Here is a 49228-nt window from a genome sequence, read left to right on the forward strand (position 1 = left end):
TCTACAATCCGGTGTATATTCTCTTTTTCTACAATTTCCATAACAAGGATATCGCCATTATGAAAATTAAAACCTTCGGGCATACTTTCCTGGTTTTCTACTTCCAAAGCTAACAATTTAAGCTTCGAACTACTGGGTACAACTATATAAGGCAGTTGTGAAAAAAAACTGTCATCCTTGTAGTGTTCCACATAATCGTTAATATATAATGCAGGAATATATGGTATCTTTTGTAGCTGTTGTGCTATTTTTAGCTTCTCTGTTTCCAACACCAGTTCGGCATTGTAGTGCAGAAGTTCGTTTACCGAAAGGTCTTTTTCGATGAAGTCGGCAAGTGGTATGCCAAAATATTTAGCAATCCTGACGATAACCTCTATTTTCGGTTCGGCCCTAAATTCCTCATACGAAGATATATTGCCCCGTGTAAGCTCGAATAGATCGGCAAAAGCCTGTTGGCTCAAGCTTCTCACATTTCGTATCTTTTTTATATTTTTTCCTACTTGTGTCATTTTTTTTTTTTTGCTAAAAATATTTGCAAATTAAAATTTCTTTAGTATCTTAGCTAAAAATATTTGCAAATATAATGGTTTAAATGAAAAGCAAAAAGTTAAAAATGAAAAACAGGTAATTGTTTTATTTTTATAACCAAAAATATTTTTCACTTTTAGAATCTTAATTCTTTATTTTTCACTCTTAATTTAAATATTATGTATTTCAAAAAAATAGAGTCTTATATATCAAAGCTAGGTTATTCCGTTTCATATCAGAACGAAAAACAAGGAATTTTCCTTATCGAGAGCGAAGCTGACGGAATAAAAAACCTGATAATCGGGGTTGCGCCTCCTGTTCTGATTGTGGAGCAATTTATCTTCGAACTCAAAAGCGATGATAAAGAAATCTATAAAGCATTGCTGAAAAAGAACCGCGATATAATACATGGAGCATTTGTGCTCGACGAAGAGGGGAAAAGGGTTATTTTCAGATACACAATGCAGATAGAAAACCTGGATATGAACGAATTTGAAGGGGCATTAAACTCCCTGGGATTATTGTTAAGCGAATATTACGAACAGATTATAGAATTTTCAAAAAAATAGTATTATGAACATTTTTAAGAGACTATTCAGAATTGGGCAGGCTGAGATGCACGCTGCCGTAGATAAGATGGAAGACCCTATCCGTATGACTGAACAAGGAATACGCGAAATGAGAGAGGACTTGAATAAAGCTGTAGAATCGCTGGCGCAAATAAAAGCGATGGCTATCCGCGCCAAAAATGATAAAACAAAGAAAGAGACTGCTGCTCAGGATTATGAAACTAAAGCTATACTGTTGCTCACAAAAGCTCAGAAAGGCGAATTGGATATGGAGCAGGCCGAAAAGCTTGCAAAAGAGGCTCTTGCTTTGAAAGAAAACCTATTGAGCGAAGCAGAAGCATTAGCAGGGCAGCAAAATACACACGAAAATGCCGCAGCCGAAATACAGAAGAATATCGAAGTGCTCAAGTTTAACATTACCAAGTGGGAAAACGAGCTGAAGACCCTCAAGTCGAGGATAAAAGTCAGCCGTGCTACCAAAGAGGTAAACAAGCAGATGGCGCAGATAGATAGCAACAGCACCGTGAGTATGCTCGAACGGATGAAAGAGAAGGTGGAAGAGGAAGAAGCTCTCGCGCAGGCATACGGCGACCTAGTTGACAAAACGGCATCTATCGACGAAGAAATAGATAAAGCCATCGGCGGCGATTCGGGTAAGGTAAACCAGGATCTCGACGAGCTGAAGAGAAAGCTGGGAATACTGTAAACTAATTGGCAAATTTGAAAATTCGTGAATTTTACAATTAATTTGCTAATCTGTTAATTTTCAAATTTGCTAATTGCTAATTAATATTTACTTTTGAACCTTTATACACTATGACCGAACTCTTACATAGCCTGACTCACCCTGTATCAAATGCTGTGATGACAGCTGTAATGGGGGTAATTACAATCTATTGGTTGATTGCAATGATAGGCGGACTTGGATTTGACGCGCTCGATTTCGATGTCGAAGCCGATGTAGACGTTGATGCCGATATGGATATCGACGGGGATGTGGCATCGGGAGGAGCCGGACCCTTCTTCGAATTGCTTAGTTTCGTAAATGTCGGCAAAGTACCTTTCATGTTCGTTGTCACCATGTTGATATTCTTCATGTGGATAGGTTCGCTAATCACCACATCGCTTTTCAATATGGCATCGTGGGGGGCATGGTCGTTGCTTATTTTGATACCCATAGCCATCATAAGCATATTTATTACCAAGGTGGCTACACAACCATTTGTCAAAATATTTAAAGCAATGGGATATAAAGGAGAAGAAGAAATAGACTTCTTAGGGCGTTCGGGCAGGATGCTGTCAACTATCAGGGACAAGAAAGTCGGTGTAGCCGAAGTGCTTGTAGATGCCAACCCAATGAAAATAAATGTGGTGAGTATCGACGGGCAGGAGATAAAATACGGCGACAGCGTGATAATTGCAGACGAATCGGACGATAAGAGGATATACTATGTGAGCAAAGAACTCAGCATAGATAATTTTTGAACACACACAAAGATGATATGTATAATAATGGCATGCATTGTAGCGTTTGTTATATCCCTATATGAGGCTGCCTAAAAACAAAAGAAATTAATTATTGAATAACACTTATATAAAATTAGATTTATGGAAAACTATGTTCTGTTAATTGTAGGCGGAGTAGTCGGATTATTCTTAATCTTCCTGTTCATTGTAGCCTCTTTTTACAAAAAGATTCCTCAAGGTAAGTCCATTGTCCGCACCGGATTCGGAGGTACAAAGGTTGCATTCAACAAAGGTATGTATGTAGTACCAGTAATACACAAAATGGAGATTATGGATATCTCCCTCAAAAAAGTGCAGATAGAACGGATGGAAAACGACGGGCTGATTTGTAAAGACAATATCCGCGCCGACATCAAGGTTGCCTTCTTTGTGCGTGTAAACAAATCGGTAAACGATGTTATCAACGTAGCCCAGTCTATCGGGACATCGCGTGCCAGCGATATATCTACACTCAAAGATATTTTCGAAGCCAAATTTTCGGAAGCATTGAAGACGGTAGGTAAGAAATTCGACTTCATCGAACTCTACGAAGCCCGCCGCGAATTCCGCGACGAAATCATAGACGTTATTGGCACCGACCTCAACGGGTATGTACTCGACGACTGCGCCATCGACTACCTGGAACAGACAGAACTAAAATTCCTCAGTTCCGAAAATATCCTCGACTCCGAAGGTATCAAGAAAATTACCGACCTTACCGCTGCCCAAAACATCAAGGCCAACCTTATCCGCAGGGAAGAAGAAAAGGTGATCAGGAAACAAAACGTAGAAGCTCGCGAAGCCATCCTCGAACTCGACAGGCAACTAGCCGAAAAAGAAGAAAAACAAAGACGCGAAATAGACAATGTGAAAGCTAGAGAAGAGGCCGAAATACAAAAAGTGCGCGAAGAAGAACGCCTCAAATCCGAAACTGTGCGTATCAGCACCGAAGAGAGCCTTGCCGTTCAGGAAGAAAACAAGCTTCGCCAGATTATTATTGCAGAGAAAAACAAGCAACGCACCGAAGCTGTAGAAGCAGAACGTGTAGAAAAAGACCGAGCCTTGGAGCAAACAGAACGCGAAAGGATTGTTACCCTTGCGCAAATAGAAAAGACACGCGTAGTAGAAATAGAGAACAAAAACATTCAGGATGTAATCCGCGAACGCGTACAACTTGAAAAAGGCGTGGTAGAAGAAAAGCAAAACATGCAAGACATCGAAGCTTTCCGCACCATCGACCGCCAGAAACAAGTCGGTATCACCGAAGCGAGCCAATTGGCAGAAGAGCGACTTATACAGACTGTAAAAGAGGCTGAAGCCAGAAAGCTGGCAGCAGAAGAAAAGGCAAAAGAATTGCTTATCGATGCCGAAGCACAGAAAGAAGCATCAGCCAAACAAGCTGAAGCCCGCAAGATTCTTGCCGATGCCAAAGCTCGCGAAGATGCAACTTACGGACTGGCAGAGGCCGAAGTAATCAAAGCAAAAGCCGAAGCCCTTGAGCAACAAGGAATAGCCGAAGCTATTGTGATAGAGAAGAAAGCAGACGCTAAGAAAAAAGAAGGATTGGCTGAAGCTGAAGTTTCTCGAGAAAAAGCATTAGCTACAGCAGAAGGAGAATCAACTATAATAGAAAAGACCTCGAAAGCTGAAGCTATAGGTATAGAAGCTAAAGCTGAAGCTAAACGTAAAGAGGGGCTGGTAGAAGCGGAAATTACCAAAGAAAAAGCATTGGCAACAGCAGAAGGAGAATCCAGTATAATAGAAAAAACCTCAAAAGCTGAAGCTGTCGGCATTGAGGTCAGAGCTGAAGCTAAACGCAAAGAAGGTTTTGTAGAAGCCGAAGTCGCTAAAGAAAAAGCATTAGCCGAAGCGGCAGGTATAGAAGAAAAAGCCGAAGCAATGAAGAAACTCGATGGCGTAGGACGCGAGCACGAAGAATTCAAGCTGGCCTTACAGAAAGAAAAAGACATCGAATTGGCTCAGATTGATGTACAGAAAAATATTGCCGAAGCACAGGCTCATGTATTGGCCGAAGCACTTAAGAGTGCCGATATCGACATCGTGGGTGGCGAAACTATGTTCTTCGAAAACATCGTTAAGCAAATATCCAACGCCAAAGGCTTCGATCGCTTGGTTAACGAAAGCACAAACGCTACGCAGATCAAAAAAGCATTGCTGGGCGATGGCGAAAATGAAGGTGACCTGCTTGACCGCATCCGCTACTTTGCCGAAAAGTCGGGTATTTCTACCGATGACATCAAGAACTTGAGCATTGCAGGGCTTATCCTCAAAATGCAAAGTCAGACCTCCGACAAGGAAGATAAAAGCTTCCTGAGCAACCTCATGGGCATGGCTAAGGCTATGGGTATATCGAATAAGAAGTTGAACTAATAAATAAAGCCCCCAATCCCCCAAGGGGGCTTTCAATACTAGTTTTTGAAAAATAGAGCTATAAGAAAATTATAACTCTCTCTTGCAAATTCCTCCCCTTTGGGGAGGGCAGGAGGGGTTACTTGTAACAACTAGAATATGGAACAAAATAAAACTGTTGAAACACTTGAGGCTGGTACTTACGAAATAATAAGAAAACGCCTTCAGACACAGAAAGACATACTTTCGGCTCGCCTAAATACGTTGAACGAGGCGCGTAAAGATGTGTTTTCGTCAACAGACTTTTCGCTGATAGCCAACCAGCGTATCAATACCGAAAACAATTGTGTGTCGCGCGGCATCATGGCGCTTGGCAACCTTTGCATTTTCGGCTACAATGTACATTTCGGGTTACGCTCCGACATACAGTTGAGCGATGTGTTCAGTATCTATTCGTTCGAAAACAACCAGTTTGTTCCGCAATCTTTAGACCTGATTAGCGACCCGGCTTTTATAACTGACTACAAAAACCTGTACAAATACTACAGGGACTCCATATTTTCCCGTTTCCGCCGTACAGAGAATTATCTGTACATGATTTTCCAGACCAGTAAAAACGAAGACGACCTCAAGGCTTTCAAGTGGCTGATAAAAGGCAACAAGCTCATCTATCAGGACGACCGCAGCATACATGAAGTGAAGAAAGCCCCGCAGCACGAATTCCAATGGATAAAAACCACATTGGAAGACCGCCGTCTGGGTGTGCATCCGCATATCTCTATTCTCGACAAGGTATTTATCGAAGCCATTGGAGGCGATATCACATTCAAGATAGAAGACAATACCGATACTGGTAAAGGTATCTATTCCGAAAAAGTAGAAAACAAAGACCAACAGCTCGACGATGCAGAATACTACTATGCCGATCTGGGCAACCTCATTCTGGTAAGGATAAAACCCTATCAGGAAGATTTCCGCGCATTCGTTTTCAATACCCGTACCAAAGAGGTACATAATATAAAGATGCTCAACGATGCCGGCATACTTCTGCCCGACAATCACGGCATCATTTTCCCCAACGGCTACTACCTGCAAAACGGGGAATATAAGATTTTCGAAAACAATCTTGAGAATCTGGAGTTTTTCCGAAAAGTGGCATCTCCAAACGGAGAAGACTTCTTTTATATATTTTATAACAACCATCGCAATACCTACGTGATGATGTCGTACAATATCATCAAGCAACAGGTAGAGACTCCTATTATCTGCAATGGGCATACATTGTTTTACGATGGTACATTGATCTTCTTCCGCAGCGAGCAGGAAGCTACCCGCCACCATCAGGTGCAGATATGGCAGACGCCTTATGCCGTGCAGCTAAAGGAAAACTATGAGAAAAGAGAGAATATCCTTTACAAAATAGGCAATAAAGACATTGTAAAGGCGATGGCCGAAAGCCAGGAAGTTATTCAACTTATTAACAAGGAGGATACTTACGAAGGGTTATATGAAGATATTGTAAAGAAATCGAACGATGTTGTCGATGCCTATTTCTGGATTGCCGACGAGGCTACCCATAACCTGGCAGAGCCTCTCAACCAGATAAAAGATATAGCCAATACGGCAATCGACGAGTTTGAGAAAGTAAAAGCGCAGAAAAAGCATGCTGCCGATGTGCTCGAAGCTACAGTAAACAAGGTAGATGCATTGCTTTTCTCCATCAAGAATGCCAAGTTCGATACCCTCGATAAGCTGGTGAAGCTTCTTGCCGAAACCCGCCAGATGCAAGGAGAGGTTATCGAGCTGAACAACCTGAAATATATTGATACAGACAAGATAGAGGAACTTAAGGCAACTTTATTATCTACCAATACGAAGCTGTCGGACAAGACCGTAGAATTTCTGTTGCGCGACGAGGCGCTTATGCCTTACGAGCAAAAAGTGGTGGAGCAGAAAAATGCAGTAGAAGGTGTAACCAAGGTTATAGACGCCAATAAGATAGAAGAAAACTGCAAGCTGATTTCTTCCGAACTCGAATTGCTTATCGACATACTCAATAGCCTGAAAATAGATGATACTACCCAGACTACCAGGATAATAGAAAAAATATCGCTCATATTTGCCTCACTGAATGAAGTGAGGGCGTATCTGAAAAAGAAAATAGACTCGCTGAAAAGCAAGGAGGCTTCTGCCGAATTTAGGGCGCAGCTCACATTGCTCGAACAGAGTATTGTCAACTTCCTCGAACTGGCCACCTCTCCCGAAAAGTGTGATGAATATTTCACAAAGGTAAGTGTGCAGATAGAGGAATTGGAAAGTAAGTTTGCCGATTTCGACGATTTTATCCTCGTCATAGCCGATAAGCGAAACGAAGTAGTCAAAGTATTCGATAGCCGCAAGGCTCAGCTTATAGAGCAAATCAACAGGCGCACTTCTTCGCTTGAGCAGATAGGCTTGCGGGTGCTCAAGAATGTAGAGAACAAGGCCCAGTCGTTTAAGTCGAAGGAAGAAATACAGGCATTTTATTCCACCGACCTCATGGTAGACAAAGTGCGAAAACTGGCTGACGACCTGCGCAATCTGGGAGATGTATCCAAAGCCGAAAATCTGGAAAACAGCCTCAAAACTTCTCTCGAAGACGCACTACGCATCTTGAAAGATAAGACAGAACTGTTTGCCGATGGTGAGAATATTATCTCGTTGGGCAATTATAAATTTGCGGTCAACAAACAGGCTCTCGACCTTACGGTGGTAAGGCGCGACGACAGGCTGTTGTACCACCTCACCGGTACGAATTTCTACCACGACCTCAGGAACGATGAGATAAACAACTATCGCGATATCTGGGAGCAGGAGGTGGTTTCCGAGAATAAGGATGTTTACCGTGCCGAATATCTGGCATACATGGCATTCGAAGAAAGCAAAAAACAAGACAACTTCGATGCAAAGGAATATATAACCAAAAGGGTAGAGCAAAATTACTCCGAATCGTATATGAAAGGGGTGCACGATTTCGATGCCCTTACCATATACAATCATCTGACTGCCATGTACGAGCAGTTGGGAGTACTGTCGTTTCGTCCGCAAATACGTGTAGCTTCGCAACTGTTCTGGTATAGCCTCGATGCAGACGAGAAAAAGCTATTGAGAGGACTGATAATATCGGCCAACAATGTATTGAAAGCATTCCCGGCCTCCAACAACTACCACTATGTAATCAAGCATATCGAAGATCTGTTTGTGAAATGGAACAATGTCTTCAATTTCTCGAAGATGAAGGCGCGCCGAATAGCCATGTATCTCTTTAGTGAGTTTGCCAATTCGCCGGCATTTACGGTCAGCGAGCAATCGCAGGAGTTGCAGAAGGATTTCTATGCTTACCTGAAAAAGCAGAAGCTTACCGAAAGCTTCAACAGCGACCTTGCCGAAGAATCGTTCAGTGTTGTAGAGCGTTTTTACTTAACCCGAAACTGGCTGACTTCGTTTATCGACCTTGATGGCAAATATGCTAAATATAAGAAATATGTAGGCGAAACTTCGTGTCAACTACTATTGAACGAACACCAGTTCGAAGTGCGCCATAGTTCGGATATTATCGAAATCACCGACCTGAGGGGTAGCCACCCTGTTATAGTAAATAACGTATATTCGGTAGACTATCACGAGTTTATACTCAAGATGGTAGACTTTTCGGAGATGGCTGTCCCTACCTTCAACGAGTTTACCCGCTTGAAAGAAATGCAAATACAAGGGTTCAAGAAGTCACTCAAGATAAATGAATTGAAGCCGAGGGTATTGACTTCGTTTGTGCGCAATAAGCTTATCAACAATGTTTACCTGCCACTTATCGGAGCCAACCTCGCCAAACAGTTGGGGGTGGCAGGCGACAACAAACGCACGGCGCGTATGGGTATGCTGTTGCTATTGTCGCCTCCGGGATACGGAAAAACTACGTTGATGGAGTATCTGGCGAATGTGATGGGACTGAACTTTGTGAAGGTAAACGGGCCTACTATCGGGCATTCTATTACCTCTATCGACCCTGCCGAAGCCAAAACGTCGGGTGCGAGGGAAGAACTGAAAAAGATAAACCTTGCATTCGAAATGGCAGACAACGTAATGCTTTATCTGGATGATATACAGCACTGTAGTTCCGAGTTTCTGCAAAAGTTCATCTCTCTTGCCGATGGGCAACGCAAGATGGACGGTATATTCGAAGGAGAGAGCAAGACATACGATTTGCGCGGCAAGCGTTTCTGCGTTATCATGGCAGGAAACCCATATACCGAGAGCGGCGAGAAATTCCAGATACCCGATATGCTTGCCAACCGTGCCGATGTGTACAACCTGGGCGATGTGATAGGTGGTTCCGATAGCTTGTTTAAACTGAGCCTGATAGAGAATGCGATAGTGGAAAACCCTTATTTGCAGAAAATATCGAGCAAGAGTTTTGCCGATTTCTACAACCTGATGGAATATGTAGAAAACAAAAGCGAGCTGATGCCCGATCTCGAAGGTAACCATACACAACAGGATATTGACGACTTTGTGGCTGTGGTAAAGAATGGTTTAGCCGTGCGCGATGTGGTGCTTAAGGTGAACCAGACTTATATAGCCAGTGCAGCTATGCAGGATGCTTACCGTACCGAGCCGGTGTTTAAACTACAGGGGTCGTACAGGGATATGAATAAGTTGGTTAGCCAGATCGTTCCGTTGATGAACCATAAGGAAATTGACGAGTTGATCCTTACCCACTACGAAAATGAAGCACAAACCCTGACCTCCGACAGCGAAGCCAATATCTTGAAACTGAAAGAGCTTGCCGGATTGTTGTCTGCAGAAGAAAAGGAAAGATGGATACAGATTAAAGATATCTTTAACAAGAATAATAAGTTTGCAGGCATCGACCAGAACAATCAAGCGGGGCAGGTTTTGGCTCAACTGGTTGAGTTTAACGATAATTTGCAAGGTATAAAGAACGCTTTGAAGAAGTAAAAAATATTTCCGCCCTGTCATGTTGAACGGAGTGAAATATGACAGGGTAGAGCGACTATTAATTTTTACATTTTTTACTGTTATCCCTTTTTTTATATAAACAGTACCTTATCTCGGTGAAATAAAAAAACTACCTTTGTCTCAATTTTTACGCGTGAATAATAAATCAATGGGAAATACATCGAATAGGGATACTGTTTTACAAGAATTGAAGGCCGGAAAGCCTGGCGAATTGCTCGAATTTCTGATAGAGCAGCAGGTGAGAAAAAGCCGTAATGCAGTAAAGTCACTTCTGGCTCACAAGCAAGTAAAGGTCAACGGAAAGCTTATAACCCAGTTCAATCATGAATTGCAGGCGGGCGATAAAGTGGAGGTGATGAAATTCGACCAGTCGCGAAAAGAAAAACGGCTGAAAGGCTTGAAAATAGTTTTCGAAGACAAACATCTGATCGTAATAGAGAAAGAAGCCGGGTTCTTGTCCGTATCTACCGACAAGGAAAAACAATATACGGTATATACCAGCCTGAACGAATATGTGAAGAAAAAAGGGAAGAACGAACGTGTGTTTGTCCTCCACCGTCTCGACCGCGAAGTTTCGGGCTTGCTCGTATTTGCCCGAAATGCAGATATACAGGGCATTTTTCAGAAAAACTGGAACAATCTGGTAAAATCATATACATATACGGCTGTTGTAGAAGGTGTGCCGGAAAGGAAGAAAGGAACGGTGCGGTCGTGGCTTACCGAGAACAAGAATTTTGTCATGTTTTCGTCTCCCGTGGATAATGGCGGGGTAGAATCGGTGACGCATTATAAAGTCATCAAATCGGCCGGACGTTATTCCCTTGTTAACTTCGACCTGGAGACCAGAAGAAAAAACCAGATCAGGGTACAAATGCAGATGATAGGGCATCCTGTGGTGGGAGATAAGAAGTATGGCTCGAAAACAAATCCTATCAAACGTATTGCGCTTCATGCTTCCGAAATGGAACTGAAACACCCGGTAACCGGCGAAGTGCTCGAATTTAAGTCGTCTTTGCCTAAGACTATGTCGCAATTACTATCGACACCACCCAAAGAAACTGCCGGTAAAACATCGAAAGAAGAATAATATATTGAAATATAAGCATATATGGAAGGGGAAGTAAAAGAAATAGGCCTCAGGCTTAAAGGCTTGCGCGAAGCATTAGAGTTGTCTCCTGAGCAGTTTGCTGCTTCATGCAATATTCCTATCGAAGAATATCTGCAATACGAAGCCGGAGAAAAAGACCTGACAATCAGTACACTGAAAGGGATAGCGACGAAATACAATGTCGATGTATCGGTATTGATGTTTGCCGACGAACCCCGTATGAGCAGTTATTTCCTTACCCGCAAAGGTAAAGGGTTGGCTGTAAATCGTGTAGAAGCATATAGTTACCAGACACTTGCCGGAGGATTTAATAATCGTAAGGCGGAAATATTTGAAGTAACCGTAGAGCCTAAAAGCGATGATGTAGCCATGCATTTCAGTTCGCATGCCGGACAGGAATTTAATACGGTGCTCGAAGGGCGGATGTTGTTGGATATAAACGGAAAAGAACTTGTGATGGAACAAGGTGACAGTATCTATTTCGATTCTTCCCTGCCGCATGGAATGAAAGCCCTCGATGGCAAAAAGGTAAAACTGCTGGTTGTGGTTTTATAAGAACAATCAGTTGGTAAAAAATTTATCTATAAGTATTAGTAACGATATATGAAACGGAGAAAAGTAACGTCTGAAAAATGATGAAAAATGTGTTACTTTTGTTACTTTTTCCGGTTCGCAAAAGATGTAAACAGATTAGGCAGTTTTCTACCTGATTTTTCAACTTGGAATTAAAAATGTTAGAAAAATATCTGAAACAAGTAAGCTTCGCATCCACAGAAGATTTCGCCCGTAACTATAAGGTGAATATACCCGATAATTTCAATTTCGCCTACGATGTAGTAGGTCAATGGGCTAGAATAAACCCCAATAAAAGAGCCATCTGCTGGGTAAACGATCAGGGCAAGCACATTGATTTTACATTTGCCGATATAAAGGAACACAGCGACCGTGCAGCATCTTATTTTCAGTCGTTGGGTATAGGCCGGGGCGATAAGGTGATGCTGATACTCAAGCGCCGCTATGAGTTCTGGTTTGCTGTTATCGGGCTACATAAGATAGGTGCGATAGCAATTCCGGCTACCCATTTGCTGACAAAAAAAGATATTGTATATCGCAACAATGCCGCCGATATAAAAGCCATAATCACAGTGAACGACAATGTCGTGATAGAGCATGTGAACGATGCTATGGCAGACTCGCCAACGGTAAAACACCGTATAGTCTGCCAAGGAACTCCACCCGAAGGTTGGGGCGACTTTAATAAGGGTATGGAAGATGCCGCGCCGTTTTCGCGTCCGGCTAATGTAAATACCAATGGCGATGTCTTGTTGCTGTATTTCACTTCGGGAACAACAGGAGAACCGAAAATGGTGATCCACAACTATACATACCCTCTGGGACATATCGTTACGGCGAAATACTGGCACAATCTGGATGAGGATAGCCTTCACCTTACAGTAGCCGACACGGGCTGGGCAAAAGCCGTATGGGGAAAACTGTACGGGCAATGGCTCGCTGGGGCTGCCGTAATGGTTTACGATCACGAGAAATTTACTCCGGCAGATATGCTCAAGGTGATACAGGACTATAAAGTAACATCTTTTTGCGCACCTCCTACAGTATTCCGTTTCCTTATTCGTGAAGACTTGTCGAAGTATGATCTTTCTGCGCTTAAATATGCGACTACAGCGGGCGAGGCTTTGAATCCGTCTGTATATAAGGCTTTCTATGATGCTACAGGCATCAAGATGATGGAAGCTTTCGGGCAGACAGAGACTACGCCTACTATTATTACATTCCCGTGGATAGAGCCAAAACCCGGTTCGATGGGTGTGCCTAACCCTGCTTACGATATGGATCTGGTAGCAGGTGACGGCCGTTCGGTAGAAGACGGGGAAGTAGGCGAGATCGTTATCAAAACCGACCGTTGGATGCCTTTGGGCTTGTTTATGGGTTATTATCGCGACGAAGCGTTGACCAAGCAGGTTTATCACGACAATATCTACCATACCGGCGATATGGCGTGGCGCGACGAAGACGGTTATTTCTGGTTTGTAGGACGTAGCGACGACGTTATCAAGAGTTCGGGCTATCGTATCGGGCCATTCGAGGTAGAAAGTGCGTTGATGATGCATCCGGCTGTGGTAGAGTGTGCTATCACGGGTGTTCCCGACGAAATACGGGGGCAGGTGGTAAAAGCTACTATTGTTTTGGCTGCCGACTATAAGGATAAAGCCGGAGATGCGCTCAAACAGGAGATACAAGACCATGTGAAGAATGTGACGGCTCCGTACAAATACCCGCGTATCATCGAATTTGTAGACGAACTGCCTAAGACGATCAGCGGAAAGATAAAACGGGCTGAGATAAGGAAGCAGGATTGAAGCTATGATATATAGAAAATAGGGTTTTCCAAACGGAAAACCCTATTATTTAGGTTCTTATGAGACGATCAGCCTGTCTCAGATTTTTTTACCGATATAGAAACCATATCCATAATACTCTTTGTATTTCATATACAAAGATTCTTCGTGCTCCACCATCTCTATGAAGATTTTAGCCGTTTCATTGTTGCCGTTCCTTGTCAGGAAATCTTTAGCAACAGGCGGCATTTCTTTGAAGAAGCAATCTATCCATGTATATTCAGGTAGCTTGAAGTATGCCACGGGGGTATAGCCTGCGTCTTGCATCTGTCTGATTTTTACAGGTGCGGTGTCTATTTCCGGATAGTTTTCATTCCAAAACTCTTCTATTTCAGCCGGACGCTCGTTGGTAAACCAAGTGGCTTCGGATACAGCTATATAGCCTCCTGTTTTCAGGTACTTGTGCCATTCGTTCATACCACGTTCGTATCCGATGCCATATATCGAGCCTTCTGCCCACATAAGGTCTAGCAGGCTTTCTTCGAACGGAAGGTTGTCCATAGATCCTACTATTGTAGTTATCCTGTCCGACATTCCGGCATCTACAATACGTGTGTCCATAACTTCTATCATTTCGGGTATGAGGTCGATGGCCGTAATATGTGCATTGGTATTTGTTGCCAGGGTAAGGGTTTGTGTGCCTGTACCGCAGCCTATGTCAGCCATATTCTTCACTTGCGATAGGTTGTCGATATAAGACAGGGCTTGCTTGGTTACTTGTAGGCTGCCGGGGCCTTGCCTGTTGAGGTGTTTGAAGAAATCTGCTATTAAACTATAGTTGAAGTCTACTATTGTGGTTAAATCTTTACTCATGATGTTAAAAAAAATATTGATGGCTCCTCTTGTATCATTTCATACAAGGATAGAGTTGTTTATTGAAAAAGTGAATATAACAAATACGCAAGCATTGATTTATGCCTGGTAAAAAACGAAAGGATAACTTATAAAAAAGGATGATTATAAGTTATTTACCCCACCAATATTTCCTTAACTTTAGATTTCATAAGCTGTAAATAGTCTTGCAAAGATAAGGCTTTTTTTTATTTAAGCAATAGCATAAAAATAGAGGAGATGCTTTTGGGCATCTCCTCCGAATATTTTAGTGTTTCAAGATTGAGCTAATTAATAGTCTCTTCTTCTAAATCCACCGTTTCCTCCTCTGCTGTTTTCTTGTGGCTTGCGTGGACGAGCTTCCGACACAGAAATAGTTCTTCCATCATATTCAGCACCGTTCAGTTCCTCAATAGCTTTTTGTCCGGCGGCGTTGTCTTCCAGTTCTACAAATCCGTAACCTTTTGAACGGCCTGTAGCTCTGTCCATGATAACTTTTGCTGAGGAAATTTCTCCGTACTCGTTAAATAGATCCCTCAAATCATTGTCGTTGATGCTATAGCTCAACCCTGCAATAAAAATGTTCATTCAAAAAAAAATAAAAATTAAAAAAATAAATACTTTGCATGAGAGGAACATAGATGATGATGTTAAAAAATGACTAGACAAGAAAGGTTACCAAGAAGGGAAAATAACTTGAAAAGAAAGATTTATACAAAAAAATACATGAGCACTCTAATGCGATAGCAAATGTAAAAATAAAAATCAGATATCAAAGTAACCTATCGTGTGTTTTTTCAATAAATTATATCTCTTTTCGAAAAAAATGTTATCGGCTCACACGTTATTTGTCATATTTCTATCTATATTTATTTAACCAGTCCTCCTCCCAACGCTTTATAAAGAACAACTACAGATACTAATTCGTTGAGAATAGCATTGTTAAGAGCTATTTCTGCATCGAATTGCTGACGCTGGGCATCCAATACATCAATATAGTTGCTTATGCCGTTAACATATTGCAACCGTGCTAGCTGGTAATACGATTTTGTAGAATTATAAAGGGCTTCCTGCGAATGATATACCTCTTTCATTTTGTTGAAAGTATTGATGGCATTATTTACTTCCTTAAATGCTTCCAATACAGATTTCTGATAATTATACACTTCCTGTTCGTAGACAGCTTTTGCAGCATTGTGCCGGGCCTTATTCTTGCCCATATTGAAAATAGGGCCTGTCAATGCACTGGAAATAAACCATGTGGGACTTTTCAGAAAGTCAGTCAGTTCACTGTTTTCGCCACCCAGCCTGCCGGTTAGTTTCAATGACGGAAACATGCTTGTAAGTGCTACACCTACTTCTGCATTAGCTTCTTTCAACTGCTGTTCTGCCTGCATAATATCCGGACGGCGTTGCAAAATGGAAGACGGCAAGTCTACAGGTAGGCTTTGCGGTATTTGTTGCTGGCTGATATTTTCTCCCCGTACTATCTCTCCCGAAGGAAATCTTCCTACAAGGACAAACAAATCATTCTCTTTTAGTTTTATCTCATTCTCTAGTTGGGGTATAAGGGTTTCGGTGCGAGCCAGTTCCACAAGGCTTTGCCTGTAAGGTATTTCCGAAGTCAGCCCTCCTTCATAGCGCAGTTTGGCAAACCGTACTCCCTCGCGCCTGGCCTCCAGGGTTTGTTTCACAATGTCGAGTTCCCTGTCCAGGGCTTTTAGTTCGAAATATGTCTGGGCTACCTGCGCAACAATGGTCAGGTGCATCGCTTTTTGTGCCTCTATTGTTTGCATATATGCGGCAACTCCGGCTTCATTCGCCCAGCGCAATTTGCCCCAGAGGTCTATTTCCCATGTCATATTCAGGTTTGCCCTGAGTTCGGGAGTATATTTATCGTTATCTCCTCTATAATTAAGATATTCGCGCTGTGCTGCAACCTCGCCTCCTATTTCGGGGAATATATTGGCAAAGCTAATGCGTTTGTTCGCAGCCATTTCTTTAATGCGGGCTGATGCGATGAGCATATCCTTATTATGCACAAGAGCTTCTTCTATAAGATTTTGCAGTACTGTATCCGCATATAGCTTAGTCCAGCCGATTATGCTGGCATCTCCATCGGGCATTCCTTCGGTTTCGAAGTGCCGGGGCATATCCATTTCGGGTTTCTGGTATTTTTGCCCTATTTTGCACGAAGAAAGCAATATGCTGAATAATATGACGGTATAATATAATTTACTCATCGTTTAATCTTTTTTCTTAGTTTGTTTATCGAAGTCAGTTTGGGGAATTTGATTTCCGGTATCTTGAATTTTTCCTTGAATTTATAAACCATCACAAAGAAGAACGGAACTAAAATAATCCCCAGAGTAATTGCCACAATCATACCGAAAAATACCCCCGTACCTATAGAGTGTCTGCTGGCAGATCCCGGTCCCGATGCCAATACCATCGGCAACATACCCAGTACGAAAGCCAGCGAGGTCATCAATATCGGACGGAAGCGCAACTTTGCTGCCTGCATAGCAGCAAAGACAGGTTGCATACCTTCGTCTACCTGTACTTTTGCAAATTCTACTATCAGTATGGCGTTTTTGGCGGCAAGGCCAATGAGTGTTACCAACCCTATCTGGAAGTATATGTCATTATCCAACCCCAGCATCCAGATGCCGACAAATGCACCTAATGCAGCGATTGGCAACGATAGTATTACCGAAATAGGTACTGTCCAGCTTTCGTACAGTGCGGCGAGGAACAAGAATACAAACAGGAATACCAGACCTAAAACAATACCGGTCTGTCCGCTTGCCTTTTGTTCCTGAAACGATAATCCGCTCCATGTCACACCGATATTCTCAGGCAGATGTTCATTGGCTATACTTTGTATTTCCGACATGGCTTCGCCCGAACTATAGCCCGAAGCCGGCGTTACCTGCATCGGTGCCGATGTGTACATATTGAACCGCGTAATATTGCCCGGGCCGGTGGTATAGCTTGTTTTACCCAACGCTGTAAGCGGAACCATCTCGCCACTCGATGTTTTTACAAAGAACAGGTTGATGTCGTCGGCAGTCGCCCTATACGACTGGTCGGCTTGAATGTAGACTTTATATATACGGTTCAGCATATTGAAGTCGTTGACATATACAGCACCCAGATAAGCTTTCATTGTAGAAAATATATCCGACATAGGCACTCCCAGCAGCATAGCCTGATCCCTGTCTACATCGAAGTACAGTTGCGGTATTTCGGGCTGCAACGATGAAGATACGTTAGCTATGGCTTTCGACTTGGAAGCATATTCGATAAATGTATCTGTAGCTGCCACCAGATCTTCCCATTTGGCATCGGAGCGGGCTTGCAGTTTCATCTCCACTCCTCCTGCCGAACCCAGTCCCGGTATTGCCGGCGGCCGGCTTACGAATGTGCGTATTTCGGGATAGTCTTTCAATTCTTTCTGCACATCGCGCATCACTTCGTCTACACCTACATCGCGTTTCGTCCACGGCTTGAGGATAACGGTGAGTGTGGTTCTGCCCTGATTGGTTCCTACGCGCGGGCTCGAACCGGTAACATTCTGCACATATTCTACGGCCGGATGATGGTCGATATATTCCACAGCCCTGTCGGATACGGCACGCATACGTTCGAGGGTAGTGCCTTCGGGCATTTCCAGTTCTACGGTAAAGTATCCCTGGTCTTCCTGAGGCAGGAAGCTGGTAGGGACAACCTTGTTCAGTACGAAAATAAATATGAGTACCATTCCGAAGCCTGCCATCATACGGCGCGGGTTGTTGATTACCTTCATCAGGATGTTTCCGTATTTAGTGTTTCCTTTAGCCAGCCAGCCGTTTATCTTGCGGAATATAATGTGTTTATTCTCTTCTTTTTGAGCCGGGCGTAGTATCAGGGCACACATTGCCGGGCTGAGCGTAAGTGCCACGACTGCCGATATAAGAACAGATACTACTATCGTGACCGAAAATTGGCGGTAAAGTGCTCCCGTTATACCATCCAGAAAGCTGACGGGAACAAATACCGCGGCCAATACCAGGGAGGTCGCTATCAATGCTCCTGCAAGTTCTTTCATGGCTATATGGGTAGCCTCTCTTGCGCCAACACCTTTTTCTTCCATAATCCGCTCGACATTCTCTACTACTACGATAGCATCGTCTACCACGATACCAATAGCCAATACGAGTCCGAGGAGCGTAAGCATATTCAGCGAAAAGCCCATAGCCAGCATAAAGCCGAATGTGCCTATCAGCGAGATAGGGACTGCTATGATAGGTATAAGGGCGGCTCTCCAATTTTGCAGAGAAAGGAAGACCACAACGATTACCAGCACCAGAGCTTCGAACAGGGTTTTATATACTTCGTGTATCGACTCTCCGATATATTCCGTCATATCGAAAGGGATAAGATAGTCGAGCCCTTCGGGAAAATCCTGCTTGATCTGTACCATTGCAGCCTTTACTTCTTCGGCAACTTCCATTGCATTGGCTCCGGGCAAGAGGTAGATGCTGAGCATGGTGGCATATTTGCCGTTGAGCCCGCTTTCGGTATTGTATGACGATGCTTCGAGCGATACTCGAGCGACGTCGCGTATGCGGATAAAAGATCCATCGTTATCAGCCCTTACAACTATCTCTTCGAACTCGCTGACTGTAGACAGGCGGCCTTGCGCTGTAATGGGCATGGCAACATCTACATCTACAATGGGCTGCTTGCCCAGTTCTCCGGCGGCCGATTCCCTGTTCTGGTCTTTCAGTGCATTTTGCAGGTCTTTGATGGTCAAGCCAAAGCTGGCAAGCCTGTCGGGATATACCCATATCTGCATACCATAATAACGGCTACCGACATTCGACACACGTCCTACGCCGGGAATGCGGCGGATGACATCCAGAATATTTATCGTAGCATAGTTGCTGAGGTATATTTCATCGTATTTGGGATCGTCGGAAACCAAAGCCAGCGTCATAAGCTGTCCTGGTGCTTGCTTCTCTACCGAAATACCGTTTTGCAGTACTTCGGCAGGCAGCCTCGATTCGGCTAGTTTTACACGGTTCTGAATTTCCACGGCAGCAAGGTCGGCGTTTGTATTCACATCGAATGTTACGGTGATGGACAAGCCTCCCGAGTTGGAACTGCTCGATTCCATGTATATCATTCCCGGCGTACCGTTCAGTTCCTGCTCGATGGGGGTAGCCACAGCTTGCGAAACGGTAGTCGCATTAGCTCCCGAATACGAAGCGCTGATCTTTACTACGGGCGGCGTGATGGAGGGGTATTGCTCGATAGGAAGCAACACCAACCCGATGATGCCGATAATAACGATCAGGATTGATAATACGGTAGATAATACGGGCCGTTCGATAAAGAATCCGGGGGTCATTTTTCACCATCCTTCCCTGTTAATTGTTCATTTTTAGCGGCTTCTATTTTCTGTTCTTCTTCGCGGGTGCGAGATATTGCCTTCTGTCCGTGTGCCAGTTTTTGATATCCTTCTACAACAATGTTTTCGCCAACGTTGAGTCCGCGGACGATCACAATTTTATTGTTCTGTTCTGGCCCTGTTTCTACAAAGCGTTTTTCCACAACATTATCGGGGCGGACGATGAAAATAAATGCGCCCCCTTTTTCTATTATAATTGCTTTTCGGGGAACTACCACTACATTTTCGAGTACATCGAGCAGTAGCCTGACACGGGTAAATTGTCCCGGCAACAATACTTGGTTTGGATTGGGTAATTGCGCGCTTACTCCAAATGTCCCCGTTTTGGGGTCTACCTGTGGCGATGCAAAGTCTACAATTCCCTTTTGGCTATAGATGGAATTGTCGGCAAGGGTAACGGTAACGGTAGGTTGCCACGAACGGGTGGTGTCTAGCTCGCCTAAATGTACATTGCGGCGCTGGCTGCGCAGGTAATCGAGAGATGTCATTTTGAAATCTACCAGCACGGTATCCCTGCTAACAACAGTAGCGAGTAACGAAGCCCCCGATTTGCCGACAAGGTTTCCTATGTCGACATACGATCCGCTGATATATCCTGATAGTGGCGAACGCACTATCGTATAACTTAATTCCAGATTAGCTTGTTCCAGGTCGGCTTTGCTCATTGCCACATTGGCACGTGCCATATTCAGTGCAGCTACGGCATTGTCGAGATCGAGGCGGCTGGCTGCATTTTGTTTATACAGGGGTTCTATCCTTTCCAGGTCGCTTTCCGATTTGAGTAGCTGGGCTTCATCTTTTTTCAGTTGTGCCTTGGCTTTTTCTACCTTGGCTTTGTATGTTGCGTTGTTGATATAAAAAAGGGGTTCACCTGCCGTTATCTTCTTTCCTCCGCTAAAGGTTATTCTTTCGAGGAAGCCTTCTACCCGCGCATGGATTTCTACTTTGTGCGATGCTCCTATCAATCCTACATATTCGCCAAATATTTCAATATTGTCTGTAGAGGCCGGTTCTACTTCTACTATGGGGAGGTCTTCTGTAGTTTTTTTGCATGCACTTGATATTATTAAAAAAAATGCTGCTATATAAGCTAATTTATTGTAATTCATATAGGTTGACAGATTGATGTTATTTTTTCTTAAACTATTTAGAAACCAAAATTGTTCAAGGAATATAAAGGGCGGCGCAAAGCTCGTGATACAACCTTGATTTGAGTATTTAACAATTGAGTGTAAAAATTTGTTCTTTCTGTTCTGGATAAATAAAATGACTGAAAAAAGGGCAGAAGAAAATATTAATAAATCGATGTCTTAAAATATTAACAGAAATTCTAAAACTGTAATACATTCTTGTGCATTTGTTGCATAAGTGCAAAAAATATTACCAAAAAGAGTGCTTTTAGGTATTTGAGGAGGTGGAGAAATCGAATTTTATGCAATCGTTTGCATAAGCAAAAAGTAATTTTTGTAAAAAAATGTATAAAAGATCTGCTTGTATGTTGGCATATTTGTACCGTGATTACAACACAGCCATGAAAAATAATCTTACCCCTTCAATATTGTAAATGTCAATTGTTCAATCATATAGTTTTTTATAAAGAGTAGTGAAAAGTCAATATTAATAAATCGTTAATCTTATGATTAAAATGGAAAGAAAGATTAAGAGTAGATGTGTAAAAACATTTTTCCTGCTAATGCTTGGGATTTTTGTTTTTTCGTCTGATATGTTCGGACAAAGCCCGACCATAACAGTAAGTGGAAATGTAAAGGACAACCTGAACGAGCCTATCATTAGCGGTAGCGTGGTGCTTAAAGGTACTACTACCGGTACTGTGACCGACCTTGACGGCAATTATACAATAAGTGTTCCTGCCGATGGAGTATTGGTATTTTCGTATGTAGGATTCAAAAATCAGGAAATACCTGTCAACGGACAAAAAACGATAAATGTCACGTTGAGCGAGGATGTAGAAATGCTTCAGGAAGTAGTGGTAATCGGTTATGGTTCGGTAAAGAAAGAAGACCTTACCGGTTCGGTAACCGCTATTTCGGCCAACTCGTTGGCTAAGGGTATGGCTACGTCTGCCTCGGACTTGCTGGTAGGTAAAGCTCCCGGTGTAAGTGTAACTACAGATGGTGGTGCACCCGGATCGGCGGCAAAGATACGTATCCGTGGAGGATCGTCGATGAAAGCAAGCAACGACCCATTGATAGTGATAGACGGTGTGCCTGTGGATAATACAAAACCGATAGACGGTATGGCCAACCCACTGTCGTCTATAAACCCGAACGATATAGAAAGCTTTTCTATATTGAGAGATGCCTCGGCTACAGCTATTTACGGCTCGCGTGCGTCTAATGGTGTAATCATTATCACGACAAAGAAAGGAACTTCGGGCAAACCGAAGGTAAGCTATAGCGGAACTTTCTCGATAAGCACCAAGACTGATGATATAGATGTGATGAGTGCCGATAATTTCAGGTCTTTTGTGAAATCGAAATATGCGGCAGACAGCCCGCAGGTAGGTGCTTTGGGCACTGCAAATACCAACTGGCAAGATGAAATTTTCCGTACAGCCTATAGTACCGACCACAGCATCAGTGTAGGTGGTGCGGCAGGCAACTTCCCTTATCGTGTGTCGATCGGATATACCAACGAAAATGGTATCCTGAAGACTTCTTATATGGATCGCTGGACAGGCTCGTTGAACCTGAGCCCTAAATTTTTCGACAATCATCTGAGCGTGCAGCTAAGCCTTAAAGGTATATATAATACCAACCGTTTTGCCGATACGGCAGCTATAGGTACGGCAGCCGAATTCGACCCTACCCAACCTGTTTATGTTAGCGATAACATTTATGGAAACGGTTATTATATGTCTATGCCTCCGGCCGGAGGAAAACCAATTGATATAGCATTGGCAAATCCCGTTGCTATTCTCGATCAGAAAAGAGATGCTTCGCGCGTGAGAAGAAGCCTGGGTAATATACAATTCGATTACAAAATGCATTTCCTTCCGGAGTTGAGGGCAAACCTTAATCTGGGGTATGATGTTTCGAGCAGTATAGGCTGGGTAACAGTAGAAGACAATTCGCCAATGTCTTACACATGGGGTAACTATAAAGACGGATGGGGCGACAACCGGGAATATACCCAGTTGAAACGCAACCATCTGATGGATTTTTACCTGAACTATGTGAAAGAAATCAACCGCCACCGGTTCGATGTGATGGGTGGTTATTCATGGCAGCATTTCTTCCGTTCGGAATCGAATATCTATCCGTATTCTGATGCAATGCAAGCAGGAAAAGGTACTACATATTACAAAGACGGCGATAGTTACAAGACAGAGAGTTATCTGATATCGTTCTTCGGACGTTTCAACTATTCGTTTGCCAACCGTTATTTATTGACTGCTACTCTGCGTGACGATGGTTCGTCGCGTTTCGGAAAAGATAATCGATGGAGCTTATTCCCTTCGGTCGCTCTAGCATGGAGAGTTACAGAAGAGCCATTTATGAAGAATCAAAGTTTATTGTCTGACCTGAAATTGCGTTTGGGATACGGTATCACAGGGCAGCAGAACCTCGACAACGGAGACTATCCATACCTTGCAAAATACCAATATAGCAAGCCGGGAGCGAATTATTATTGGGGTGATGAAAAAATTCAGTTGCTTCGTCCTAATGCTTACGACCCTGACCTGAAATGGGAAGAAACCACAACTTACAACGTTGGGTTGGATTATGGATTCCTCGGAAACCGTATTTCGGGAGCTATTGATGTATATTACAGAAAAACTGAAGATATGCTCAGTGAAATACCAATTCCTGCGGGATCGAACTTTAGCAATGTATTGCTGACTAATATAGGTAGTATGACCAACAGGGGTATCGAATTTTCGGTAACTGCACGTCCTATAGAAACAAAAGATATCAACTGGGTGCTTTCTTATAATGTTTCGTATAACAAAAATAAGATAACCAAACTGGCTGCCGACCCTAGCACAGTATTCAGATGGGGAGGTATAACCGGAGGTACCGGTAACAATATACTTGTGCATATGGCCGGACAACCTTATGGTACATTCTATGTTCAGGAGCAAATTTACGATACAAATGGCAAACCGATAGAAGGCGCGTATGTAGACCAGAATGAGGATGGAACGATAGATGCTAAAGACCTTGTTCCATACAAAAACTTCTCTCCTGATGTATTTATGGGATTGTCGTCACAATTCTCCTACAAGAACTGGGACTTCAACTTTGCGCTTCGTGCCAGCCTGGGCAACTATGCTTATAATAATATACAATCGAACCGCGAAGCCTATGGAGGTTCTTTCTTGTACGACCAGACAGGTTTCTTGAAAAACAGGGTGAATAGTGCAGTATATACCGATTTTAAAGAAGTAGAATATTTGTCCAGCTACTATATACAAAACGCATCGTTCCTGAGGATGGACAATATATCGCTGGGATACACATTCTATAAACCATTCAAAGGCTTGGAATCTATGCGCTTGTACGGAACTGTTCAGAATCCGTTTGTTATCACAAAATACAAAGGCCTCGATCCTGAGTTCAATAACGATGGTATAGATAATAATATTTATCCTCGTCCGCGTATATATATGTTGGGATTAAGTCTTAATTTCTAATGTCAATAAAAAAGAAGATATGAAATCAATAAAATATTCAATAATAGCTATATTGGGGCTCATACTGTCTGTTACTTCCTGTACCGACGACCTCAATACGCTTCCGATCGACTCGAACGAAGTCGTTGGAGAGATTGCTTACGGAAAAGAAATTGGAGCCTATAAGGCCGGTCTTGCCAAAATATATGCCGGTCTTGCCATATCGGGAAATAAAGGTGGTGACGACGAATCAGACGTTGCCGGAGTAGATGGTGGTAGCCAGGCGTCATTCCTTCGCGGATTGTGGAACCTGCAACAATTGCCTACCGATGAAGCGCACTGTTGCTGGGGCGATGAAGGTATCAACGACTTCAATACACTTGCATGGAACTCTACCAATGTGTTTATCAAAGGGTTCTACTACCGTTTGTATTACCAGATAAATCTTGCAAATGAATATTTGCGCGAGACATCCGACGATAAACTGTCGTCGAGAGGTGTCGACGAATCGGTAAGAAGCCAGATAATGGTATTCCGCAACGATGCCCGCTTCATGAGAGCATTGTCATACTTCTACCTGCTGGATATGTTCCGTAATGTACCTTTCGTTACAGACGAGAGCGTGGTGGGAAAAGAATCTGCTCCACAGATTATGGCTAAAGATTTGTTCAATTATGTAGAATCTGAACTACAGGGCATTGAAGGTGGACTTTTAGATCCTTTTGTTGGTTACGATTCTAAAAACTATGGCCGTGTTACCAAGGCTGCTGCATGGTCTTTACTCTCACGCTTGTACCTGAATGCAGAAGTGTACACAGGTACAGCTAAATATACAGAAAGTATTACTTATAGCAACAAAGTACTAGGGGTAGGGTATGAACTAGAGCCTGTATATGCCGATTTGTTTAAAGCTGATAATGGCAATTCGAAAGAAATGATTTTCCCTGTCCGCTACGAAGGCGAAGATACTCAAACATGGGGTGGTATGACTTTCTTGCTATGTAGTACAGTTCCTTCGAGCATGCAAGCCTCTATAAATGCAGTAGGTGCATGGCAAGGAAACCGTGCGCGTACAGCTTTGCAGAATACATTTACTAAGATGTCGGACTATAATAACGATTCCCGCTATTCTATGTTGTATCCTAATCTGGCTGCAAATGTAAATATAGTCGACCCGGCGAGCTACACTCATGGAATACCTGTAGTGAAGTATTCGAATGTAAATAAGAATGGCTCATTGCCTCCAAGCAATATTGTATATACCGATTTTCCTTTATTCCGCCTTGGCGAGATATATCTGAACTATGCCGAAGCTGTTGTTAGAGGAGGTTCGGGCGGAAGTATGTCTACAGCAGTTTCGTTGATAAACGAGTTGCGCGACAGGGCAGGTGCCGGTGCAATTGCTCAGGCAGATTTAACTACAGACTTTTTATTGGATGAAAAAGGACGCGAATTCTTCTTCGAAGCACAACGTCGTACCGACCTCGTTCGTTTCGACAGGCTGACTACCAATACCTATATTTGGCAATGGAAGGGTGGAATATTTGGCGGAACATCGGTTGATAAAAGGTTTAATGTATTCCCTATACCATCGGATGATATTAGTACCAATCCTAACTTGGATCAATACGAAGGTTACAACTAATAGATTTGACTGTAAAACTGAAAAAAATAACAATATATGAAAAAGTTAAATATATTTTTTCTTCTCGGGCTATTTACATTGATTTTCGTTGCCTGCGACAACGACGACGACAAGATCAAACTAAATAGCGGAGATTTGGTGTACCCGTCGTTCACTATGGAGAGCGAACAAGGTTTTGAAGTGACAGCTTCTACCGATCAAACTCAGGAGATAGGTACATGGGAATGGAGCAAGGCTGCGTTTGGCCTAAATTCTCCTATAACGTATGTGGTTGTAGCCGATACATTAGAGTCATTTGCCACCGAAGTAGAAGTGATAAGATATACATCTTCCAACAAAGAAGAGCCTGTAACAATCAAATTGTTGAACGATGCCGCAGCTACTCTTACCAAGGAATCGAAAGAGGTGACACTCTATGTTACGGTGAAGGCTATTCTGGGCTCGTCGGGCAACACTGGTGCATTATATGCTTCGGAAAAGAAAGCTATTGATTTCACTTGTTATTATTTCAAACCGAAAGCGGCTCTTTATATAGTAGGTAATGGGCTTGTAGGATGGGATAATACTGAGGAAACCATTGGCAACAACCTACAGGTGTTCTTCTCTGACGATAATGGTAGCGGTACGCTTATCTATACATATACAGGCTACTTTACCGGAGGCAATGGACTTAAATTCCCTACTCTTGCAGGCGACTGGGATAAAGCTTATGGATATAGCAATGGTAGCCTTATACCTAACAATGGTGGCGGGGATTATACTACTCCGGCTACAAGCGGGCTATATACATTGACTGTCAACTTAAAGACTATGGCTTTGACTATGGAACCATATACCGATGCCGTTACATCTTACGAGAAAATAGGTATTGTTGGTGATGGAGCTAATGGATGGCCTGAAGATGACAATATTACAGATATTGCAATGACTAAATATGCCGAGCATGTATGGGTAGCAACAAATGTAAAACTTACAGCTGGTAAAGAAATTAAGTTTAGGGCAAATGAAGCCTGGACTGTTAATTGGGGTGTTGAAAGCGGTGAAGAGCAAGGCCTTCCGTTTACTGTAGGTAAGGTTAATGGGGATAATATCAAAGTGTTGAAAACTACTGAGTATTTTGTAGCCTTTAATGATATTACCAACCATATTATTGTAATACCAATGGATGACCTACCTAAAAAGACTGCTGAATAGGACGGTTATAGTTGATTGATATAGTAAAGGGTGGAGCTTGTGGCTTCACCCTTTCTTTGTATGGATTTCTGAGTCTGTGGTATTGTGTGTATAATAGGGGGTAGTAGAATCTGGAGAATTTCCTAACTGTTACTTATGCCAATCAGTAGTTTAACGTGAGTTCGATATAATAGTGTTTAGATATCAGTTAGTTATGGGTTTTTCTTATGAGCTTTGTGTAAAACTTTGTGTTCTTTGTGGTTAAATCTTATTTTTTTTACCACAAAGGGCACAAAGGAAAAGCACGAAGGGCACGGAGTTTTACTCCATATATTTTGGCAACCTATAATAAAAAAAAGTGACCGGGATATATCCGGCCACTTTGTATAAATAGAGTCTTAAATCTGATTATTCAGCTTTGTCTTGTTTTTTCTTCAACATACCCCAAGCAATAGGAGATGCGATAAACAGAGAAGAATAAGTACCTACAATAATACCGATGAAGATAGCGAATGTAAAGCTACGGATAGTATCACCACCTAACAAGAAGATGATAAATACTCCCAGCAATGTACTCATAGCCGTATTTACTGTACGTCCTAATGTTGAGTTCAATGCTTCGTTTACAGTTTCGGTAATATTGCGCTTAGGATATAACGTCCTGATTTCGCGGATACGGTCGAAGATAACCACCTTGTCGTTGATAGAGTAACCCACAACTGTAAGTATAGCGGCGATAAACGACTGGTCTATTTCCATCGAGAATGGCATTATTTTGTATAGAATAGAATATAGCAGGATAACGACTAGCGCATCGTGTGCTACGGCTGCCAATGTACCTACCGAGAATGCTACATCGCGGAAACGTATCAGGATATATAATCCCATACACAAAATTGCGATTATCACAGCTATTGTAGCCGATTTCTGAAGGTCTTCGGCAATGCTTGGTCCTACAGTTTGCGAACTTTGTATAAATCCGTCGATAGGCTTACTATCAAGATCGGCTTGAAGAGCTTTGCTCATTTTAGCTCTTATCTCGGTTTCTGCTTCATCGCTCGTGTTTTCTATCTTGTAGTTGGTAGTTATACGTACTTGCGAAGAAGATGCCGATTGACTTGCCGAACCACTCGTAATAACACGAACAGTAGAACCTTCAAATTCAGCGGCTAAAGCTTTTTCTACATCGGCTGTGTTCACTGTTTTGTCGAAGCGAACAAGATAGTTACGTCCACCTGTAAAGTCGATACCTCTGTTCAGCCCGTTGATAAGCATAGATGCTACACCGGCAATAAGTAATATAGCCGAGAAGATGATAATCTTCTTTGTCAATCCCAAGAAGTTGATCTTAGTGTTGATAAACAGGTTCTTAGTTATAGGAGTAGTAAATGTAAGGTTTCTGAACTTACCTTTGTTCAACATATAATCGTAAAACATACGGGTAAGGAATACCGCAGTGATGAACGATGCTATGATACCGATAATCAATGTTGTAGCAAAACCTTGTATAGCTCCTGTTCCGAATATTATCAATATTGCAGCAGTGATAACAGATGTTAAGTTGGCATCGAAGATAGCCGAGAATGCATGTTTGTAACCATCCATAATCGCCACTTTCGTATTCTTGCCTGCGCGTAACTCTTCTTTAGCGCGTTCGTATATCAATACATTGGCATCCACAGCCATACCCAGCGAGAGCACAAGCCCTGTTATTCCCGGCAGGGTAAGTACAGCCCCAAACGAGGCGAGGATACCCATTGTAAAGAATAAGTTGAGCAATAGAGCCGCATTAGCCACAAGTCCCGGTATGATACCATATGCCAAACACATATAGATCATGATAAGGATAAGGGCAAGCAGGAACGATATCATACCTGCGTCGATAGCTTCTTGTCCCAAAGATGGACCTACAACGTCTTCTTGCACGATGCTTACACCGGCTTTCATCTTACCCGATCTCAGCACGTTTTCAAGGTCTTTTGCATCATCTACGGTAAATCTTCCTGAGATTTGAGAGCGTCCGCCTTCTATGCGGTCGTTTACATTAGGTGCAGAATATACATATCCGTCGAGTACGATCGCGATAGCCTTTCCTTTTTCGGCTCCTGTTATTGTAGCCCAACGTTGCGAACCAGTAGTATTCATTTGCATATCTACTACCCATGCTGCACTGTTTTGTGCCTGGTCGGCTTTAGCTGATACAACAACTTCTCCGTCGAGGGCAGGGCCTTTCTTTATACCATCGCCGCGAAGCGAGTAAAGTGCGAAGTATGTTTCTTTTGCATCTTCTGCCTTGAAGCCCCAAGCGAATTTCAGGTCGCCAGGATACAAATCTTTATATTTGTTCAATATTGTGTTGACGGCAGATGTGTCGTTCTTGTGTGCAATACCTACCATCGGACCGTCAGGATATCTTTGTAGCAGTTCGCTCAACGGTTTCTTAAATCCAAGGTCTGCAACGTTTGCTGATACATTTTCTACTACTGCTGTAGAATCTGCATTTACCTGAACCGAGTCTGTTGCCACAGTGTTAGTGTTAGCAGACAGAAGTTGGCGGGTACGCTCGTCGAGAGATGCCCAGTAACCGTTAATTTCGGAACCGTTGTACGTTTTCCAGAATTCAAGGTTTGCATTACCTTGAAGCAGTTTTCTTACACGCTCAGGTTCTTTTATACCCGGAAGCTCTATCATAATGCGTTCTGCGCGGTTGTCCAGTTTTTGGATATTTGGAGCAACTACACCGAAACGGTCGATACGTGTGCGCAGCACGTTGAAAGAGTTGTCGGCTATACTTTGCAATTCGGTACGCAAAGCAGCGATTACTTTATCATCTTTATCCTGAGCTGTGATTTGCTGATCTTTTAGCTTTGTTGCAAAAACTCCGGCCAATTTATCATTGCCGTTTGCTGCTCTGAACTTATCAACAAAGATGGTGATATAGTCACGGTTACTACCTTTTTGATTTTCTGTAGAAGCTTCTTGCAGAGCGTTAAGGAACGCTTCGTTCTCGGAGTCGCCCAGTGTGCGGAGAACTGCCGCTGCATCTACTTCTACTATAACACTCATACCACCTTTGAGGTCGAGTCCGAGTCCGATTTCTTTCTCACGGCATTGTTTAAGGGTATAACCCATCTCATCCGTAAAGTTTAACCAGACGCGCTCAGTCGACATCGAATCCAGATAGTAATTGTATTGTCTGTTATACAACTCATCATACAGTTGTTGATCGCCTTTCGCATTCTCTGCAGCATAGGTTGTGGCAAATTCTACCGCTTTCTTGTCGTAACTTCTGGTTACAAACGTAAAAGACAAATAGAACAGACACACCAACACAAGGAGAATGGAAAATGTCATTACAAAGCCTTTGTTTTGCATCTCGAATTTTACTTTTTGTTATTTATATGTTATTTCTATATTTAATTCTAAACGCCGAAAACAGGCATATATCTAGTGCTTTTCATCAAAGACGCAAGCCTAATTCAGATATATACACACTTTCGAGCGTGCAAATATAATCTTTTATTTTATACGATTGATAATAAATATAAAGAAAAATATACAGGCCGGTGGCGTGTTTTTCGTTTATAATAGACCTGCTCCTTTACTGCCGGGATGCAAAAATGTTTTTATTATGAATAGCTTTACTTGGTAAAGAAGCAGGTTTTGTGACAAAAAAGATAGATGATAGTAGATTGCAACCGTTTATTTATACTACTCCCTGTGCTATCATAGCGCGTGCTACCTTCATAAATCCGGCAACATTAGCTCCTTTTACATAATTGGTATAATTACCGTCTTTCCCAAATTTGAGGCATTGTTCGTGAATGTTTCGCATTATGCCGTGCAGGCGTTGGTCTACTTCTTCTGCGCCCCACTGTATATGCATGGCGTTCTGGCTCATTTCCAGTCCCGAAGTAGCCACTCCCCCTGCGTTGACGGCTTTGCCGGGAGCGAATAATACTTGTTTTTCGAGAAACAGGTCGACAGCCTCGGCTGTGCATCCCATGTTCGACACTTCGGCTACACAGGTTACCCCGTTAGCGATCAGTGCTTCAGCATCTTTCTCGTTCAGTTCATTCTGTATGGCACATGGCAATGCAATGTCTACTTTTTCCACCCACGGTTTTTTTCCAGCGTGGAAGGTTGAGTTCGGGTATTTTACGGCATATGGGGCAACGATGTCTTCTCCCGAATCGCGCAATTCGAGCATATAGCCTATCTTTTCGCCGCTTATGCCATCGGGATCGTATATGTAGCCGTCGGGACCCGATATGGTGACTACTTTGGCTCCCAGTTCTGTGGCTTTCAAGGCTGCGCCCCATGCCACATTGCCAAAGCCCGATATGGCAACTGTTTTGCCTTCGATGCCGATATTTTTGGCTTTAAGCATTTCGTGGACAAAATATAATGCTCCGAATCCTGTAGCTTCGGGGCGAACCAGCGAACCGCCGTATTCGAGCCCTTTGCCTGTGAATGTGCCGGTATTTTCGCGCGCCAGTTTTTTATACATACCATACAGGTATCCTATTTCGCGTGCGCCTACGCCTATATCTCCTGCCGGAACGTCGGTGTCGGGGCCTATATTGCGCCACAGTTCGAGCATAAAGGCCTGGCAGAAGCGCATGATTTCGCCATTGGATTTCCCTTTCGGGCTGAAATCGGAACCACCTTTGCCTCCACCCATCGGCAGGGTAGTGAGCGCATTTTTGAAGGTTTGCTCAAAACCGAGGAATTTGAGCGAAGATAGGTTTACCGATGCGTGAAACCTCAATCCACCTTTGTATGGGCCGATAGCGTTGTTGAACTGCACACGGTATCCGAGGTTTACCTGTATGTCGCCACGGTCGTCTACCCACGGCACTTTGAAAGTGAATATGCGGTCGGGCTCTACAAGCCGTTCTATGATGCGGTGCTTCTCAAACTCAGGGTGCTGGTTGTAAACGTCTTCTATCGAAACCAATACTTCTTTTACTGCCTGCAAAAATTCGGACTCGCCGGGGTGTTTTGCTTCCAGAGATGATAAAATGCTATCTATTTTCATATTCTATAAGTTAAAATTGTTGACTAACTACACAAATATATAAATAAACGGGATATAAATGCTTCAAAATGTCAATTATTTTTTTCTGTTTTATAATATAAAAAGAGACGCGTTTTCTGTTAACAGCCAGCAGTTATCAGTTAGCAATATTTTCTTCTTCCCTATGTCTGATCGGCATGATTAATATGCAATATAGGATACTAGTTAAAGTTTTTTGCGTTTATCATACCTGTATAATAAGGTGAAATAGCTAAATTAGCAGACTGTAAATCTAAACTAAAATGGACGTATTAATTATTATAGGCCTTGTTTTACTCAATGGCATATTCTCGATGTCGGAAATCGCTGTGGTTTCGGCGCGCAAATCGAGCCTGACCAACGAAGCCAAACATGGCAACAAAGCTGCCCGGTCGGCACTCGATTTAGCCGGCAATCCGAATAAATTCTTATCCACTGTGCAGGTAGGCATCACCCTTATCGGCATCATCACAGGGCTCTATTCGGGCGATGTGCTTGCCGACGACTTTTCGCACCTGTTGGCAAAAACCGGTATGCCTACAGCTTACCAGTTGGCTGCATCCAAAGTAATAATAGTAGTGATAGTGACATATTTCACCATTGTTTTTGGCGAACTGGTTCCTAAACGCATCGGACTGAGCGCCTCCGAAAAGATAGCCAAGTTTATAGCCAAGCCTATGCACTATCTTTCGGTCGTAGCATCGCCGTTTGTATGGGCACTTTCGAAAAGTACATCTTTTATATTCAATATATTGGGTGTGAAAGATTCGGAGGCGAAAGTTACCGAAGAAGAGATAAAGACAATGGTAAAGGAAGGTGCGCAGGATGGTACTGTACAGGCTGTAGAGCAAGATATTGTAGAACGGGTGTTTACATTGGGCGACCGCGATCTGGAGTCGATAATGACCAACCGCAACGATATAGTCTGGTTGGATGTGAACATGAGCCATGAGGAGATAATAAGCATTGTAAACAGCCATCCGTTCGACAAATACCCTGTTGCCGACAAGAACCTCGACAATATAGAAGGCATTATCTATCTCAAAGACCTGTTTGGGAAAATGATCGACCCTGATTTCAACCTGCGCCAGCTGGTGAAGCCCGTGCAGTATTTTTACGAAAATATGGAAGTGTACAGCGCTTTGGAAGAAATGAAAGCCAGCCATTTGCAATATGCCCTGGTTTGCGACGAATTTGGAACGGTCAGGGGCATCGTTTCGCTCAAAGATATACTCGAAGCCCTTGTGGGTACGATACTCGACCCGCACGAAGAGCCCGATATCGTGCAACGTGCGGATGGAAGTTGCCTCGTAGACGGACAATGTTCTTTCTACGATTTTCTTACCTACTTCAAGAAAGGGGAGTTGTACAATAAATATGAGTATAATACAATCAGCGGGCTTATACTCGACTTGCTGGGGCATATCCCCAAAACGGGAGAACAAACACAATGGCATGGCTTCCAGTTCGAAATAATGGACATGGACGGCGCACGTATAGACAAATTACTGGTGTATCAGTTTTAAGTAACTGCTAGGAAATATCTCGTTTCCATTTTCAGAATTGTTTTAGAGATATCTTTTCGTTCGCGAAGCGATAGTAGCGGGCTACTCTTCTGTTTTTTTAGATGAAAACCAATTTGTTATATTTCCTAACAGTTACTAAGCAATTTTACGATAAAATATTGGATCAGTGAGCCACATATTTCAGCCCTACTACCGAAAGTATCAGTGTGGATATGAAAAATATCCGCATGGCACCGGCCGGTTCTTTAAATACCAAAATGCCGATTATAGCTGTTCCGGCTGCGCCTATTCCTGTCCATACAGCATAGGCTGTTCCCATTGGTATGGTCTGAGTGGCTTTCATCAGTAGGAGCATGCTGGCTACTATGCAGACAGCAAAAGCTGCATACCAGTAATATGTGTGAGGCGTAACTGCTTCTTTGGCCTTCGACAACGAAAATGTAAATCCTACTTCGAATGCACTTGCTAATAATAAGTAAACCCAGTTCATAATGTAATTTGTCTGTTATAATTAAATCTTTATTTTAGCTATTAGCTTTTTGTTTCTCAATTGAACAATCATTCAACGAAATGGCAAAAAAATCATCTCAACAATCCTATATATTGCAATAATGACTCTTCCAATTTATCTACCATGCTTCCGGCATCATCGTCGAGAACCACCTGAAACCAAACCCCATTGGTGAGGGTGTAAAGCTGATTGGCAGCAACCTCAACGTCAATACCAGGTTTTATCTCTCCTGCCGATATGCTGTTGTGCAAAGCCTGTTGCCATCCTGCTTTCTCTTTTTCTAAAGTGGCACGATACCTGGCTCTGAACTGCACATCGCGATGGATTACCTGATACGATAGGAAATGATAATTAAGTATTGTAACATCAGCTTTATTTGCCGATTGTGAAGCAATATTCATAATGGTTTTCTCTATCTTCCTGAAACGCCTGCATATAAAATCGGTAAAGCCTGACAGGTTATAATTCTTCGTTTTCCCTAAATTGAAATCGAATATTTCGAGAAAATATTTTTCGGTAACCTGTATAAACAGCTCTTCCTTGTTCCTGAAATAATGATAGAGCAAACCGCGCGAAAGTCCGCTAGCCTCCTGTATGTCTGATATAGATACTGCATCGAAGCCTTTTATCAGCAAGAGGTTGAATGTTTTTTGCAATATGGTATCTTTCGCTTCCATTATTGAAATGCTTATTGAATAATCGTTCAACGAAATTAAAGCTTTTTATTCATACCGGCAATTTTATTTTAACCGACAAACTTAATGTGAAGAATATCAATAAATTGAAAACCGACCGAAAATATAGCCTAGCTTCGGCCCATACAAAAAGAAAGCCCTACACACCACGTGTAAGGCTTTCCAGGCAACTATAATAAAAAACACTATAAAACTATTTAGCCTACGCTAAACTTATATCTTTGTCGAGGTAAACATCCTGTACCGCATTTATAAGCTCTACACCTTCCTTCATTGGACGCTGGAATGCTTTGCGGCCAAGTATCAGTCCCATACCTCCGGCACGTTTGTTTACCACGGCTGTGTAAACCGCATCTTTGAGGTCGGCAGCACCGTGCGATTCGCCTCCGGAATTAATCAGCCCCACACGCCCCATATAGCCATTGGCTACCTGATAGCGGCAAAGGTCGATAGGGTGGTCGCTCGACAGTTCGGTGTACATACGTTCGTCCCATTTGCTGAAATTGATCGCTTTGAAACCACCGTTGTTAACCGGCAGTTTTTGCTTCACGATGTCGGCTTTTATCGTTACACCGATACGGTTTGCCTGACTGGTCAGGTCGGCGGCAGAGTGGTAGTCTACACCATCCTTCTTGAAGTTACTGTTGCGCAGGTAACACCAGAGGATTGTAGCCATTCCCAGTTCGTGTGCATATTCGAAAGCACGGGCAATGTCGACTATTTGCCTGCGGCTCTCTTCGGAACCAAAGTAAATGGTTGCACCCACCGCTGCGGCGCCCATGTTCCAAGCTTCTTTCACTGTGCCGAAAAGTATCTGGTCGTACGAAGTAGGGTAGGAAAGCAGTTCGTTGTGGTTTATTTTTACTACGAACGGTATTTTATGCGCATACTTACGTGCAACGGAGCCCAGTATGCCATAAGTAGATGCTACGGCATTACATCCGGCTTCTATGGCTAGTTTCACAATGTTTTCGGGGTCGAAATATATTGGGTTGGGTGCAAACGAAGCCCCTGCCGAGTGTTCGATATCCTGATCGACGGGCAAAATGGATAAGTACCCGGTATTGGCAAGCCGGCCATGTCCCAGCAGGCGTTGAAGGCTGTTGAGAGTTGGTATGTTCCTGTCTGTGTCCATCCACACACTGTCTACTATATTGGGCGAAGGTGCATGAATCAACGATTTGTCTATTGTTTTGCTTACATGGCCCAGCAGATACTCGCTTTGGTCGCCCAGGATTTTTGTAATATTAGAATGTGACATATTTAATTATAATTTTAGTGTATATTGTTATTTTTCGATTAAAACTTTATTGTAAACAGACTGCTTGTTATTATTTTTGTCTTGATGTTGAAGTGCAAAAGAAGACAGGTGTTTTATTACTTCAACAAACTAAGAGAACAATTCCGGTCTTCTATAATTAAAACAAACAACACCTGTTTCTGTTTTTAAAAATCCGGCATATTTCTTTTAATGAAAAGATTATTTAACAAAAAACCTTATTTATAACCTGTCAAAATAACTAAAAAAACAAATAATTCTGTTATCTTTGCTTAGATAGACAAAAGGGAATAACTTATTCGTATTAATTTAACAATATACAATACATTATGCTACATGAATTTACGCTTTCGAGAGGAAGAGCGATGATTAATTTCACATTGAAATATTGCGATACAAAGCAAAAGCTTCTTAATAGTTATGGTTTCAAACGGGTAGTCGAATCTTTTATAAAACAAGTATTGAAAAAAGACGAGCGTATTATCTATAATTATTATATAGACTCTTTTGGCAGCGAAGACGATGCCGTAGAATCGTTTATCGAAGTGCTCAAATTGCTTACTGTGTTCGAGATTGATGAAGTGGTAGCTGTAGACAATAAATATTCTAAATTTTTCGAAGATAAAGCACTTTTCATAGAAGTGACTGACTTGCTGTTTGCTTATTGGAAACGCCTCGAAAGATATACAATAGTAAGAAATACACGTGTGGGTGACGGTTTGCAGAACGTACGCTTCATACAGGCAAATAATATGTTCAACGACCTCCTGCTGTCTACAGGACGCCGCATACAAGCCACTGTAAACGGGCAGGAAACACGCATCTTCCGCCAATCGACCGCCGGAGCAAATGCGGGGCTTACGCTAAACGACGTGAACTGGAACTGCCCGGTAGAATACAAGGGGCTGGCATCCATTCCGTTTATCAGTACAGTAGTATTCCAACCGCCATACATATCGTACACCAAACGCAATACACGCGACGGTATCTTCCAGGAACATCATCAAAACCCGCTGGAAAACGTGGTTCTCAACGAAGACGATTGGTTTGTATTCCCTGCCAAAGTGGGCAATATGCTTACATTCGTATATTTCCACAAAGACTTTATGGTACACGGCATAGGGGTTGCCAACCTGTTTGAGATAGCTACCGAAACAGAATACATCGGCAAGAAACCGGATATGATTTATGTATTCGGATATCCTGACGGCTATGAGGAAAAACGTACTTTCTACTACAAAGACAAGAAAAACGACATACTTATCGGTTATGCCAACTACTGCGACGATATAGACTACTTCGGCTACATGAAGAAAATGTTGCTTACCCTGCACAATGTGAAGCAGATAGAGCAAAAACGCCTGCCTATACACGGTGCGATGGTAAACATCGTGTTGCGCAACGGCAAAGAGTCGAACATCATCATTATGGGCGATAGCGGTGCAGGAAAATCGGAAAGCCTCGAAGCATTCCGTACCCTCAACGAAAACTATATCCGCCATATGCGCGTGATATTCGACGATATGGGCTATCTGAAAAAAGAAGATGACGGAACAATCAAAGCTTATGGTACAGAGATTGGCGCATTTGTGCGTGTCGACGACCTCGACCCGGCTTATGCCTTCGAACAGCTTGACAAAGGGGTATATACCAACATGGACAAGGTAAATGCCCGTGTTACCATTCCTATTTCCACTTACGAAATCATATCGAAGGGCTATCCTATCGACTACTTCTTGTATGCCAATAATTATAATGAAGCCGACAAAAAAATCCTTATCTACGACGACCTCGACAAGGCGATAACGGTATTCGAAGACGGTGCACGCAAAGCCAAAGGAACCACCACCGAAAAGGGATTGGTAAAATCTTACTTTGCAAACCCGTTCGGCCCTGTACAAGAACGTGCAGAAACCGAAATATTGGTACGCGAATATTTCAACGATATGAAAGATGCTGGTGTGAAAATCGGCGAAATGCACACATCGCTGGCGATAGAGGGCAAGACTAAAGACGGACCTCGTGAGGCAGCAGAAGAACTATTCGACTTGATAAACGAATAAATATTGACTTTATTAAAGAAGTAGCAAACTAGCTTTGCTTACGAGTGGCCGGAGGAAAAATCTTCCGGCCACATTCTTTTATTACTCTTAACACACAATTAAAGAAATGTTTAAAGAATATAGATTGGCGTCAGACGGTTATTCCAAAATCACGGTCAAAACAAGTCCACTTCCGGTATAATAAATGATTAAAAGAACAAAAAAGCTGTACGTAAATTTTGCGTAAAGATGTCTTGTATTTCTTAAATATCGCAGATTTCAGTATGCTTTTTATTATAAATTCGTGTAAAAAATATAAATAATAGCGAAATTAAATAAAAATAACAGGCTTTTTTGTCGAAATCAGCAAATTATAAGAAAAAGCTATATATTTATTTCTGGTTTATTTTGTTGTATTTTCTCTACTTTTGCCAACAGAGACAATAAAACTACGTAAATCATGAAGCAATTATTCATTCTAAGCTTTTTAAGCTTCCTAGCCCTAACTATGTCCGGACAGGTAACTATTGGTGCCGATATACCTCCAGCGAAAGGCGCTCTACTCGACCTGAAACAAACTGGAAATAGTGAAGAAAATTCGCAAAACGGGCTTTTACTACCTAAAGTACTACTGACAAAAAAAGCCCATCTTTATCCTATGTTCGAAACGGGAGCATCTGATTACACCGATGAGCAAAGAAAAATACACACAGGGCTTATTGTATATAACCTGACCAACGATCCCGAAGAAGATCTTTGTCCCGGCACATACGAGTGGAGTGGCAAAATATGGGAAAGGCTCTCATATCCCTGTACTTTCTTCGAGTTTCTTTGTTCTACAATATCTGTCAGCCAGTATTATCAGAATGTAAACATCCCATTCGAAAAAGAACTTACAATCAAGTACAATTCCGGGTTCAGCAAGAATCTGACGACCCCTATTGAGCATTCGTACGACAACGGACTGACCATAAAGGTTGCGCCGCAAGCCATCACACAAGGTGTGAATCAAACGTTTACCTTTACTATATCGGGCGACGGTAATACTCCGGCAGGCATATATGTACTCCCCCTGATTGATCTGCAAAGCGAACTGGATATCAAGTTTTCGTCCAATTGTTTGCCTACAGTTATCATCAGTGCGCCAACACTCGATCTTTTTTGTGCCGGCGTATCGGCAGAAGCAACAGCAGGTGTTGCTCTCAACACCACAGTGCAAGTACCTTATAGCCTGAGCAGGGCTCCCTATACAGTGCCGGCAGGAAACATAGGGGCTGTCATCAATGGTATAACCCCTAGTATAGCTGTCGAACAAACGTTATCGACGCTTACAGGTAATATAACCGTAACACTGACCGGAACGCCAACCACCACGGGCAAAATATCGGTGCCGATAACAATAGGTGGTAGCAATTGTAATATCGAGGTAAATGTGAAAGCTCCATTCGAGTTTATTTGCTCAAGCCTCAAGACAGGACAATATACAGTCAACGAGCGTACAGTGTTTGAGGAAGATAATGAGATAAAATACAATTCGTCTATACAAAAAGTGATTACAACGCCTATGACGCATACATACGGCAACGGGCTGAGTATCACCATTCGTCCGCAAACCATCAGCCAGACTACAAACGGAACCCTTTATTTTTCGGTGTCGAGCAACGGAACAGCGCCACGGGGTATATATTCACTTCTGTTGTCGGAATTGTCGAGCGATCTGGGCTTCGAGATATCGTCAACCAATTGTGCAGTGTCAGTTGTTGTTTCAGCCCCTCAGGTCACTTTGTACTGTAATACAACGTCGACACCTACGGGCGAACTGGGAGTGTATATGAAAAAGGCTGTAATGGTTCCTGCTGTTCTCGACAGGATTCCATATACTTTGCCGGTGGGCGATATAGGCCAACCAGTCAGTGGCATTACTCCGCGCATAGCTTCGGCACAAACCCTTACATCGCAGGCCTCTATAATAATGGTAACACTCGAAGGCACGCCAACCAGCGCCGGGCTAATAGCTATACCTATAACAATAGGAAATGCTAGTTGTTTTATCAACTTGAATGTAAGCGCACCTTTCCTGTTGAATTGTAGCGATATATATATAACCGGCTTTGTAAACCAAGATATCGGTGATACATCGCAGCCGGTCACCATCCCTTATACAATGAGCAGCGGATCGTTTGCTCTGCCTGCCGGTGATATTGGTAAGATATACGGAGTAACAGCATATGTAGAAGCACAAACATTATCAGCTCCGTCGGGTTCTATTACAGTCAAGTTTAGGGGAACTCCTACACAAACACTCGACAAGGTACCGTTCCCTATCGATATACAAGGAAATTCATGTTCTATCCACCTATCCGTTATCAATCCGCCTACAATATGCCCTAATGGATCTATTGCCAAAGCGTTTGTATTCAAGCAAAATAACAAATGGTATGTGGTGACCGGAAACGGCAGTTACAATATTTCTGCGAGCGAATTTATGCCGGTAGCATCCACAATAGAGTGCAATAGCGAAGAGGAAGCTCTGAGGCATCCTGATGCGCTCCAATATTGCGGCAACATAACAGATCCGAGGTGTATCCGGTTGTTCGACAGGCATGGAGCTTTTGTAACAAATGTCTATATGTCGCAACGAAGCGCAGCATGGAATAATAGTGGCGGATTGGCAGAAGCGAATACTGGCTGCTGGAACACAATAAAAGCATACAGCGGAAGTAAGATAGAATCGGTTCAGTACAAGGTCGGATATTTGGGGGCCGTCAATCTGTCAAACGGAGTAGGATACCTGGGTACTATAACAGGGCAGGAAGCTATTTTGACTGATAAACCTCTGAGATAAGAATGTTGAGATAATAATATGATGACGCTGTCACAGAGCACTTTTAAGAGGGTGTGTCCTTTTCGACACACCCTCTTTTTATGTGTTTAATTTGCCGTATCAGAGATTCTTTTCCAAGCGTCCGATTCTCAATCAGCCATTCCTCTTACACTTTCCATCAGGCGAATAAATTCGCGGCGGTATCCTTGTTTGTCATTTCCTGTTCCCGACCGGGCTAAAGCTATAGCTTTGTCGTATGTTGCATTGCCCTTATAGTCCGATTCCTTTATCAGTTGGCTAAACATAGCTACCGAAGCGGCAAAACGGAAATCGTCGGATACATCATTCCTATTATTATCTACCAAGGTCACCTCCATTTTTTTGCTTTTATTCCTATCCGGTTGCTTATACCTAACCTTTACGGTAAGCAGGTCGGGCAAAAGGCTTTTTCCTATTTTCCGATTGCTTGTCGGCTGGTCTTCATTCTGATATTTCAAAGGGTCTACATTGCCTATCATGTTGCTTTTTACACCTACGGGAACCACTTCGTAAAATGCTGTAACGGTATGGCCTGCACCCATTTCTCCGGCATCTTTGGTGTCGTCGTTGAAGTCCTCTTTATTCAGTAGGCGGCTTTCGTAGCCTACCAGCCTGTAGGCCTGTACTTTGGTTGGGTTAAATTCTATTTGCAGCTTTACATCTTTGGCTACTGTGTACATCGTAGAGCCAAATTCGTTTACAAGTACCTTGTTGGCTTCCTGCAGATTGTCTATATAGGCATGGTTACCGTTTCCTGCTTGCGCCAATGTTTGCATCTTACTATCTTTATAGTTACCCATGCCATAGCCGAGGATGGAAAGGAATACGCCTGATTTCCGTTCCTCTTCTATCAGGGTTTTCAGACCGTTGTTGCTGGATACTCCTACATTAAAGTCGCCATCGGTACAAAGTATAATACGGTTGTTGCCTCCCTTTATGAAGTTCTTGCGTGCTATTTTGTAGGCCAGTTGGATGCCTGCTCCTCCGGCCGTAGAACCTCCGGCTGTGAGATTGGCGAGAGATTCTTTTATCTTCTGCTTATCGGCTCCCGATGTAGAAGGCAGCACTTCCCCAGCGTTGCCTGCATATACAACGATGGCTACACGGTCTTCCTCCCGCAGGTTATTTACTAACATTTTTAGGGATGTCTTCACCAGTTCGAGACGCGTAGCGCCATACATAGAGCCCGAAACGTCTATCAGGAAAACAAAATTGGATGCGGGCAGGTTGGCCGACGGCACATTACGTGCTTTAAGTCCTATTTTTACAAGGCGGTGCTGCTCATTCCAAGGGCATGTCCCCACTTCTGTCGAAATCTTTACAGGGTCTTTGCCTTCGGGTTCGGAATAGTTGTAAGAGAAATAGTTTACCATCTCTTCTATGCGTATGGCATCTTTGCGAGGCAGGTCGCCACGGTTTACAAAGCGACGGAAATTACTGTACGAAGCTGCGTCTACATCTACCGAAAACGTAGAGAGGGGTTCTTCTTTTGCCATGCGGAATTTGTTTTCGGTATATGATGCATATTCCTCGTTATGAGTTCTGTCGCGATGTGATTCTACTATTATAAATGCCTGTTCTTCGAGTGGTGCTTCCTGAACTATCATTTTGTGTTCCCGCAGTTCCACAATTTCTACATGTTCTATTGCATCATCTACCGAAATCTGGACAGCAGACCTGTTAGAATTATAATCTGCATCTTTGACTATTGTAGGAGGTACAGGTTTTAGGAGTGGGGGAGATGGCTCTTCTTCCTGCTTTTGGCTGGGGGGTATCTCTTTATTTTTTAAATAGTTGTCTGTTTGCTGGATTTCGGCACGGACTGTATTCTGATCTTTGTCATTTTGCTTATTGCTATTACATGCCATCAGGAATAACGGGAGCAGGACTAACAGTAAAATTTTTTTCGTTTTCATATCCTTTTGTGTTTAGTTAAAATTGTTTCTTTTTATAATAGAATCAATTCTTTAGGATATTCCATAACCGGGTGTCGATTTTTTGTTTAGCCGGCTGTTATTTACAATAAGTTTAAATTAGAAGGAGTGGTGATTGATATAAAGCATTGTTATACAAACGATTTGTTTTTCAGTGGGGAGAGGCTATAGATATAAACAATAATGGCATTTAAAATATCTACTACCGTGTATTTTGGTCGAACAAAAAAACTAGCTATATTTGCTATGTCAATATATCAAAGTTAGTAATAAATAAAAAAAAGAAAATCATGGCTTACGTAATTAATGAAGATTGCATTGCTTGCGGAACTTGTATCGACGAATGTCCTGTAAACGCAATATCTGAGGGCGATATCTACAAAATCGATCCGGATACTTGTACAGATTGCGGAACTTGCGCTGATGCTTGTCCAACTGAAGCAATCCATCCTGCATAACAATCAGGAATAAATATCTTGTCCGGGTACTTGTCGGATAGGAAAAAGATATTAAAAACAGATAGCTGCAATGCAAATTGCGGCTATTTTTTTCTTTTAGTTTATCTATACTGAGGTACAGGGAAAGTATTCCCATACATTTTTACTACTTTTGTGCAGATAAAAAAATGAAAACATTGTGGTATCTGTAGAAAGTTTAACAGTTGAGTTCGGAGGGTTTACCCTGTTTGATGATATATCGTTTGTCGTAAATAAGAAAGAACGCATAGCCCTCGTGGGCAAAAATGGTGCGGGAAAATCGACAATGCTTAAGATTTTTGCAGGATTGCAACAGCCAACAAAAGGAAACGTATCATTACCCAAAGACGTCTCTATCGGCTATCTGCCCCAGCACATGACGCTGAAAGAAGGCAATACGGTTATCGAAGAAGCTTCGTTGGCATTTGGCCACATCCATAAGATAGAAGCCGAACTTCAGAAAGTAAACACACAGTTGGCAGAACGTACCGACTACGAATCGGAAGAATACCACAACCTGATCGAACGGTCTTCCTATCTTAACGAACAATTTCTGATGTCGGGGGGGAATAACTTTCAGGCGGAAGTAGAGAAAACTTTGATGGGGCTGGGTTTTATGCGTACAGACTTCGACCGCCCTACAAGCGAGTTCAGCGGTGGATGGCGGATGCGTATAGAATTGGCGAAGTTGCTTTTGCAACGTCCCGATGTATTGTTGCTCGATGAGCCTACCAACCATCTGGACATCGAATCTATACAATGGCTCGAATCGTTCCTTTCCACACGCGCCAATGCCGTAGTGCTGGTGTCGCACGACAGGGCATTCCTCGATGCTGTCACGCAACGTACTATCGAGATATCGTTGGGGCGTATTTATGACTACAAAGTCCCTTACTCTAAATATGTGGAGCTGAGAAAAGAGCATCGCGAACAACAGATGCGTGCCTTCGAGAACCAGCAAAAACAGATACAAAAGACAGAAGAGTTTATCGAGCGTTTCCGTTATAAAGCGACCAAAGCCGTGCAGGTGCAGTCGCGTATTAAGCAACTCGACAGGCTGGAACGCTTGGAGGTGGACGACGAAGATAATGCCATGCTCAGCCTTAAATTTCCTCCTGCGCCGCGTTCGGGTTCGTATCCGGTAATAGCCGAAGGTGTAGACAAACGTTATGGAAACCATCTGGTCTTTAGCAACGTGAATCTTACGATACACAGGGGCGATAAGGTTGCATTTGTGGGAAAGAACGGAGAAGGTAAGTCTACTCTGGTAAAATGCATCATGGGAGAAATAGATTTTGGCGGAAAGCTGGAATTGGGGCATAACGTCAAAATCGGCTATTTTGCCCAGAACCAGGCACAACTTCTGAATGAAAACCATACTGTATTCGAAACCATAGATTATGTGGCTGTAGGAGATATACGTACAAAAATAAGGGATATTCTCGGTGCTTTCATGTTTGGGGGCGAAGCTTCGGACAAGAAAGTGAAAGTGCTGTCGGGAGGAGAGCGTAGCCGTCTGGCTATGATACGCCTGCTGCTCGAACCTGTCAACCTGCTTATTCTCGATGAACCTACCAATCACCTCGATATGAGGTCGAAAGACGTATTGAAAGAAGCGCTGAAAGAATTTGACGGCACGGTAATCGTTGTTTCGCATGACCGCGATTTCCTTAATGGGTTGGTAGATAAAGTTTACGAGTTTGGCAACCAGCAGGTAAAAGAACATCTTGGTGGTATCTATGAATTTCTTGAAAAGAAGAAGATGGATAGCCTGAAAGAGTTGGAAAAGAACGATGTACCTAAAGCCAAGGCCACGGAAACAGCAGAAGAGTCGAAACCTGCAAGCAAGCTATCGTACGAAGAGCGTAAAGAACTATCGCGCCAGATAAAGCGTATGGAAAAGCAAGTTGCCGAAATAGAACAAGCTATAGAAGACAAGGAAGCTGAGGTAAAACAGATAGAAGAACAATTGTCTACGCCCGAAGGTGCGGCCGATACAGCCCTTTTCGAAAGGCATGGGGCATTGGTTAAAGAATTGGATGCAGACATGTCGAGGTGGGAAGAGTTGACATTCTCGTTAGACGAACAAAGAAAGGAACTTGACTGATTTTAGCGAGTCTCTGGAAAATATAAAGGAAACCAAGACGTTTTATATAAATAAGCAGAACCGTATTGCATGGTTTGTTGTTGTATAAGCGGATTTATTTGTATGAAGAAAACTTTATAAAAAACAAAAAACAATGAAAAAGTATTTAGCAGAAATGATCGGAACGATGGTTCTGGTATTAATGGGATGCGGTGCAGCCGTATTTGCAGGAGCAGGCCAACCTTTTGCATCGGTGGGAACATTAGGTGTAGCGTTTGCATTCGGATTGTCGGTAGTAGCTATGGCATATACTATAGGCAAGGTGTCGGGTTGCCATATCAATCCGGCTATCACGCTGGGTGTTTACCTGTCGAAAAGGATGTCGGGCAAAGATGCTGCGATGTATATGGTCTTTCAGGTAATAGGTGCTATTATCGGTTCGGCTATATTGTATATCCTGGCAAAAGATTCTGGTTCGACAACTACCCTGACCGGAGCTAACGGATTCGCTGAAGGTGCTATGGTTACAGCCTTTATAGCCGAAGTGGTGTTCACGTTTATCTTCGTATTGGTCGTGTTGGGAACTACTTCCGAGGGTGGTGCCGGAAACTTTGCAGGTCTGGCTATCGGACTTTCCCTTGTGTTGGTTCATATCGTATGTATTCCCATTACAGGCACATCGGTGAATCCTGCCCGTAGCGTAGGCCCAGCTTTATTCGATGCAATAGAAGGTGGTAAGGCTCTTTCTCAACTGTGGTTGTTTATCGTAGCTCCGTTTATAGGTGCTGCCCTTTCTGCCATCGTATGGAAAGTAGTGGATACAAATAAGGCTTAAGGCATAAAAATCTATGAATTATAATGAAGGTGTCCTAATCGAGGATGCCTTTTTTTGTTATACGCTGTGCTTTAATTGGCAAGTTTGATATTTTCTGACAGGCTCTTACACTCTACACAAGAAAATTTTAAAATAATTCATATTAAGTAGAATTGTTTTGAATTTTATTCTACCTTTGTCCCCCGTTGTGGTGTCATTCTTTACATCCGTAAAAAGTGATTAAAAGGGAATCAGGTGCAAATCCTGAACAGACCCGCTGCTGTGAGTTCTTAAAATGTTTTACACAATTCTTATGCCACTGGATTAAAATCTGGGAAGGCGTGTAAAATGGAACGAGTCAGAAAACCTGCCAGAACGAGTGAAGTAAAGCTTTCGAGGAATAAGGCTTAGAGAACTTTTGGATTTGTATAATTACATATCTATTCTTTTTCTTTTCATTTGTCATCGGAAGCCCCATTGTACAGATAGTATAGCTGAAGATGAGAATATTAATTGCAATCACATTTATTTCTTTATTCGTTCGGGGTAGTTATGCCCAGACAAACGACAGTATAAAAGCCCATCGGCTGGGCGAAGTTGAAATTTCGGCAGCCAACAAGCCTTCCGAAGCCTTATCGGCCACTCCTCTGCAAGTGATAACCAGCGAAGAATTGTTGAAACAAGGCATTCAATCGGTGTCGGATGCCGTACGCCGTTTCAATGGCATCGTACTGAAAGATTATGGCGGCGTAGGCGGACTGAAAACGATTGCTATCCGTGGCATGGGTGCAGAGCATACGGCTGTGAGTTACGATGGTGTTACGATTAGCAATGTACAGTCGGGACAGGTAGACGTCGGACGTTTTTCCCTTGATAATATATCGGCCGTATCCCTCAATATCGGGCAGTCGGACGAAATGCTGCAAACGGCAAGGGCATTGGCTTCGGGTGGTGTTTTAAACTTGCAAACATCAGCCCCCCGTTTTCGAAATAAGAGTTACAGGATACATTCTAAAATTACAGCAGGTTCGTTCGGGTTGTTCAATCCGATGGTAGATTATGCGCAGAAAATCGGCAAATCGTCTTCGCTTTCAGCAAATGCCAGTTGGCAACGGGCAGACGGCAACTATTCGCTGTCGGAAGATATTGACAAACTGATACCCGAACGCAAACGCAAAAATAGTGATGTGGATATTTTCCGTAGCGAGGTTAATCTCTACACGGATATGGGCAATGCAGGATTGCTGAAAGCCAAAGTATATTACTTCGATTCCGAACGGGGATTGCCCGGCGCAGTTATTCTAGGCAACGATTATTCGGTAGAACGTTTGTGGGACAAAAATGCTTTCGCGCAGATATCGTATGATAAGAAGTTTGGTTCCGGCTTTCACCTAAAGTCGAATGCTAAATACGATTATGTATATACCCGCTACAGAGACGACAATGTAACTAATAAATACAAGGAACAAGAGGCGTATCTGTCTAACTCATTGCAGTTTGATGCTAACCGGCATTTTTCGTTCTCGTTGGCCGAAGATTTGTTTTTCAACAAGCTGGATAACAAAATACAGCAGTTTGGCGACAACCTGCCATACCCTAAACGTTACGCTTCGCTGTCGGCATTTACAGCCAGATACAATAATTCATTTCTTACCATCACAGCCGGGGCATTGGCTACTTATATTTCGGAAGAGGTGAAGAATAACTACGGAGATAATAAATATAAAAAAATATCGCCGTTGCTAAGTATTTCGTACAAGCCTTTTGCCGCCACCAATCTGAGGTTGAGGGCATCGTATAAACATATATACCGCGTGCCTACTTTCACCGAATTATATTATTCGTCGGTACATAAAGTTCTGGATCCCGAATCGGCAAAGCAATTGAATGTCGGGCTAACGTGGGTAGGGGCAATAACCAATACGCCGGTCGATTACCTGAACTTTTCGGTAGATGGGTATCGCAACAAGGTGGATGATAAGATCGTAATTATACCTAAAACGTTTCTGGCTACAACAATGAATGTCGGCAATGCCGATATAAAAGGAATAGACGCCCGTTTGTCGGCAAATGCTACCATAAACAAGAAATTCGGGTTGAATATGTCATTGTCTTACAGTTTTATGCAGGCACAGGATGTAACCGACAAAGAAACCGAAAGATACAAGCACCAGTTGCCATATACTCCAAAGCATTCGGGTGCCGCTACGCTTACTTTTGTCAATCCGTGGGTAGAGTTTTCTTATTCGGTAGTTGCAGCTTCCGAACGCTATTCGCTCCTTATAAACGAGGCTGACAGTAAGGTAGACAGATATACCGACCATAGTATTTCCCTGTACAGGGAGTTTAAGGTGAAACAAAGCCAAATATATCTGCAAGGGAATGTATTGAATTTGTGGAATAAGTATTATGATATAATTGCATATTATCCTATGCCGGGGCGGTCGTTTAAAGTTACTTTGGGTGCAAGATTCTGATATAATTTTATCTATAGGGAAGCCACCTAAATCCCCCACAGGGAACTTCGGAGCAAAGCCTCGACAAGAAAAAGTAACATCCGAGAAATATAAAAAAAAGTGTTACATGTGCTAAGTACATGACAAAAATAGGGAAAATGGGAAAAAATGACTGATAATAAGAGGGATATTATTTTGAAAAGACCTTGATTTTTAGTATCTTAGAAAGA

General features: G+C 42.7%; 30 protein-coding genes, 1 pseudogene and 1 riboswitch (1 of these 32 running past the window's edge). Of the genes and pseudogenes, 18 read left to right on the forward strand and 13 right to left on the reverse strand.

From position 1 onward, the window contains the following. Window positions 1–509: the 5' portion of a helix-turn-helix domain-containing protein gene (locus tag D0T57_RS04470; RefSeq protein WP_163271306.1), read on the reverse strand. 166 nt of this gene lie to the left of the window's left edge; only the first 509 of its 675 coding nucleotides appear in the window; it begins with the start codon at window positions 507–509; its stop codon lies off the left edge, out of view. A gap of 198 nt (window positions 510–707) precedes the next feature. Here D0T57_RS04470 and D0T57_RS04475 point away from each other — a divergent pair, with 198 nt between their 5' ends. The 7 genes from D0T57_RS04475 (at window position 708) to D0T57_RS04505 (ending at window position 11652) form a co-directional block, all read left to right on the forward strand. Continuing rightward, on the forward strand, window positions 708–1097 hold the full coding sequence (locus tag D0T57_RS04475) for a YbjN domain-containing protein (protein WP_163271308.1): 390 nt from the start codon (window positions 708–710) through the stop codon (window positions 1095–1097). Between the two features lie 4 nt (window positions 1098–1101). Then, window positions 1102–1803 (forward strand): PspA/IM30 family protein, encoded by a 702-nt coding sequence (locus D0T57_RS04480; RefSeq protein ID WP_163271310.1) that lies wholly within the window; start codon window positions 1102–1104, stop codon window positions 1801–1803. A 110-nt stretch (window positions 1804–1913) separates the two neighbouring features. Continuing rightward, window positions 1914–2582: an OB-fold-containig protein gene (locus D0T57_RS04485; RefSeq protein WP_163271312.1), complete on the forward strand. Its 669-nt coding sequence runs from the start codon at window positions 1914–1916 to the stop codon at window positions 2580–2582. Window positions 2583–2705: 123 nt separating this feature from the next. Then, window positions 2706–4994 (forward strand): flotillin family protein, encoded by a 2289-nt coding sequence (locus D0T57_RS04490; RefSeq protein ID WP_163271314.1) that lies wholly within the window; start codon window positions 2706–2708, stop codon window positions 4992–4994. 138 nt (window positions 4995–5132) lie between these two features. Next, the gene (locus D0T57_RS04495) at window positions 5133–9968 is read left to right on the forward strand and encodes a DNA repair ATPase (RefSeq protein ID WP_163271316.1); all 4836 of its coding nucleotides are present in this window, start codon (window positions 5133–5135) and stop codon (window positions 9966–9968) included. 169 nt (window positions 9969–10137) lie between these two features. After that, window positions 10138–11076, forward strand: a complete 939-nt coding sequence (locus D0T57_RS04500) for an RluA family pseudouridine synthase (protein ID WP_163271360.1) — start codon at window positions 10138–10140, stop codon at window positions 11074–11076. A 21-nt stretch (window positions 11077–11097) separates the two neighbouring features. Then, window positions 11098–11652 carry a helix-turn-helix domain-containing protein gene (locus D0T57_RS04505; RefSeq protein WP_163271317.1) on the forward strand — a complete coding sequence of 185 codons (555 nt, stop codon included), beginning with the start codon at window positions 11098–11100 and terminating at the stop codon, window positions 11650–11652. Between the two features lie 22 nt (window positions 11653–11674). On the opposite strand, the gene D0T57_RS16070 is transcribed toward D0T57_RS04505, so the two are convergent. Beyond that, the gene (locus D0T57_RS16070; protein WP_368666900.1) at window positions 11675–11869 is read right to left on the reverse strand and encodes a pyocin activator PrtN family protein; all 195 of its coding nucleotides are present in this window, start codon (window positions 11867–11869) and stop codon (window positions 11675–11677) included. On the opposite strand from D0T57_RS16070, the gene D0T57_RS04510 reads away from it, so the two are divergent. After that, the gene (locus D0T57_RS04510; RefSeq protein ID WP_163271319.1) at window positions 11829–13478 is read left to right on the forward strand and encodes an AMP-binding protein; all 1650 of its coding nucleotides are present in this window, start codon (window positions 11829–11831) and stop codon (window positions 13476–13478) included. The two genes, D0T57_RS16070 and D0T57_RS04510, sit on opposite strands and share 41 nt — an antisense overlap. A 78-nt stretch (window positions 13479–13556) precedes the next feature. Here D0T57_RS04510 and D0T57_RS04515 read toward each other — a convergent pair whose 3' ends face one another. The 5 genes from D0T57_RS04515 to D0T57_RS04535 all read right to left on the reverse strand — a co-directional run bounded on the left by D0T57_RS04515 (window position 13557) and on the right by D0T57_RS04535 (window position 20912). After that, complete coding sequence (locus D0T57_RS04515) at window positions 13557–14330, reverse strand: class I SAM-dependent methyltransferase (protein ID WP_163271321.1); 774 nt, start codon at window positions 14328–14330, stop codon at window positions 13557–13559. 309 nt (window positions 14331–14639) lie between these two features. Then, window positions 14640–14936 (reverse strand): RNA-binding protein, encoded by a 297-nt coding sequence (locus D0T57_RS04520; RefSeq protein ID WP_163271324.1) that lies wholly within the window; start codon window positions 14934–14936, stop codon window positions 14640–14642. 281 nt (window positions 14937–15217) lie between these two features. Beyond that, window positions 15218–16591, reverse strand: coding sequence for an efflux transporter outer membrane subunit (locus tag D0T57_RS04525; RefSeq protein WP_163271326.1), 1374 nt, complete (start codon window positions 16589–16591; stop codon window positions 15218–15220). Further along, complete coding sequence (locus D0T57_RS04530; protein WP_163271327.1) at window positions 16588–19743, reverse strand: efflux RND transporter permease subunit; 3156 nt, start codon at window positions 19741–19743, stop codon at window positions 16588–16590. The genes D0T57_RS04525 and D0T57_RS04530 overlap by 4 nt, the downstream gene beginning before the upstream one ends. After that, the gene (locus D0T57_RS04535; protein WP_163271329.1) at window positions 19740–20912 is read right to left on the reverse strand and encodes an efflux RND transporter periplasmic adaptor subunit; all 1173 of its coding nucleotides are present in this window, start codon (window positions 20910–20912) and stop codon (window positions 19740–19742) included. The genes D0T57_RS04530 and D0T57_RS04535 overlap by 4 nt, the downstream gene beginning before the upstream one ends. Window positions 20913–21448: 536 nt before the next feature. Between D0T57_RS04535 and D0T57_RS04540 the strand changes: the two genes are divergently transcribed. The 3 genes from D0T57_RS04540 to D0T57_RS04550 are packed head-to-tail and all read left to right on the forward strand — an operon-like array spanning window position 21449 to window position 27278. Then, on the forward strand, window positions 21449–24460 hold the full coding sequence (locus D0T57_RS04540) for a TonB-dependent receptor (protein WP_163271331.1): 3012 nt from the start codon (window positions 21449–21451) through the stop codon (window positions 24458–24460). A 19-nt stretch (window positions 24461–24479) separates the two neighbouring features. Beyond that, window positions 24480–26084, forward strand: coding sequence for a RagB/SusD family nutrient uptake outer membrane protein (locus D0T57_RS04545; protein WP_163271332.1), 1605 nt, complete (start codon window positions 24480–24482; stop codon window positions 26082–26084). 36 nt (window positions 26085–26120) lie between these two features. Then, on the forward strand, window positions 26121–27278 hold the full coding sequence (locus D0T57_RS04550; RefSeq protein WP_163271333.1) for a SusE domain-containing protein: 1158 nt from the start codon (window positions 26121–26123) through the stop codon (window positions 27276–27278). Between the two features lie 387 nt (window positions 27279–27665). On the opposite strand, the gene secDF is transcribed toward D0T57_RS04550, so the two are convergent. Both secDF and gdhA read right to left on the reverse strand, forming a co-directional pair. Further along, on the reverse strand, window positions 27666–30632 hold the full coding sequence (gene secDF / locus D0T57_RS04555; RefSeq protein WP_163271334.1) for a protein translocase subunit SecDF: 2967 nt from the start codon (window positions 30630–30632) through the stop codon (window positions 27666–27668). Window positions 30633–30963: 331 nt separating this feature from the next. Then, window positions 30964–32298, reverse strand: coding sequence for an NADP-specific glutamate dehydrogenase (gene gdhA / locus D0T57_RS04560; protein WP_163271335.1), 1335 nt, complete (start codon window positions 32296–32298; stop codon window positions 30964–30966). Window positions 32299–32579: 281 nt separating this feature from the next. Here gdhA and D0T57_RS04565 point away from each other — a divergent pair, with 281 nt between their 5' ends. Then, on the forward strand, window positions 32580–33842 hold the full coding sequence (locus D0T57_RS04565) for a hemolysin family protein (protein ID WP_163271337.1): 1263 nt from the start codon (window positions 32580–32582) through the stop codon (window positions 33840–33842). 163 nt (window positions 33843–34005) lie between these two features. Here D0T57_RS04565 and D0T57_RS04570 read toward each other — a convergent pair whose 3' ends face one another. From D0T57_RS04570 to D0T57_RS04580, 3 genes are all read right to left on the reverse strand, one after another. Continuing rightward, window positions 34006–34332 carry a multidrug efflux SMR transporter gene (locus D0T57_RS04570; RefSeq protein ID WP_163271339.1) on the reverse strand — a complete coding sequence of 109 codons (327 nt, stop codon included), beginning with the start codon at window positions 34330–34332 and terminating at the stop codon, window positions 34006–34008. Window positions 34333–34424: 92 nt separating this feature from the next. Continuing rightward, window positions 34425–35030, reverse strand: coding sequence for a TetR/AcrR family transcriptional regulator (locus D0T57_RS04575; protein ID WP_163271341.1), 606 nt, complete (start codon window positions 35028–35030; stop codon window positions 34425–34427). Window positions 35031–35250: 220 nt separating this feature from the next. Further along, complete coding sequence (locus D0T57_RS04580; protein WP_163271343.1) at window positions 35251–36309, reverse strand: class I fructose-bisphosphate aldolase; 1059 nt, start codon at window positions 36307–36309, stop codon at window positions 35251–35253. A gap of 347 nt (window positions 36310–36656) precedes the next feature. On the opposite strand from D0T57_RS04580, the gene D0T57_RS04585 reads away from it, so the two are divergent. After that, window positions 36657–38390, forward strand: a complete 1734-nt coding sequence (locus D0T57_RS04585) for a phosphoenolpyruvate carboxykinase (protein ID WP_163271345.1) — start codon at window positions 36657–36659, stop codon at window positions 38388–38390. A gap of 439 nt (window positions 38391–38829) precedes the next feature. Then, window positions 38830–41214 carry a hypothetical protein gene (locus D0T57_RS04590; protein WP_163271347.1) on the forward strand — a complete coding sequence of 795 codons (2385 nt, stop codon included), beginning with the start codon at window positions 38830–38832 and terminating at the stop codon, window positions 41212–41214. 128 nt (window positions 41215–41342) lie between these two features. Here the strand turns inward: D0T57_RS04590 and D0T57_RS04595 are convergent, their stop codons facing one another. After that, window positions 41343–43148 carry a VWA domain-containing protein gene (locus D0T57_RS04595; protein WP_163271349.1) on the reverse strand — a complete coding sequence of 602 codons (1806 nt, stop codon included), beginning with the start codon at window positions 43146–43148 and terminating at the stop codon, window positions 41343–41345. Window positions 43149–43456: 308 nt separating this feature from the next. On the opposite strand from D0T57_RS04595, the gene D0T57_RS04600 reads away from it, so the two are divergent. The 4 genes and pseudogenes from D0T57_RS04600 to D0T57_RS04615 all read left to right on the forward strand — a co-directional run bounded on the left by D0T57_RS04600 (window position 43457) and on the right by D0T57_RS04615 (window position 49019). Further along, a complete protein-coding gene (locus D0T57_RS04600; protein WP_006799560.1) occupies window positions 43457–43624 on the forward strand; it encodes a DUF362 domain-containing protein in 168 nt (55 codons plus the stop codon). A 178-nt stretch (window positions 43625–43802) separates the two neighbouring features. After that, complete coding sequence (locus tag D0T57_RS04605) at window positions 43803–45749, forward strand: ABC-F family ATP-binding cassette domain-containing protein (protein ID WP_163271351.1); 1947 nt, start codon at window positions 43803–43805, stop codon at window positions 45747–45749. Between the two features lie 112 nt (window positions 45750–45861). Then, window positions 45862–46563, forward strand: a pseudogene (locus D0T57_RS04610) (MIP family channel protein); the annotation flags it as partial. Window positions 46564–46734: 171 nt separating this feature from the next. Beyond that, window positions 46735–46932, forward strand: a riboswitch (cobalamin riboswitch). Between the two features lie 110 nt (window positions 46933–47042). Further along, on the forward strand, window positions 47043–49019 hold the full coding sequence (locus tag D0T57_RS04615; RefSeq protein ID WP_163271355.1) for a TonB-dependent siderophore receptor: 1977 nt from the start codon (window positions 47043–47045) through the stop codon (window positions 49017–49019). Window positions 49020–49228: the final 209 nt, after the last annotated feature.

The sequence above is a fragment of the Dysgonomonas sp. 511 genome, assembly GCF_010501105.1.
In the GTDB taxonomy this organism is placed as follows: domain Bacteria; phylum Bacteroidota; class Bacteroidia; order Bacteroidales; family Dysgonomonadaceae; genus Dysgonomonas.

Coding starts and splice junctions, on each gene's coding strand:
- D0T57_RS04475 (WP_163271308.1), top strand. CDS start 708: ATGTATTTCAAAAAAATAGAGTCTTATATATCAAAGCTAGGTTATTCC.
- D0T57_RS04480 (WP_163271310.1), top strand. CDS start 1,102: ATGAACATTTTTAAGAGACTATTCAGAATTGGGCAGGCTGAGATGCAC.
- D0T57_RS04485 (WP_163271312.1), top strand. CDS start 1,914: ATGACCGAACTCTTACATAGCCTGACTCACCCTGTATCAAATGCTGTG.
- D0T57_RS04490 (WP_163271314.1), top strand. CDS start 2,706: ATGGAAAACTATGTTCTGTTAATTGTAGGCGGAGTAGTCGGATTATTC.
- D0T57_RS04495 (WP_163271316.1), top strand. CDS start 5,133: ATGGAACAAAATAAAACTGTTGAAACACTTGAGGCTGGTACTTACGAA.
- D0T57_RS04500 (WP_163271360.1), top strand. CDS start 10,138: ATGGGAAATACATCGAATAGGGATACTGTTTTACAAGAATTGAAGGCC.
- D0T57_RS04505 (WP_163271317.1), top strand. CDS start 11,098: ATGGAAGGGGAAGTAAAAGAAATAGGCCTCAGGCTTAAAGGCTTGCGC.
- D0T57_RS04510 (WP_163271319.1), top strand. CDS start 11,829: ATGTTAGAAAAATATCTGAAACAAGTAAGCTTCGCATCCACAGAAGAT.
- D0T57_RS04515 (WP_163271321.1), bottom strand. CDS start 14,330: ATGAGTAAAGATTTAACCACAATAGTAGACTTCAACTATAGTTTAATA.
- D0T57_RS04520 (WP_163271324.1), bottom strand. CDS start 14,936: ATGAACATTTTTATTGCAGGGTTGAGCTATAGCATCAACGACAATGAT.
- D0T57_RS04525 (WP_163271326.1), bottom strand. CDS start 16,591: ATGAGTAAATTATATTATACCGTCATATTATTCAGCATATTGCTTTCT.
- D0T57_RS04530 (WP_163271327.1), bottom strand. CDS start 19,743: ATGACCCCCGGATTCTTTATCGAACGGCCCGTATTATCTACCGTATTA.
- D0T57_RS04535 (WP_163271329.1), bottom strand. CDS start 20,912: ATGAATTACAATAAATTAGCTTATATAGCAGCATTTTTTTTAATAATA.
- D0T57_RS04540 (WP_163271331.1), top strand. CDS start 21,449: ATGGAAAGAAAGATTAAGAGTAGATGTGTAAAAACATTTTTCCTGCTA.
- D0T57_RS04545 (WP_163271332.1), top strand. CDS start 24,480: ATGAAATCAATAAAATATTCAATAATAGCTATATTGGGGCTCATACTG.
- D0T57_RS04550 (WP_163271333.1), top strand. CDS start 26,121: ATGAAAAAGTTAAATATATTTTTTCTTCTCGGGCTATTTACATTGATT.
- secDF (WP_163271334.1), bottom strand. CDS start 30,632: ATGCAAAACAAAGGCTTTGTAATGACATTTTCCATTCTCCTTGTGTTG.
- gdhA (WP_163271335.1), bottom strand. CDS start 32,298: ATGAAAATAGATAGCATTTTATCATCTCTGGAAGCAAAACACCCCGGC.
- D0T57_RS04565 (WP_163271337.1), top strand. CDS start 32,580: ATGGACGTATTAATTATTATAGGCCTTGTTTTACTCAATGGCATATTC.
- D0T57_RS04570 (WP_163271339.1), bottom strand. CDS start 34,332: ATGAACTGGGTTTACTTATTATTAGCAAGTGCATTCGAAGTAGGATTT.
- D0T57_RS04575 (WP_163271341.1), bottom strand. CDS start 35,030: ATGGAAGCGAAAGATACCATATTGCAAAAAACATTCAACCTCTTGCTG.
- D0T57_RS04580 (WP_163271343.1), bottom strand. CDS start 36,309: ATGTCACATTCTAATATTACAAAAATCCTGGGCGACCAAAGCGAGTAT.
- D0T57_RS04585 (WP_163271345.1), top strand. CDS start 36,657: ATGCTACATGAATTTACGCTTTCGAGAGGAAGAGCGATGATTAATTTC.
- D0T57_RS04590 (WP_163271347.1), top strand. CDS start 38,830: ATGAAGCAATTATTCATTCTAAGCTTTTTAAGCTTCCTAGCCCTAACT.
- D0T57_RS04595 (WP_163271349.1), bottom strand. CDS start 43,148: ATGAAAACGAAAAAAATTTTACTGTTAGTCCTGCTCCCGTTATTCCTG.
- D0T57_RS04600 (WP_006799560.1), top strand. CDS start 43,457: ATGGCTTACGTAATTAATGAAGATTGCATTGCTTGCGGAACTTGTATC.
- D0T57_RS04615 (WP_163271355.1), top strand. CDS start 47,043: ATGAGAATATTAATTGCAATCACATTTATTTCTTTATTCGTTCGGGGT.